We start from the raw sequence: 57,671 nt of genomic DNA on the forward strand, positions 1-57,671 counted from the left end.
TGATTTTCAATGAATAGTTCGATGAATAGACGGCTACATCCGGAAAATAGGGCAGCAAATGATTAACCTCCTAATCGTAGTCGTGATCGCAAGGGAACGAAAAGAATATGTTTACCTGAATTACCTATATATGGAATCTATTAATTATTATACTAATTAATGATGAATAAATCAAAAATAGGAATATAAAAGGAAAATGCGACATTGAACTACATGAATTGAGGAGTTTCGTCAGACGATGTACCACATATCCTCAGATATTAGTGTTTTACCCAAAAACTGTTAACTAGAGTCGGAAAATTATTTATCATGAATCATGTAGCTACGTTCCTATTGCCTGGCCGGCAAAAAACAAAGGAGGTTTCATAATATGGTATGTAAATACAGTTGCCCAAGCGGAATGTCCGGCGGCACCCCGGTGCCTGGTGACGACAGCGGCTGCGTATCCAGCACGGATTGCGTCAGAACACGTTATATTTACCAGTACTATACCCCTTGCTACCAAAACGGTTCGATCCAGGTTTGGAAATACTGCAACTCCGAATGGGGAAATTGTTGCTAGTCATGCAGGCCATATCGACAGGTGCCCAAGGTTTTGGGCGCCTGTTTGATCCATGCTCCGGAAAGGGTGACGCGAACATGCAGGAACAAGAATATATGAAATTCCTTAAGAAGCGGACGATGGCGCCGATTCCGATCGGGGAGAACATGCCGACCCCGTTTGCGTTTGACCGAGCCGGGCACGAAGCCGCGATCGATTTCGGGCTGACCGGAACGGTGATCTTTTTTATGAGCAAAACTTGCGAAAAATGCGATTTTTCGCTGTTAAGCCAATATTCCGAAACCTTTCGTTTTAAAACGTACTTATTTGTGGATGCCGACAACGATTTTGCAAGTGAGATTGAAAGAATGTATCCCGGGTTTGAAGTTTTCAAATCGGATCTGACCGTGTTGTTCAAGGAAATCAGAGTCGAAGCGGTTCCCCTGGTATATGCCGTCAATAAGGTTGGCCAAATCGTCGGAGGCGGGCTGTTCAATACTTACGAGAGTCTGACGCGCAAGATTTCGCCGCTGATCGAGGTGTTCGGTTCCGGGAGCATTTTGAATGAAAACATTTCGTGAAGGGCTCGGATTGTTCGCTTTATCTTTTAAGGAAGTGTGGATCGCGGACAAAACCTATTTCTTCTTCAGCCTCTTGATGCTGATCGCGATTCCTTTCCAGATGAATGCTTCGATTTATCTCGGCTCCGCGCTGATCAACGACCTCTCTTCCCCGAACTTCGAGTTCGGCGGGGTTCTCCGGCTGATCGTTCTTATCGTCGGCATGGAACTGGCGGTAACGGTACTGGGTCAGCTTCAGCAAAAGTTCAACTTGGCGTTTACGGAAAAGTTCACGCTTAGGCAAAAAACGAGATTGCTGGATTATTATTATTCGATCGATCTCGTGGAAAAGGAAAATCCGTCGTTTCACGGCAAGGCGCAATTCAATGAATTCGCGTTGTCCAAAATCGAAAGCAATTACCAATCGTTCCTGTCCTTGGCTTCGCTGCTGGTCAGCATCTCTCTTTCTCTTTATTTGCTGCGCAATCTAAGTCCGGCTGCGATGATCTGTCTATTGGCGGTGTGCGTCGCTAGGGGCATGTTGGAGCTGAAGACGATCCGAAACCGAGTCGAAGTCACGAACGTCCTTCAAACTTCGCACCGTACGTACGGTTATCTGTACCAGTTGTTGAGCAATTTTGCGGCGCATAAGGAAATGATGGTAAACCAGGCATACCCGTTCTTTAAAAAGCTTTGGCTTGAAAGGAAACGGGAGGCCTTTGAACTGCAATACGGATTGGAAAAAAAGACAATCGTTTTCGTTACGATAAGCAAGATCCTGTCGGGTTTGTTCAAACTCGGGCTTGCCGTCCTGATCATCTATTACATTTATAATAGAAAATTGACGATCGGCGATTACATGGCCATCACCATGGCCGCGCCGCTGATCGAATCCAATATATTGAACCTGTTTAATCTTGGCGGAAAATTTTACGAGAACACCAGTTATCTCCGGCTGGCCGGGGACATGCTGTCTGCCGGAGGCGGTGACGCCGGTTCCCGGGGCAGCGTCATCGCCGAGATCCAGTCGGTCGAGGTCCGGAATCTCTCTTTTCGATATCCGAACCGAACCGAAAATGCCTTAAACGGCATTCGCCTGTCGATCCGCAAAGGCGAAAAAATCGCCATCGTAGGCGACAACGCATCCGGCAAAACCACCCTTGTCAAGCTAATATTGGGGTTATATCCGCCGGAGCCCGGCAGCGTATTTTACAATCAAACGGATTTGAACGACATCCATCTGCCCTCGGTATGGAACCAGGTCAGCACGGTGTTTCAGGATTTCTCGAAGTATGAACTCGACATTCGCCACAATATCGCGGTATCCGATCTGAAGGAGATCCATAACGACCAAAGGCTGTACGAACTCGCCGATGCGTTCGGCATCGCGAATATCATGCTTCCGGAGCGGGGCCTCGAAACGCAGCTTGGCTACTTGACGGAGGATTCCATCAATCTCTCGGGAGGCCAGTGGCAAAGAATCGCGCTGGCAAGAGCGCTGTTCAAACAAGCTTCGCTCGTCGTCTTGGACGAGCCTACCTCAGCCATCGATCCCAATAGCGAGCTGGAGCTGCTTAACCGTTTGCTGGACGCGTCCGGCGAAAAAACGCTAATCGTCATTACGCATCGCATCGGCATTGCGGCCAACGTGGACAAGATCGTCGTGATGCAAAACGGCGAAATCAAGGAAGTCGGAAGCCATTCGGATCTCGTCCATGCCCAAGGCTATTATTTCGATATGTGGATGAAACAAAAAGAGCTGTACATCAAGCAGGAAATGGAGGTCGCTTACCCATGACCGATTTTGCTTCGGTCGTCGACTTTGAAGGCAATGAGATCCGCTTCACCGACGGCCGCCCCCAACTGTTTCTGTTCGTGTCTTTATTCTGCAACCATTGCGTCGAGTTTTTGCCGCAAATCAGCGTTCTCCGCAGCAAAATCCCTGAAATGGGACTCGTGCTGTTCTGCAACGGGGATGAAGAGGAGCATCGGGACCTGAAGGCCTATTTTCAATGGGACTTTCCGATCGTCTATTTGGAGCCGGAAGATGCGACGCTGACGTATGACGTTGAATCTTTCCCCTACATGATTTTGGTCAAAAACCGCCAAAAAGTGCTGGGAGCCTCTTTGACGGAGTGGGAGAAATACGAGGACCGGCTCGTTTCGGAGTGTTTGGTATGATCCTGACTTCGATCGGCCAGTGCCTTTTGGTATTCGTATTTTGCATATCCGCCATTTCCAAAAGCCTGGATGTCGGCGAATTCAAGATCAGCATCCGGCAATTCGGCATCCTAACCAACGACCGGGCGATCGCCGCGGCCGCTTACTTGTTTATTTTGGGCGAGTTTGCGGCATCCGTATTGATCGTGTTTGCTTTCGGCCGGGTCATTACGCTTGTCCTGACCATGGCGCTCATGACGACGTTTGTCGCCGCGCTGCTCAAAGTATCGTTCGAAAAAAAGACGGTGCACTGCAACTGTTTCGGACAGAGCCGCAAACCGACGAACAAGCTTTACGCCATCGGGCGCAATGTCGTCATCATCGCGCTCATCCTGTTTTGCTGGACGTTTCAGGCGAGCCCGCGCTTTTCTCTATCGGAAAACGTCATGATGTATGCCATTTTGGCGAATGGCTCGCTGTTCGCGGTCCTGATCAAGCAGTATTGGTACAAAAGGGGGAAGGGGATTCATGCTTGAAACGCTCCCATATGCGCTGAGCCTTGTCTCCTTGGGGCTGGCCGTTCTTTTGATAGGGTACGTCAGGCGGGCCGCCGCCCTTGAAAAGCTGCTGAAAACCGGGGAGATGCTTTACAGGAACCAGGTGCCGGCAGCGGATTTGGAAACGGCATTCGACATTATTTTTATCGACGCCGAATCCGAACCCGAATTTTTGCGAAACCGGGCCGCTTACGATTCCGGCAGAACGGCCATCGTGTGCTATCATGCCCCCGAATACCGCATGAATCTGTTTCGAAAAAAATTGCCGGGCCATATGATCGTTTGCGGGGATGCAGGCAAAGAACTGGCGCAGGCGCTGGACGTCAAAAAGTATCCTAGCCTGCTCAGGCTGAATTATTCCAAGGCATCGGTCAAAAAAATCATGTAAGGAGTGCGTTTCGTGAAACTTTCCTGTTTTATCGTCGATTATTGCGAAATGGTGCAGTCGGAACAAGGCATGAAGCTTAACCATTCTGCACCCGTCCCGTCCGTTCTCGTTGAAACCCTTCCTTACGTTTCGAATCTGCGGGTCGTCGTGCATCTTCAGGATTTGACCGTTAACGAACCGCTTGAAATCGAGCTGCAGCTGTACGACGATCAAGGGCAACTCATCGCCTTTACGGAGAAGAACCGGATCGTGGCCGGCAAGACGGAATTAAAGACCCATTGCACGCTTCAAACGGTCCACTGCAAAGAGGGAGAATTTTCAATCGTTTTGTTTAATCATGGACAACCTGTCTATAAATATACATATGCATTGGAATGCGAAGACAAAAATTTGCATTTTTCGAAATTTCCGTCACTGCATCGATCGTGAGCGTTGTGGGACCATGAAGGGGAGCTCGGGTTTTGGAATCTCGCCGCCCCTTATTCAAGGGTCCCTTTTGTTTGCGTTTTTTCCGCTGTCATGCGCTCGTTTTCGAATTTTTGACTTCGTCTGAAGAAGCGATTAAAATGATTCAAGTACCCAAAAGTGGGTTAAAGAGGTAGTGGGTGCCTTTTTTTAATCATAAACTTTTGTTAAAAGTTCAAAAATAAGCAAAAACTAAGATAATTCATGATAAAGGGAGGTAAGTTGGGCAAATACATCTTGATTGACAATGTTTTTTGGCTTAAGCTCTTAAATGGCAATTTGACAATGAGCTGTCATATGGCCGACAATCAGTATACGTTTTTTGTTTTCGGATTTTAAAAATAACGGATGCCAGTACAAAAATAAAAATGGCCGTTTAAAGCATCGAGAATAAAAAAGGGGTACAACTCAACAAGGATATGGGGGGTCAAGAGAGTGTTTGAAAAGATTATGATCGTTCTCCAAGTGTTTTTCGGGCTTGTGGGACTGTATCAGCTGGTCCTTTCCTTTTTCGGATGGTATCGCAAAAAAGAATCCAAATCGCATTCTCCGCAAAAAACTTTCGCTGTCATCGTCGCAGCGCACAATGAAGAAGAAGTGATCGGCGCATTGTTAGAAAATTTACAGAAGATGCGCTATCCAAGAGAAATGTACGATATTTTCGTGATTTGCGATAACTGTACCGACAATACGGTAGCAATCACCAACAGCTTCGAGGGCGTAACCGCCTGCGTCAGAAATAACCCGGACAAACGGGGCAAGGGCTATGCTCTCGAGTGGATGCTCGACAAGCTGTGGAAAATGCCGAAGTCGTATGACGCGGTCGTCGTTTTTGATGCCGACAATCTCGTCGACGTCGATTTCCTGCAATACATGAACGATGACTTGTGCAACGGCAAGCAGGTCATTCAAGGATACTTGGATACGAAAAACCCTAACGATTCCTGGATCAGTGCGTCGAACGCGATCAACTACTGGTTCTGTAACCGTTTGTGGCAGCTTCCGAGATACAATCTTGGCCTCTCCAACTTCCTTGGCGGCACCGGGATGTGCTTCGAAAGCAAGCTTCTGAAGGAAATGGGCTGGGGCGCGACCAGCCTGGTCGAGGACTTGGAATTTACGGTACGCTGCATTCAGCGCAACGTCTATCCGAAAATCAATTTCGACGCACGGGTGTACGACGAAAAGCCGTTGACGTTCAAAGCGTCGGCCAGACAGCGCCTGCGCTGGATGCAAGGCCACTTCGAGGTTACGCGGAAGTATATGTTCCCGCTGCTCAAACAGGGCATCAAGGAGCGCAGCTTGACGAAAATCGATGCGGCTCTGTACGTGTTCAACTCATACAACTTCCTGATCGGGTTCCTGCTGACGATCATTTATTACATCAATTACATGCTTCCGACGGATCTGAACCTGATCTCGATTTACGGATACCTGCCTCTTTGGGTGTCGATTCCGTTCTCGATCTACGGGATCATGCAATGTCCGCTGGCCATGTATCTGGAAAAGGTGCCGTGGAAAACGTACCTCAGACTCGTGTTTTATCCGATTTTCCTGATCTCCTGGTGGCCGATCACGTTCTGGGCGTTCTTCACGCAAAACAACAAACAGTGGAGCCATACGAAGCATACTCGCGTGGTTCGTCTGGAAGAAGTGCAAAGCAAGCAGGGATAAGGATGATTTATTGTTGACAAAGGCTTGTCCTCTGTGGTACATTACTCAAGTACGTTAAAACAAAATGGATTTGCAAGCAGAGGCACCAGCTTCTCACCTGGCCGACGAAGGTTGGCGGGTCATGATCCGATGATTTATGAATGCAAAATTTCATGAAGAATTGATCATAGGGATGCTGGTCGTAGACACCGGTATCCCTTTTATTTTTGCTTTTGCAAAAGCATCACCATTCGAATTTGGAGGTGGACGGTTATTAGTAAGGATCATATGATTAATGAGGAAATTCGGGCGAAAGAGGTTCGTCTGGTCGGAGCTGACGGGGAACAGATCGGCATCAAGCCGATTCGGGAGGCTCTCCAGATGGCGGCGGATTTGAATCTGGATCTGGTGAACGTGGCACCGCAGGCCAAGCCTCCGGTGTGCCGCATCATGGATTACGGCAAGTTCCGTTATGAGCAGCAAAAGAAAGAAAAAGAAGCCCGTAAGAATCAGAAAATCGTGGATATCAAAGAAGTATGGTTCCGAGCTAACATTGAGGAGCATGATTTCCAAACCAAGCTTCGCAATGTCGTCAAGTTTTTGAAAGAAGGCGACAAAGTGAAATGCTCCGTCCGTTTCCGCGGACGCGAGATCACTCACGCCAACATCGGCCAAAAGATTCTGGAACGCGTCAAAACGGAGGTTGCCGAACTTTCCGTCGTCGAACGCCAACCGAAATTGGAAGGCCGCAGTATGATTATGATTCTGGCTCCAAAAGCCCAATAGTCCTGAGGAGGAAGTACTATGCCTAAAATGAAAACACACAGCAGCTTGAAAGGCCGCTTCAAAGTAACTGGTTCCGGTAAAGTAACTCGTTACAAAGCTTACAAAAACCACTTGCTGTCCCACAAGTCCAAACGCGCTAAACGCGTGCTCGCCGGCAACCCGGTGATGGCTCCTGGAGACGTAAGACGTTTGAAGCAAGGCTTGGCTAACTTGAAATAGTTATAACACAATTTTGGGAGGTTTATTATTATGGCAAGAGTAAAAGGCGGATTCGTTGTTCGTCGTAGACATAAAAAAGTATTGAAACTTGCAAAAGGTTATTTCGGTTCCAAACACCGCATCTTTAAAACAGCTAACGAACAAGTGATGAAGTCTTTGGTATATGCATACCGTGACCGTCGCGCAACCAAGCGCAACATGCGCAGACTGTGGATCGTCCGGATCAATGCGGCTGCGCGCATGAACGGCTTGTCCTACAACAAACTGATGCATGGTTTGAAATTGGCAGGCGTGGACATCAACCGCAAAATGCTGGCTGATCTCGCCGTGAACGACATCAACGCGTTCAACTCGATCGCAACCGTTGCGAAAGAAAAAATCAACGCGTAATTGTTTAACATTAAATGGAAAAACCGCCGTAAGGCGGTTTTTTTTATGCTTCGAAATAAGCCGCTACGGGGCATTGTTTCTCTTGATGGAAGGAAACATGACGTGAATTTCGTGATGGAATGAGATAAAACCAAGGAATTACCGCTTATCGCTTATACATAACATGTATTTCGGGATAAATATGACATGTGTTGGTATATTCAAAACTCTTAAAGCGCTTTCTTTTACTTTTATTCAAAAAAAGTTTTTTGAATCCGACGCAAATTTGCTGGATTTTGAGGATGCGAGATTGTATAATCTGAATGTAAAATGTCCACGTTTGAAACAAGCTCTCTATTTCTAATTGATAGGTGGTAAATTAATTGGTAGAAGGGATCTTGCGCAAATGATAGGGCAAAAAAATTTTAGGGGGACATACAGCAATGAAGAAAATGTTCAAATTGTCGCTGATCATGCTGCTCGCATTTTCAGTCGTACTCGCTGGCTGCGGCAAAAAGAATGAAGAGACAGGCGCAACCGGCAGCGAGCCTGCAGGCGACGCGAAGTCCAGCGTCAAAGTCGGCCTGGTTACCGACGTGGGCGGCGTAAACGACAAATCGTTTAACGAATCCGCTTGGGAAGCTCTCGATGCTTTGAAAAAAGACAAAGGCATCGAAGCTCAGTACTTGCAAAGTAAATCCAAAGAAGATTACGTTACGAATCTGAATAAATACGTTAAAGGCAAATACGATCTGACTTGGGGCATCGGTTTCGACCTCGGCCAAGACATGAAAACCGTGGCGGACCAAAACCCTGACGCGCATTTGGCAATCATTGATGCTACTGTCGATTCCCCTAACGTTCGTTCCATCACGTTTGCCGAAAACGAAGGCGCATTCCTCGTGGGCGTCGTTGCAGGCAAAATGACGAAAACAGGCAAAGTCGGCTTCGTAGGCGGCTCCGAAATTCCTGTCATCAAACGTTTTGAAGCTGGTTTCAAAGCCGGCGTCAAAGCTGCGAACCCTAATGTCGAAGTCAAAATCAACTATACAGGCGCTTTCGACAAACCTGACCAAGGTAAAGCAGCGGCAGCAACGATGTACAACGACGGCGTAGACATTATTTTCCACGCATCCGGCGCTACGGGTACCGGCGTGTTCAACGAAGCGATCGCCCGCAACAAAGCCGGCGGCAGCAAAGTTTGGGTCATCGGCGTCGACAAAGACCAATCCCTTGAATTCGGAGATGACGTAACGTTGACTTCGATGGTTAAAGGCGTAACGACGGCTGTCGACAAAGTCACAAGAGAAGTGATCGACGGTCAATTCAAAGGCGGCTCCGAGGTTCTCGGCTTGAAAGAAAACGGCGTAGGTCTTGCGGACACTTCCAGCAAAAACGTTCCTGCAGACGTATTGAAAGCCGTTGACGAGTTCAAAGAGAAAATCATCAGCGGGGAAATCAAAGTCCCTGAAGAATAATACTGCCTGAGCTTATCATCTAAACGGATCCAAAGTTGCGAAACGACAAGGCTGGTTGTATAACTGGCCTTTTCTTTGCTTTTGGCCTGAAACCAAATCATGATAAAGGGTGATCTCATGGGTGCAGCGACCCCTGTCGTTGAGTTGAAGCAAATAACCAAACGCTTTCCCGGCATAGTTGCCAACGACTCTATCAGCTTAAAGCTGCATAAGGGAGAAATTCATGCATTGCTCGGCGAAAATGGCGCGGGCAAGTCCACGCTCATGAATATCGTTTTCGGATTGTACCAGCCGGACGAAGGAAGCATCGAAGTAAACGGCAAACCTGTCATTATCGACAGCCCGAACAAAGCGATCGAACTCGGGATCGGGATGGTGCATCAGCACTTTAAGCTCGTCCAGCCGTTTACCGTGACCGAAAATATCGTGCTGGGCATGGAACCGAAAAAAATGGGGTTCCAGCTGGACTACAAAACTTCGGTCGCCAAGATCCAGAAGCTGTCGGATCAGTACGGGCTGAAGGTAAATCCGCATGCCAAAATCCAAGATATTTCCGTCGGGATGCAGCAGCGCGTCGAAATTTTGAAGACGCTTTACCGCGGAGCGGATATCCTTATTTTTGACGAGCCTACCGCCGTTTTAACCCCGCAAGAGATCAACGATCTGATGGGGATCATGAAACGTCTCGTCGAAGAGGGAAAATCGATTATTCTCATTACGCATAAATTGAAAGAAATCATGCAGATTTCCGATAATGTGACCATTATTCGCCGCGGCAAGGTCATTGATACCGTCAAAACCTCGGAGACGAATCCGAATGAGCTTGCGGAGAAAATGGTCGGACGGAGCGTTTCTTTTAAAGTGGACAAAAAGCCGGCTTCGCCGAAGCAAAACGTTCTCGAAGTGCAAAATTTGACGATGAAAAACAAAGAGGGCGTTTCCGTGCTGAACGGCTTGAATTTGAACGTTCGTGCGGGTGAAATCCTCGGGATTGCCGGCGTCGACGGCAACGGACAAAGCGAGCTGATCGAAGCGATCACCGGGCTGTGCCAGGTCGACAGCGGCATCATTATGCTCAACGGCAAGGACATCACGAACAAAAGTCCGCGCTTCATTACGGAAAGCGGCGTGTCCCATATTCCGGAGGACCGTCATAAACACGGGCTTGTCCTTGATTTTTCGATGAGCGAAAACATGGTGTTGGAGACGTATTACAAGCCGCCGTATAACAAAGCCGGGTTTTTGAGCAAAAAGGAAATCGACAAGCAGGCGAAACGGCTGATCGAGGCGTTTGACGTCAGAACGCCGAGCATCGAGACGAAAGCCCGTTCCTTGTCGGGCGGTAACCAGCAAAAAGCGATTATAGCCCGGGAAATAGATAAAAATCCGGATCTGCTGATTGCTGCCCAGCCGACCCGCGGTTTGGACGTGGGCGCGATCGAATTCGTGCAAAAACAGCTGGTTGCCCAGCGCGACCAAGGCAAAGCCGTATTGCTGATTTCTTTCGAGCTGGATGAAATCATGAACGTTTCCGACCGGATTGCCGTCATCTACGAAGGCCAAATCGTGGGCGAAGTATTGCCTGAGGAAACCAACGATCAGGAGCTGGGTCTCATGATGGCGGGCAGCAAGAAATCGGGAGGGAAAGCATAATGAGCAAATTGTTTAAGATTTTTTCCGTGAACAGCCTCCTGGTGCCGCTTGTGGCCGTTGTTTTGGGTCTGATCGTCGGGGCGATCATTATGCTGATCGGCGGTTATGATCCGCTGCTCGCATACGGTTCCCTGTTTAAAACCGTTTTTGGCAACGTTTATGATTTCGGGGAAACGATCCGCGAAATCACGCCGTTGATCATGACGGGGCTTGCCGTCGCGTTTGCATTCCGGGCAGGCCTGTTTAATATCGGCGCCGAAGGGCAATACATCGTCGGCATGACGGCTGCCACGGCGGTGGGGATTAAGCTGTCGGGCTTGCCGATCGTGGTGCATGCGCTTGTAGCCATCATTGCCGGCGGTCTTGCCGGCGGCATTTGGGCCGGCATTACCGGCTACTTGAAAGCGAAACGCGGCGTCAACGAGGTTATTATTTCCATCATGCTGAACTGGACGGCGCTGTACTTCAGCAACTACATCGTGCGTAACTTCCTTCTCGAAAAAGGCCAGCAACGATCCGAGGAAATTAAGGATACCGCATCCATTTCCATCGGCTGGTTGTCTACGGCTTTTGACAATGCGCGCATGCATTGGGGCACGATCATCGCCATTTTGGCAGCCGTATTCTTTTTTATCTATATGTGGAAAAGCAAGCAAGGATACGAGCTCCGGGCCGTCGGCCATAACGGGCATGCTGCCCACTATGCGGGCATGAGCGTTAAAAAGAATATCGTCAAAGCGATGTTTATCAGCGGCGTGTTTGCCGGTTTGGGCGGAGCGTTCCAGGTATTGGGCGTATTCCACTATCAAGCGATTTTCACCGGATCCCCGGGAATCGGCTTTGACGGCATTGCCGTCGCATTGATCGGATTAAACCATCCATTCGGCATTTTGTTGTCCGCATCGTTGTTCGGCATATTGACATATGGTTCGGCAGGCATGAGCTTCGGGGCGGAAGTACCGCCCGAAATCATCCGGATCGTCATCGGTTCGATCATATTCTTTATTGCCGCACAGGGCATCGTGCGCTGGGTTCTTAAGCCCTTCTATCTTAAGCGCAAGAAAGAGAAGGTGTTGTAAATGGATTGGATGACAACAATTGGCCAGCTGATTAATACGACGCTTGTTTTTTCTACCGCGCTCATTTTTGCCGCATTGGGAGGCATCTTCTCTGAACGTTCCGGCGTCATCAACATCGGGATTGAAGGCTTTATGACCTTTGGCGCGTTTGCCGCCGGCGTGGCGTCGTTTTATGCCGAGGATGCCGGCATGGGCGCAGCTTCGCCGTATATCGGCATTTTGGCCGCGCTGGTCATGGGTACCATCGCTTCCTTGATTCATGCCGTCGCATCGATCACGTTTAAGGCGGATCAGGTCATCAGCGGCGTCGTCATTAACTTTTTGGCTGCAGGAAGCACGCTGTATATGGTGAAGCTCTTGTTTGAAGGGGCAGGAGAAACGACGCTGCTCAAGGAAGGGCTTGCGAAGGTGCCGATTCCGCTGCTGTCGGATATTCCGATTATCGGGGAAGGGCTGTTCAACAACTATATCACGACCTATTTGGCGATCATTTTGGTGCTGGTCGTATTTTACGTGCTGTACAAAACCTCGTTCGGCCTGCGTCTCCGCGCCGTCGGCGAACATCCGAGCGCCGCGGACACCGTTGGCGTCAAAGTGCTGCGGATGCGCTACATCGGCGTGATCGTCAGCGGCGTTTTGGCTGCGCTCGGCGGGGCGACCGTTACGTTGACGACGACCAATACGTTTTCGCATAATACGATTTCCGGCCAAGGTTTTATCGCGATCGCTGCGATGATCTTCGGGAAGTGGAATCCGCTGGGCGCTTTTGGGGCCGCCGTATTTTTTGGCTTTTCGCAAGCGATCGGGAACTACTTCCAGCTGTTTGCTTGGTCGAAGGAAATTCCTCAGGAATTTATCTACATGCTTCCTTACGTGTTGACGGTTATCGTGCTTGTCGCCGCGGTCGGAAGATCTTCCGCTCCGGCTTCGCTCGGGGAACCGTACGATCCGGGGAAACGGTAAAACGTTATTTGCAAGTGAAATCAAAAGGCTGCATTCCAATGGAATGCGGCCTTTTTGCGCCGGAATTTCCGGCGGAATAGGCACCAAACTTGACGGTATACCGGGCTATGGAACAAGCGGAGGGGGGGCAGGCGGAATAGACTGCCATTGAACACATTTGGAGGAGGGATCTTATGCAGCAGACTGTTACCCGTAAACAAGCGCAAAAGCTGATCGGTCAACATATAGTGGCTGTCAAAAAAGACGGCAACTTGGTTACAGGCAAACTTCTTCGGATATCAGGAAACCGTCTGATTCTCGGGCGGAACAAAGGTAAAAAAGTGCAAACAAAGGCGATCATTCCGCTTGTATTGTTCGATCTTTTGGCCATCGGTACGGCTCCTTATGCAGGATATTACGGCGGAGGGTATGGATACGGACCTTACGGGGTTCCGGGATACGGATACGGACCTTATCCGGGAGGTTACCCGGCAGGATATCCTGGAGCGTTCGGATTTTTCTGAAAGAGAAATAAGAAAATAGTGCACTAAAAAAAGTGCAAACATGATTTGAACGACCGCAGGGTTCTGTTTGATAGGATCTTAGATCGGTCAAAGCTTCTTTTCAAGTTCATGGCATTGGTTCAGCGTGTGATAACGCACCGTAACATAACCTAGCTTCCGGTAAAAAGATAAGCCGCTGGCGTTACCGGCATCGACCATCACTTTCGACCGGGTGCACCCGCGTGACGCCGCAAATTTTTCGGCATGCACCATCAGCATATTGCCCCATCTTTTGCGCTGCGATTCGGGTGTGACGGCCAGCATATCGATGTAAAGCAGATTGCCGTGCAATATGAAATGGACGAATCCAAGCGGATCATCCTCATAGCGTTGGCAGGCGATTAGGGTAATGCCGCGGCTGAGTCTTTTTGGGATTTCTTTGCGGACGGTTTCGATCTGGGACGGAGACAAATGCGAGATGGGGACAAGCTGGGAATCGATTAACCGCATAATGAACGCATCGTCTTGTTTCGGTCTCCGATAGCGGATCATCATGTCTGACCTCCCTTCAAACTGGGCTTCTTCGAAGATGAATTTATGTCATCATATGAGTGAAGCCGACATCCGGTGTACGCTCCTTCCCGGGGGCGATTTTTCATTTTTTTAGAAATATGGGTATTGACTTTTAAGTTCGTGGGATCATATAATGTGTCTAAACATTTTAACGAACATAAAGCAACGGCAATGAAGAGGACGAAGTTTAAAGGGCTCTTTTGCTCAGAGAGTGTGAGGAATTGCTGCAACCTCCACCAAAATCCCTTTTATACGAGCTCACCTCGGAGCTGTTCTCCTGAAACGCGTTAAAGCCTATTAGGGAGAATCGTAGGGTCCACGTTACGGACTTAAGGTATGGGAACGGCTGGTGATGCTTAAGTTATGGCCCCGATCCCGTTACCTGGTGAGGCTGACATCGCGAGATGTTTGGCAAATATGGGTGGTACCACGGAAGCGCAACCTTTCGTCCCTCACGCAGATGGAATTCTGTGTGGAGGGCGGAAGGTTTTTTTGTTTTTCGGATATCGGAATGAAATGAGCACCCAAGCAATGGCAGCCCGAAGATCCTAAGGCAAACCTCCCGGCACGCATAACCTTTCTTTCGTGAAAGTACGTCGAACAGACGTTTTTCTTAGATGCGAATCAATTTCATAAGGTTCAAAAGGCAGCAATGAAACGATGTGTAGTCCAGTCAACGTTTTGAATCTATAGATCGTCGCCATTGAACTGCCGAGGATGTTTTGAAATTGACTCATGTCACATGTATGTAAATTTTGAGGAGGAGGATGACTGATGAGCGCGCAAATTCCTGAAGTGCGGTCTACAGAACAATTACGTGAGAAATGGATGAAGTCGGAAGTCATTACCGGCTCGGAAATATTGCTTCGCAGCCTTTTGCTTGAAGGCGTCGAGTGTGTTTTCGGATATCCAGGCGGGGCAGTGCTTTACATTTACGATGCGATGTATGGATACGAGGATTTCAAACATGTGCTGACTCGTCATGAGCAGGGAGCGATCCACGCGGCTGACGGTTATGCAAGGGCCAGCGGCAAGGTCGGCGTATGTATCGCAACGTCCGGACCGGGGGCGACGAATCTGGTCACAGGAATTGCCACCGCTTATATGGATTCCGTTCCTCTGGTTGTCATTACCGGCAACGTGGCAACGTCCTTGATCGGAACCGATGCCTTCCAGGAAGCGGACATTACCGGCATCACGATGCCGATCACGAAGCACAGTTACCTGGTCAGGGACGTCAAGGATCTGCCGCGGATTATCCACGAAGCCTTCCACATCGCTTCGACGGGACGCAAAGGTCCGGTCCTGATCGACATTCCGAAGGATGTTTCAGCAGCGCTGACTTTGTTTGAGCCCAGCAGTAACGCGGTAAATCTTCGCGGTTACAACCCGCGGATGGTGCCGAACAAACTTCAGCTGGACAAATTGGTGCAGGCGATTGCCGAAGCGGAGCGTCCGCTGATCCTTGCAGGAGGCGGCGTCATTTACTCCGGAGGCCATGAAGCGCTGTACGAATTCGTCAAACGGACCGAAATTCCGATCACGACGACCCTTCTGGGACTCGGCGCTTTCCCGAGCGGCCATGAGCTTTGGACCGGGATGCCGGGCATGCACGGAACGTACACGTCGAACATGGCGATCCAAAAGTCGGATTTGCTGATCAACATCGGGGCGCGTTTCGATGACCGGGTAACGGGCAACCTGAACGGGTTCGCTCCGAACGCCAAAATCGTGCACATCGACATCGACCCGGCGGAAATCGGGAAAAACGTTCCAACGGACATTCCGATCGTCGGCGACGTCAAAACCGTTCTGGAAATGCTCAATTCGGAAGTGAAACGCGCGGACAAAGCGGACGAATGGAGAGCGTGGATCCGGGAGTCCAAAGCGGAGAAGCCTTTCAGCTATCAGGATTCCGACACGGTGCTGAAACCGCAGTGGGTCATCGAAATGCTGAACGAAACGACAAAAGGCGAAGCGATCGTGACGACCGACGTCGGCCAGCACCAAATGTGGGCGGCCCAATATTACAAATTCAGCCAGCCGCGTTCGATGATCACCTCCGGCGGCCTCGGAACGATGGGCTTCGGTTTGCCTTCGGCGATCGGCGCCCAAATGGCCCAGCCGGACCGCCTGGTCATCTCGATCAACGGAGACGGCGGCATGCAGATGTGCTCCCAGGAGCTGGCAATCTGCGCGATCAACAACATTCCGGTCAAAATCGTGATCATCAACAACCAGGTGCTCGGCATGGTTCGCCAGTGGCAGGAATTGATATACGACAACCGCTACAGCCATATCGATCTGGAAGGAAGCCCGGATTTCGTCAAACTGGCTGAAGCATACGGCGTGAAGGGACTCCGGGCGACGAACAAGGAAGAAGCCCGCCAAGCTTGGGCGGAAGCGCTTGAAACGCCGGGACCCGTCGTTGTCGAGTTTGTGGTCAGCAAGGGTGAAAACGTGTATCCGATGGTAACTCAAGGCTCGACCATTGATCAAATGCTGATGGGAGATGCATAAATATGAGTACGAGACATACCATTGCCGTTCTAGTAAATGACCAGCCGGGCGTATTGCAAAGAGTTTCCGGACTTTTCGGCAGACGCGGATTCAATATCGAAAGCATCACGGTGGGGCAATCGGAAGAACCGGGGCTCTCCCGCATGGTCATCGTAACGATTGGCGACGAACATACCTTGGAGCAGATCGAAAAGCAGCTTTACAAGCTGATCGACGTCATCAAAGTGATCAACCTGAGCTCCAATCCGATGGTTGCAAGGGAACTTGCCCTGATCAAGGTAAACGCCGAACCGTCGGAGCGCCCTGAAATCATGGGCGTGGTCGAAACCTTCCGGGCTTCGGTCGTCGATATCGGCAGCCATAATTTGATGGTACAGGTGGTGGGGGACACCACCAAAATCGACGCGATGATCGAGCTGTTGAAGCCTTACGGCATTCGCGAGCTTTCCCGCACGGGTGTCACCGCGATGATTCGCGGAAACGTATAATTATTCACGATTACCATATGCATACCGCCCGCCGGAGAGCGGGGGTTTGAAGGGATCATGCCTGGCGGCAATACGGCGGAGGTCTCTTGAAACACCCGCTCTTCATAAGGGTTCTTTTAAAAACAAAGGAGGATTTATACAATGGCAGTGACGACTTATTATGAACAGGATGCAGAACTCAGCGTATTGAAAGGGAAAACGGTTGCCGTCATCGGGTACGGAAGCCAAGGCCATGCCCAAGCGCAAAACCTCCGCGACAGCGGCGTGAAAGTCATTATCGGACTTCGCGAAGGCAAATCCTTCGATAAAGCGAAAAACGACGGCTTTGAAGTATATTCCGTTGCCGAAGCGACAAGCAAAGCGGACATCGTGCAAATCCTGATGCCGGACGAAACGCAAGCCTCGGTTTACAAAAACGACATCGAACCTAACCTGAAAAAAGGCGCAGCCTTGATGTTCTCCCACGGCTTTAACGTTCACTTCGGACAAATCGTGGCTCCTAAAGACGCGGACGTGCTTTTGGTCGCTCCTAAATCGCCGGGCCACATGGTTCGCCGCACGTACGTCGAAGGTTTCGGCGTGCCTGGCCTGATCGCCATCGAACAAGACGCTACCGGACAAGCCAAGCAAATCGGCCTTGCTTATGCCAAAGGCATCGGCTGTACCCGCGCAGGGGTTATCGAAACTTCGTTCCGCGAAGAAACCGAAACCGACCTGTTCGGCGAGCAAGCCGTACTTTGCGGCGGCGTAACCGCCCTGATCAAAGCCGGCTTCGAAACGCTGGTGGAAGCAGGTTATGCTCCTGAAATGGCATACTTCGAATGCTTGCATGAAATGAAGCTGATCGTCGACATGATCTATGAAGGCGGCATGGCCAACATGCGCGATTCCATCTCCAATACCGCCGAATACGGCGATTACGTGACCGGACCTCGCATCGTGACCGACGAAACGAAAAAAGCGATGAAAGAAGTGCTCGCGGACATCCAGCAAGGCAAATTCGCCCGCGACTTCATCCTGGAGAACCAATCCAACCGCGCATTCCTCAATGCGACCCGCCGCAACGAAGCGAACCATCCGATCGAGATCGTCGGTTCCCAGCTGCGCGAAATGATGCATTGGATCAAGAAATAATTGAACTTATACCTATCATCAGCTTATTCCCGGAAGGGGAAAGTGCACCTTGCGATCATAAAAAAAGCAGACCGCCAAACGGCGGACTGCTTTTTTTGCTGATTACAGGGTTCTTCAAAGGCCGGCTTACCACGCGTATGCTTCCGGAGCTTCGCCGCCCGGTCCCGGGAAAATTTCATCCAGGCGCTTCAAGACGGCTTCGTCCAGCTTCAAGTCGATCACGCGCAGCGAGCTTTCGAGCTGCTCCAGCGTCCGCGGCCCGATAATCGGCGCGGTGACGGCCGGATGGGTAAGCAGCCAAGCCAACGCAACGTTGTCCTGCGGTTCGCCGATTTCGCTGCACAGCTCGGCAAAGGCTTCCAACTGCGCGCGGTGTTTTTCGATTTTGTTCGGATTGCCGCCGCTGCGAGTGCCCTCCAGCTTTTTCAGCGCATTGCGTCCCAGCATGCCGCCGTCGAGCGGGCTCCAGGGGATGACTCCGAGCCCCATCGCTTTGGCTGCGGGCAGCACCTCAAGCTCCGGCAGGCGGCAGTTCAAATTATATTTATGCTGCTCGGCCACAAGGCCGAGGAAGTGGCGGCTTTGCGCTTTGCCCTGCGCCTCGGCAATTTGCCAGCCGGCGAAGTTGCTGGAACCGACGTATCCGATTTTCCCTTGCGATACGGCAAGCTCGAATGCGCCCCAGAGTTCGTCCCAAGATACGTTGCGGTCGATATGATGCATTTGGTACAGCTCGATATGGTCGGTCTGCAGACGTTTCAGCGAACCTTCCAGATGCCTGCGGATTTTGTATGCGGACAAGCCTTCCGTTCCGTTCGGCCCGTCGGCGGGATCATGCATATTGCCGTGAACCTTCGTCGCCAGGACGACCTTTTCGCGGCGTCCGCCTCCTTGCGCAAACCAGCGGCCGATGATCGTTTCCGTGAGTCCGGCGTTTTGCCCCCAGCCGTAAATGTTCGCCGTATCAAAAAACTGGATTCCCGCATCGAGGGCGGCATCCATGATGCGGAACGCCTCTTTTTCGTCCGTCGCCGGTCCGAAATTCATCGTCCCAAGGCATAAGCGGCTGACCTTCAGCCCTGATTTGCCGAGATAGGTATATTGCAACATCGTTCAACTCCTTCAGCGTGAATTTGGGTCTATACGATACCATTGTAGCCCGATCGCGCAGGAATAGGAATGTCGGAAATTACGATGGATGGCGAATCGGTTGCTCATGCAGCAGCTTATAGGAAAATACTATAAAGGTGATAGATTCTATATCTTGGTCAATGCCCTGCGGAATATGATACAACAGTAGATAAGAATAGTGATCAGTGAGTGAAGGAACCAGAAGGAGTGACGGAAACCATGCCAGAAGTGAAGAAAATTGCCGTGATCAGCGGGGACGGAATCGGACCGGAGGTCGTAGCCGAAGCCGAGAAGGTGCTTAAACGTACGGAAGAGCTGTTTGGTTATTCGTTTGAAACGGAACACGCTCTGTTCGGCGGGATTGCGATTGACGAGAAAGGAACGCCTCTTCCGGAGGAAACGCTGGCGGTGTGCAAAAATGCCGATGCGGTGCTTCTCGGCGCCGTGGGCGGACCGAAATGGGACAGCAACCCGAAGGAACTGCGGCCGGAAACGGGTTTGCTCGGAATCCGCAAAGCGCTCGGATTGTTCTCCAATCTTCGTCCGGCGGTTGTGTTCGATTGCCTGAAGGATGCCTCGACGCTGAAACCGGAAGTGCTTGAAGGCACGGATTTGATGGTCGTTCGCGAATTGACCGGCGGGATTTATTTCGGAGATAAATTCAGACGCCAAGGCGAACACGGGGAAGAAGCGGTCGATACCTGCGTATACAACGTGGCCGAAGTGGAGCGCATCGTTCGCCAAGCCTTCGAAATCGCCCAGAAACGCCGCAAAAAGCTCGCTTCCGTCGACAAAGCCAACGTCCTGGAAACTTCTCGCCTGTGGCGGGAAGTCGTCATCCGCGTTGCGGCGGATTACCCGGACGTGGAGCTGGAACACGTGCTCGTCGACAACTGCGCGATGCAGCTGCTCCGCCGTCCGGCAAGCTTCGACGTCATCGTGACGGAGAACATGTTCGGCGATATTTTGAGCGATGAGGCAGCGATGCTTACGGGCTCCATCGGCATGCTGGCTTCCGCATCGATGGGCGAAGGGGCGTTCGGTTTGTACGAACCGGTGCACGGTTCCGCGCCGGACATCGCCGGCCAGAATCTGGCGAACCCGATCGCGACGATTTTGTCCTTGGCGATGATGCTTCGCCTGACCTTCGGTTATGCCGACGCGGCGGACGCCATCGAAGCAGCGGTAGCGAAGGTTCTGAACGACGGCCATCGCACAAGCGACATTGCCGTGGACAAGAGCAAAGCCATCGGTACCCGCGAGATGGGCGATCTGATCGTGGCAGCGATGAAGAAATAATTGAAAGCTTAACCGGGCTGCAACAAACCAAACGGGCGTCGCCTTTATGAGGCGGTGCCCGTTTTGCCGTATATCGGGAAATCCTTAAGAGCACCCTTAAAAACAAGTGAGAAAAATAAGGTGCAGATAAAGACATATATAATAGGAAGCTTTTGTTCACGAAATCGTTCTGTTTATAATTATTACAAATAAATAACGAATATAATCTTGACTTTGAAATGGGCGGATGATAACATTTTAAATGTAGGTTCCGCCGGGATCGCACATACTTTGAAACAAGAAAAACATATGTTTTTCTTTCATATAGAACAGGGGAGAGCTTTCGCCATCCGGCTGTTCTATAGATATCATAAAGGAGGATTTTTAAACATGGCAGAACGTTTAGTAGGTAAACCAGCTCCAGATTTCACGATGGAAACCGTACTTGGTGACGGCTCCGATTTCAGTAAAGTAAGCCTGTCCGACTACCGCGGCAAATGGCTCGTATTTTTCTTCTATCCTTTGGACTTCACTTTCGTGTGCCCAACGGAAATCACGGCTCTGAGCGAAGCCGCTTCCCAATTCAGAGCGCTTGACGCTGAAATCCTCGGCGTAAGCACGGACTCGATCCACAGCCACAAAGCTTGGATCAACACGCCAACGGACGCTAACGGTCTCGGCAAAATCAACTTCCCGCTGGCTTCGGACATCACAAGATCCGTTTCGAAAGACTACGGCGTATACATCGAAGAAGAAGGCGTAGCGCTGCGCGGCCTCTTCATCATCAACCCTGAAGGCGAACTGAAATATCAAGTGGTGAACCACAACGATATCGGCCGCAGCGTTGAAGAAACATTGCGCGTATTGCAAGCTCTGCAATCCGGCGGACTGTGCGCAATGAACTGGAAACCAGGCGACAAAAACCTTGTTGTCTAATTCAGTTTTAACATAAGACAAGCCCCCTTTGCCAAGCCTAAGGATGAACCTTATGCCGGCAACGGGGGCTTTTTATACCTGTCGGCGAAAAACGGCGCCTGTGCGTCAAAAGCACGAGATCCGGCGCGGCCTAGGCCTTTATTCCGATTTTTGCCTTAAATCCGGCCTGGGGTTGCAGGATTTTTATCCGGCCGCATCGAACTGAAAAAAAGGAATCGACATAAATAAAAGCGAATACATTAATGAGGAATGCGGTGGAATCAAGAGGAGGGTGAACTGGCATGAGTTATTGCTGCGGAGCGAGTATGGTTGGAACGAAGGGAACGTTGAAGCATTACCGCACCCAAGTCCATAATGTTCCCCTGCTGTTCTGTCCCGTGTGCCACCGGGTTGAAGTTCATTATAAAGTCGAAAACGAATATGAAATTTTAGCTGAATATGCGCATGGAGACGGGACGGCGGAGATCGATTTTCAGGATTACGTCGTGGAGGACGATGAGGCCATCTTCGAAAACGTCGTCAACTGCGAAAAGGAGGATCCGAAAGACATCGTACAAAGCCAGATCGATATGGCACTGGACCTGCTGACCATCGCCAAACAGATGAAGGACGAGAAATGGGAGGGCGAATTAAAGAGACGATTGGCCGTGATGAGCCAGCGAAGATTGCGGCTGCAGCATAAGGCATAAAAACACGATACGCAGAAAGTCTATTACAGAAGCAGAAATGCCTGATTGGATAGATAAAGAAAAGCATCGGTACATGCGCTTCATGTATTTGATGCTTTAATTTTGTGCCGAAATGGGTAAATTTAACGGTATCTTCGATTTTTCGACAGTTTTTCCGATTGAGTTTTCGGCTTACCTTGTCTATGATAAAACTATCATTTTAGATTGTAGAATTTACCAAGTTTACTGAGAAGCTGAAGGATTTCTGTAATCGCAAGGAGAAACATTGATAATGTGGACCGTCATCTAAGAAAGTCACGTCGATCGACGTTTTCTTTTTGTTTGTCGTGTAGGTGAAGAATAGGAAATGGGGGAGGCCATCCTTCATTTCTGAAAGGGGGAGTATCGTGTTGGGCGATATCCAAGAGACGCTGTTACAGTCCCTTGAGGCTTTTCAATCTACGCAGCTGGTAAAAAACAAGTATGAAAACATTCTGGAGCATCTCGACAGCGGCGTCATGCTGTTTGACAGCGAGGGTGTACTGACGTTTATCAATGTCCAAATGGCAAGACTGCTCGAAGTTTCCCGCAAATCATTAACGGGGTGCACGATCGTACAGATTTTGCGCCATCCGCAGCTGAGCCGCTACAAGAAAAAGAAAATTTTGCGGATTTATCGCGAAACCCTGATTCATCGCAAAAAATACCACGAGTTAACGGACGAGTCCGGGCGGCAGTGGCTGCTTACGGTAACCGACGGCGACCAAATGGACGGCGACTACTTGTTCAGCGTCAAGGACGTATCGGATTTCAAACAGATCGAGCAGACCGCCTACCGCAACGACAAATTGGCCATGCTGGGCAAAATTTCCGCCTCCATTGCCCATGAAATCCGGAATCCGCTGACTGCCATTCGCGGTTTCATTCAGCTTTTGCGTCCCCATCTCATTAAACTGGGTAAAGACGAATACGCCCGCATTATTTTGACCGAAATCGATCGGGCCAATGATATCATATACGAGTTCCTGAATTCATCCAAGCCGTCTGCTCCGCAAACCACCGTTATTCCGGTCTCCTCGCTCCTGAAGGAGGTCGTGCTGCTGACCGAAAGCGAAGCGCTGATGAAAGGCTGTCAGGTCATCCTGCACGAGGACAAGCAGCCTCTGCACATCTCGGTAGACGTCAAGCAGATTAAACAGGTGATTTTGAACATCGTCAAAAATGCGATGGACGCCATCGAACATTTAAGCGGCGAAAACGGAGGGCTTATTGAAATCCAAACGAACCGGGACAATAAGAACGTACATATTTGCATATCCGATAACGGCAAGGGGATGGACCATAACACGCTTTCCCATCTTTTCGATCCATTTTTTACGACCAAGGAAAGCGGGACGGGCCTCGGCTTGTCCGTCAGTTACCGGATCATCAAAAACCATAAAGGTTATATCGCCGTCAACAGCACCGTCGGCCAAGGCACGGAATTCGTCATTTCGCTGCCGATCGTGGAAGTGGTATAACCGGTATGCCAAAATAAGCCTGGTCCTTCACGCAAGACGGTTGAGGGAGCGGGCTTTTTTTCGGGCGAACATGTAATTCTGCCGGCCGGCTGCTGCACGGAAAATAAGAATAAGGCCCGCCTTCCTAAGAAGACGGGAGCAGCTTGACTTAAAGCGGTTCGATGCTATTTCAAGGCTTGGAGGGCCGCCTCCGTAACATGGATAAACCTCTCGCCCCGGGCGATCACGTGGATGCGCATCTCGGGAAAATGGTCGTATACATAATCCACGAAATATCCCGGACGCTCCGCATTCCCTGCAAAAATGTCGTAATGCATGGGGATCGTCATCCCGATGCCGGCCGTTTTCGCCAGCTCGGCTGCTTCACGGTAGTCCATGTTGCCAACAATGCCGCGGCTGTTCCGGAATGTGTCCCGGCCATTGATCGGCAGCAGCCCGAGGTCGATGGATTCCTTGCGCAGCCGGTCCGCCAGGCCTTCGTAGACCACCGTATCCCCGGCATGGTAGACCGTAACGCCATTCAGCTTGATGAGGTAACCGACGTAACGGTGATAACCTTGCTCGTCCGTTTCCAGTTCTTCGTGCGCAGCCGGGATCGGCTGGATGATCGTTTCATCGCCGAATTCTTTTTCGGTATCCGCGATGAGGAAGCGCTCGCGAGGCACGCCTTGCTTTTTCATGTCCTCCCAGCAGCATGCCGGAGCCATAAAAAAGGTGTCCCTGCCGGTTCGCACCATGGCGGCAATCGCGTCCAGATCCAAATGATCCATGTGCTCATGCGTAATCAGGCAGTAGTCGGCATTCGTAATATGTTCCGGGTCGATCGGAGCCGGATAAATGCGGTCCGGGTTATGGGTGACATACGGATCGATATAAATGACGGTTGTTCCGCCTTTGAGGATAAAACTGGCTTGTCCAAGCGGCCAAACCGCGACCATGCCGTAAGGCACGACGGTATTTTCGATTTCCTGGATCAGCAGCTGGCCTTTTGGTGATTGCAGCGACGGGCTCATGTCCATCTCTCCTTTCCACACATCAAACTTATCATCCTTTGGGGAACCGATGCAATTCCCTTTATATGAAGAATTCAGATTTTAATCTCTTCCCAAAACCGTCTTAACCAGGTGATCCGCCCGGCGGGTCGTTTCCGGCAAACGGTAGCGGGGAGAAAGCTTTAAAATCCACTCGCGGGCGGATGCGAGCGATATGCGATGCCCGACGGACACGAAAATAGGTTTAACCCCTTCCTGGGTTCTCAGCACGCTTCCGATTTCCTCGCCATGATCCACTAAGGAAGAATAGGATCCCCGTTTCAAATCCGGTTCCGCATACTTGCCAATAAGCCTCGTTTTGCCGCATCCGATCGTAGGGAGTTCCAAAAGGACGCCCAAATGGCTGGCTAATCCAAACCGTCTCGGATGGGCGACGCCCTGGCCATCGCAGACGACCAGCTGGGGCGTCATCTTTATTTTCTCAAACGCTTTGATGACCGGGGGAAGCTCCCGAAATGAAAACAAGCCCGGGATATAAGGAAAAGCGGCGGTGTCCTCGACGGTGGCCGATTCGACGAGCTCGAGCGAGCCTGCATCCAAAATCACCACGGCCGCGACAAGATTGCCGCTATGCTTGCTGTAGGCGACGTCCACCCCGGCGACATATTCAACCGATGAAAAAGAGTCTTCCTGAATCACTTTTTGCGCCAGATCCCGCTGCAGCGCAGCGGCTTCGGATTCGTCCAATTGCCATGAGTGCCGCATCCGTAGTTCCATAAACTTGCCTCCGTTTGTTTGCATGAAAAATGATCCTGAATTTCGAAAGTAACATCGTCTGAAAAACAAGAAAAGGGCTCCAATTCTTTGGTAGAATGGTGTTTGTCCAGAACATCACCTACAAAGAAAGGAGCACCTTTTAGATGAAGTCTACCACACCCGTCAGCAAAATCAAGACCGAATTTACCTTGCAAAACGCCTCAAATGTTGGAGGAAGCAAAATCTTTCTGGAATATCTCGAAAAAATCAAGCTCGGTAAGGCTTTGCAGAATTTAAATTGTACCAAGCAAGGCAATTCCCTGTTCCCTGTTTTCCGCATCCTGCTCTATCTCATTGTCGGCTGGATACTCGGATGCGAACGCCTCTTTCATTTCCGCAGGCTGCAACATGACGCGCTCATCCGGCGGTTTCTCGGCGGGCGCTGTCCGCATCACACCCTGCTGTATAAGGAACTGGATCGACTCAGCAAGACCCGCCCAACCTTAACGCTGGATTTGCGAAAGCTGAATCAGCAGATTATTGCACCCTGTCTGCCTTCTGAACTCATCGTGGACCTAGACTCCACGGTAGAAACGGTATACGGTCACCAAGAGGGGGCGGCAGTCGGCACGAATCCCCACAAACCCGGACGTAAAAGTTACCATCCGCTGATGGCGTTTGAGGGCCAGTCGCGCCTGTGCCTGAATGCAGTACTGCGTGCTGGGAATACGCACGCTTCCACCGATGCAGCCGCCTTCCTCCGTCAGATCTTTGAGTTGCTTGGTGACCGTCCGGTAAAGTACGCCCGGTTTGACAAGGGATTTGGCGGCGAAGACTTCTACAGCCTATGGGAAGCCAAGCGAATCGGGTATGTCGGGAAATTGAAATGGACGCAGCGACTTCAGGCCGAAGTAGGGCGATGCCGCTACTGGAAGCGGTTTGTCGATGAGGATTGGGTCATCGAGGGGATCACCCTGATCTACCAAGCCACCTCATGGAAGAAACCGCGCCGCGTTGTGGTGATTCGTAAAGCGCAGGTGTTTGACGGCGATCAAGCTCGGCTTCTCCTCGATACGGACTGGCATTACGAAGCGATCGTCACCAATCTCGAGTGGGAGCCGATCGACCTTTGGCGCTTTTACAACCAGCGTTGCTGCATGGAGAACTATATCAAAGAAGCCAAACGCGGCTTTTCCATCGATCGAATCGCTACCGGTGACTTTACCGCTAATGAAATCGACCTGCTCATCAAGCTGCTCGCCTACAATCTCTACGAGAGATTCAAGCGAGACTGTTGCGAACCGGTCCATCAAGGGTATACGATTGCCCGGTTCCGTCTAGAGTTTTTCCACTGTGCAGCTACGATGATTCAGCATAGCCGACAAGTCGTTCTGAAACTGGCTAAAGATTTCGCGAACCGCTGCGCCTGGCAACGTATCGCCGCCAAAGTCGCTGCCTTAGAATGACGTTTACCACAAATTAACATGGAAACCGTTTAGCCCTGTCTTATGGGGAGGGGGAAAGACTACCCTCTTTTCAGAATCGTCGCGTAATCCACTGGGTATTTCCCTGTTTATTACAGTTGTTGCCTACTAATCCTGCTACAAACTGGCCACCATTATGGGCTTTCGAAATTCAGGATGATAAAACCAACTTGGAAATCATTTGTATACAGGTGTGGAATCATTGTATCCGCATGGGACCGTTTTTGTAAACCGCGACGGATTCCCGCCATGATTGGAAAACGGCCCGTCTTCCGAGTTGCTTTGGACAAACGTGGAATAATATATATGATTATCGTCCGAAAACTTCATGACAAAGGAAGATGACAGATGGATGGATATTCCTGTTCCGAAACCATGCAGGTTTCGATTGAGTGGATCGGGGAGACGGATGCGGCAAGGGCGGATGTGGGCGCGTTTATCGTATTGGTTTCGCCGCAAGGCGCCCAGGACGGCAGCATGCGTCAGGCATGGAACTCGCTGCTGCTGCCGCTGATGGAACGGCATTTGTTCCAGGGAGCTCCCTTTCAGACCTATGCCGTGCCGCTGCAGGGCCGGGGAGAATCCCGGACGGTGATTTTCGTCGGAGCCGGCGAGCGGCCGCTGACGTCGGAGGAGTTAAGGGTGGCGGCGGCCCAAGCGGCAAAGGCGGCATTAAAAATGAGGGTCAAAACGCTTGCCTGGGAGCTGAGCGCGCCTCTGGTCGCTTTTACGGCGGAGCAAAACGCCGCGGCCGCGGCTCAGGCGCTGACCGAGGGGATGATTCTCGGCGCGTATCGCCAGCGGCAATATAAGCAAAACGCCTCCGCTTATACCGGAATCGAGCAGCTTTTATTTTTGCGCCAAGGATCGGTTTCGGCGGCTGAAAAGGCGGAATGGGAGCAAGGCATCCGGCGGGGGTTGGCTTATGCCGAATCGACTTGCCTCGCCAGGGATTTGACCAATTTGCCCGGGAATATGCTCGTGCCGGAGGGGTTGGCTGAAGCCGCGTTAAACGTTGCCGCCAAACACGGCTTCGAATCTGCCGTCCTGGACGAACGGCAGCTGGCGGATCTGGGAATGGGCGGACTGCTTGCCGTCGGGCAGGGCAGCGTGCATCCGCCGCGTCTTATTATGATCAGGTACCAGGGCAGGGACAAATGGGACGACGTGATCGGGCTGGTGGGCAAAGGCATCACGTTTGATACCGGCGGCATTTCGCTGAAAAGGCGGGCCGGGATGGAAGAAATGATCAGCGATATGGGCGGGGCGGCCGCGGTTTTGGGCGTCATGAACGCGCTCGGGACGTTAAGGCCCGCGGTCAACGTTGTGATGGTGATTCCCGCAGCCGAAAATATGCCGGGCGGAGGCGCCTTTAAACCGGGGGACGTCATCCGAAGCTACAGCGGCCGGACGATCGAAGTGTTAAACACCGATGCGGAAGGGCGCGTCGTGCTGGCGGACGGGATGGCTTACGCACGGGAGTTGGGAGCTTCGAAGCTGATCGATGTCGCCACGCTCACGGGGGCCGTGTTGACCGCTTTGGGGGACGTGGCGACCGGAGCCGTCGCCAATGACGACACGATGCTCGAGGAGTTCATCCTCGCTTCCAAACGTGCCGGAGAAAAGGTATGGCCGCTGCCTGCGTACAAGGAATTTTGGGATATGCTGAAAAGCGACGTGGCCGACATCAAAAACAGCACGGGCTCCAGGGGCGCGGCGATTACGGCCGGACTGTTCGTCGGGACTTTTGCCGAGGGGCTGCCTTGGATCCATTTGGACATCGCCGGAACGGCTTTTCTCGCCAAAGAGCGGGGCGTGAACCCGAAAGGGGCGACGGGGGCGATGGTTCGTAGCATTACGGAATGGATATTGGCGCAGGAGGCCAAAGAAAAATAACCATGAAGGCAAAAGCAGCTTTCGGAGTCGTCCGCACGGCTTCCGCGGCTGCTTTTTTATTGTGATTCGCAACGGATTGCAGGTGAAGCCCGTATTTTTGATATTTTGCGTAAAAGCGTCCAGGCTTTAATGAGAAAATGTCATATTCATCTTTACTTTTCGACTGCCGTTCAAGTATGATGAAATAATAAATTTTACGCCGGAAGGAGAAGTTTTGGTTGAAGACGAACCCTTGCAAAATTGTGGATTGTACGATTCGTGACGGTGGACTGGTGAATAATTGGGATTTTAGCGTTGAATTTGTGCAAAATCTGTACGCCGGGCTGAATGAGGCGGGCGTTGATTATATGGAAATCGGCTATAAAAACTCCCCCAAGCTGCTGAAGGGCGCCGATCAGGCAGGCCCATGGCGTTTTTTGAACGATGATTTCCTGCGCGAGGTCATTCCCCAAAAAGGAAAAACGAAATTATCCGCGCTGGTGGATATCGGGCGGGTGGACGTGGACGACATTCTTCCGCGCTCCGAAAGCATGCTCGACCTGATCCGCGTCGCCTGCTACATCAAGGACGTGGATAAAGCGCTCGATCTCATCCAAACCTTCCATGACCGCGGATACGAAACGACGTTAAATATCATGGCATTGTCCAACGTCATGGAAAACGAGCTGGCCGAAGCTTTTGAGATGATCAAGGACAGTGCGGTCGACGTCGTGTACATCGTTGATTCCTACGGCAGCCTGGATCATAAGGACGTCAAATATTTGGTGGAAAAGTTCAAAACGAACCTGCCGAACAAACGTCTCGGCGTGCACACGCACAACAACATGCAGCTGGCGTTCTCCAATACGCTGATTGCCGCCGAGCTGGGCGTTGAACTGCTTGATGCATCCGTGTACGGTATGGGACGCGCGGCGGGCAACTGCCCGACGGAGCTGCTCGTGACGCATTTGAAAAACACGCATTATAATCTTCGTCCGGTTCTGGATATCATCGAACGCTACATGATCCCTCTGCGCGAAAAAGAGGAGTGGGGCTATCTGATCCCGTACATGATCACGGGCACGCTCGACGAACATCCGCGATCCGCCATGGCGCAGCGCGCTTCGAAAGACAAGGACAAATACGTGGAGTTCTACGATAAGTTGACGACGCCCGAAGTCAATTTTGATAGCAAATAAAGCCGGAATATGATAAAAAGCTTGACCGCATCCGCTGCGGCCAAGCTTTTTTGATTGCGGAACGAGAGTTTTCGAGTAGGGCGGGCTATCTGATCGGAACGTATTCCCGTTCGCCCGTTTCGTGATTGTAATACACCTGATATTTGATTCCGTCCCGCGGGTCCACGAATATTTCGGAGGTCGGCGTAAATTTGCCGCTGAGAAGGTCGCTCCGGCTGGACTGTTCGTTTTTTCTGCGGTAACGGCGGTCGAAGAAGCGCCAACTGAGCCAAAGCAGGACAAGAAAGACGACGATTTGCAATCCGTAAATCATGACGACGGCCACGATCGCACCCATGCGGATCCCGGCTAACCGATCGGCCTTGTTTTTACGACGGTGCCGTAGGCGACGATTTCGCTCATGTTGTTGCCGATGTCCCCGCTGTCGAAACGCATCATGATAATGGCGTTGCCGCCCATGGCATGGGCGTTTTGCACCAGCCGGTCGATCGCCTGACGGCGCGCGTCTTCAATCATTTGCGTATATTGCTTGACTTCGCCGCCGACAAGCCCTTTCAGGGAAGCCATAATATCGCCGCCGATTCCCCGCGCCCGCACCACCACGCCAAACGTCGTTCCAAGCACTTCGATGACTTCATGGTTATGTATATTTTCCGTGGTCGTAATGATCATTTCGCATTCACTCCTTCATCGTTATAATTCATAATACGGATAAAACGCAAAAAAGATTCAGACCGAAGACCGCGTTTTCTGTCGAAGATTGCCAAAGCGCGTAAAATATTATCTGGTATCAGCAGGAATAAGGTCAGATACGTGGAATTATTTAACACGAATCCATCTTCATATCTTTATTACCCGGGGGTCAGATGGCTTTATGCGTCCAAGAAGAGTTGAGGAAATAAGAACGGTGAAAACGGCCCTGTGGGGAATAGTGATGTTTGCCGCCGTCCTGCTTGTGGAATCGTTGTATCCGCTGCCGGGATTGGATCCCCGCGTATTTCAAACGGCATATATTTTGCTGGGCAGCTGCTGCACAGCCGCAAGCTTTGCCATCTTTTCGCAGGGATGGCTTTTGTTCTCCCATAAATTGTCGCGGTACCGGCTGTATACGGCGGCTTTATTCTTATGCGTGGCCGTGCTGGACCTGCTGCAAATGCTGAGCCTGATGGGCATGCCGCTGATCGGCTCCGCCATGAACGACAACGACGCCCTTTGGTTGTCTTTGATTTCCAGGCTGCTGCTCACGGCAGGCATATTTTGCATTTATTCGTTAAAAGATTTTATGGTCAATGTCGCTCATAAAAGCTTCGTGCTTACCGTCACCATGGTCGCTACGGCTGCCGCGGCGGCGGCGTTCATCGCGTGGGGCCGCATGCTGCCGCCGCTGCTCGTCGACGGGGGAATGGGCCCGGCGGTCAAGTACGCCGTGTTTTTTACCGCGCTGACGGCGCTGGGCGGCATCGCTTCAATCGTTTACCGAGGCAGAAAAGAGCGGGCCCCTTCGCTGCTGATCATCATCCGGGCGCTGATTTACACCGCGATCGGCCAAGGGATGATTTTGTCCGCAGGCAGCATGTACGAAATCAATTATTTGCTGGGAAGCTTGGGGGGCGCGGTGTCTTATTACCTGATGCTAAAAGGCGTATACCGGCTGACGATCGAAGACCCTTTCCGCGAACAGCAGCGAATGGAAGCCAAAATGAATTATTTGGCTTTTCATGACGATCTGACGGGGCTCCCGAACAAGCGGAGGTTAACCGAACGTCTGGACAAGGTGATGAAGGCCCGGGACAACGGTACGACCGGAGTCGTCGTGTTTAACATTAACCGTTTCAAAAACATCAACGATTCGCTGGGGCACCAGGCGGGTGACCGGCTGCTGCAGCAGGTGGGCGACCGTTTGAAGCGGAATACCCTTCCAAAGGAGGAGGTATTCAGCATGGGCGGAGACGAGTTTGCGTTGATCATGCCGGAGCTTGGCGACGTGGAATCCGCAATCAAGCGAATCCGAGGTTTGATGCAGCTGTTTGAGGAGCCGCTGACGATCGATGACGGCGATTATCATATTACGTTATGCGCGGGATTGGCCTTATATCCGGAGGACGGGGATACGGCGGAGCAGCTGATTCAGAACGCGGACACGGCGGTGCACCACGCGAAGGATTACGGGATCGATGTACGGCATTTCGTGCCGTCCATGCAGCGGAAGGCGAAGGAAAGATTGAAGCTTGAAAACGATTTGCGCAAGGCGCTGGAACGCCGCGAGTTTTACCTCGAGTACCAGCCGCTCGTCTCCTTGGAAAACTGCGAGATCGTCGGCATGGAGGCTTTGCTGCGGTGGAGGCATCCGAAACGCGGCAACGTTTCGCCGCAGGAATTCATTCCGCTGGCCGAAGAAAGCGGCCTGATCGTTCAACTTGGCGAGTGGGTTCTCCGGACTGCCTGCAAACAAAACAAAACGTGGCAGGATGCGGGTTACAAGCCGATTTGCGTGTCGATCAACCTGTCCATGCGCCAATTCCTTCAGCCGCATCTGGCGGATCGGATCGGACAGATTTTGCAGGAAATCGGCCTGGAACCCAAATACGTCGAGCTGGAAATTACGGAAAGCATGACCTTTGATAAAGAGACGGCTTTTGAACAGCTGCGGAGGCTGAAGGAGCTCGGCGTGTTCATCAGCATCGACGATTTCGGGACGGGCTACAGCTCCTTGCATTATTTAAAAAGCATGCCGATCGACCGGCTGAAAATCGACCGTTCTTTTGTCAACGAGGTGATGAGCGATCATAACGACGCGGCGATCGTGTCCACCATTACCTCCATGGCCCATCATTTGCAGCTGAAAGTGACGGCCGAAGGCGTGGAGAACGAGGAACAGCTTCATTTCCTAAGAGAGCAGCGCTGCCACGAAGGGCAGGGGTACTACTTCAGCAAGCCGGTGCCGCCGGCGGATTTCGAGAAGACGTTTTTGCTTCATTAGCACATACATAACATGTTTTGAACAAAAAAAGAGTTGCATATCCCGCGGACTCATGGTATATTATTTCTTGTCTTCAATATCTGAAGACGTGAGTAACCGCGGGACGTAGCTCAGCTTGGTAGAGCACCTGGTTTGGGACCAGGGGGTCGCATGTTCGAATCGTGTCGTCCCGATATTCATTTTCGCGGGTGTAGTTCAATGGTAGAACTCCAGCCTTCCAAGCTGGTAGCGTGGGTTCGATTCCCATCACCCGCTCCATAAAACGAATAACGCCGAAGGCGTTTTTTTTGTTTTATGGAGGCTTGTGGGGAAGAGAACCCACGCGCGTGGGTGCGACCGTCCGTGCAGGCATCTCTGGGAATGACCCGATCAGGACGCGCGTCAACATCTACCTCTAGGCGCGGGCCGGAGGCTCGCTTTTCAATCGGGATGTTGAGTATTCCCATCACCCGCTCCAAATTCAGAAAAAACCAAAACACCAATAGGTGTTTTTTTATTTGGAACGGTTGTGGGGAAGAGAACCCACGCGCGTGGGTGCGACCGTCCGTGCAGGCTTCTTGGGAATGACCGGACCAGGACGCGCGTCAACATCTACCTTTAGGTGCGAGCCGAAGGCTCGCTGTTCAATCGGGATATTGAGAGTATTCAAAGGCTCCGCTGGTTATGTGCCGGCAGAGCCTTTGCTTTATTAATGCATGGGATGTCTGTTTTGCTGCTGAATGGCTCTTATCAATTTATCATTATGCTTATCTGCCTTGTGGCTGCTAACCACAGCGATGGCGTGAATGACACCAGGAATCCAAAAGAAAATGCAGAGTACAAAATTTAACAACGCCTGAATAGGTTTCCCGCACAAAAGTACAGCTACAGGCGGTAAAATTATTGCTAATAGGTACCGCATGGAGTAATTCCCCCTCGATTTAACTCTTTTCCTTATTTGACCATACAAACAACGAATTGTTATGGGAGTCGCTACCATCTGACAGTCTGTTTCTTCTATAAGAATTGAACTCTTCCCAGCCCGGATCCGAGGATCGAGATCGACGTTCCAGGTCAGCAGCTTCTACAACCAACAATCCTATTTCTCCTATATCGACTAGGGCGCCAATCCGGAACTCGCCGGAAATGAGTTGGAACGTTCCGGAATCAAACACGATGCCGACACGGCCACCGAAACCAGCGGATGCGTGCGGGTGGACAGACAGACAGTAATGTGACGGCACACTTACGCTTCAGGTAGTGGACGCATTTCCGGTTCAGTTGATCTGAATGAGTTTGACGGTAGTCACCCTTACGTGCTGGTTGCTCATGGGGAACTGGCTATTGTTATGAATCGGCTAAGGAAGAATTTCCTGCTTTAAATTGCAGGAAATATAGAGCGCATTGTTGAACTTGAGCAGCTGCTACTGCAGATCGAACAAAAAAGTGAAGACCCTTCCGGCACAATGCCAGCAGGGTCTTCACTTTTTTGGTTAATTCTATAATTAATTAAATTAATTAGTATAACCATTACCATCTGATTCTGGTCCACCACCAGAGATATAGTTGGAAATTTGAATTTTATAAGTGCCTTTAGCGACATTAGGGAATGTGATTGAAACATTTTTACTTGTATAATTATTTTTGACACCAATTTCCGCTGTGTCTTTACCATCGCCACCAACTGCTATAAGTTTATAAAACAGGTGACATGTCCCACTATGACCCGGAGTAGGGTACTGAACCAAGGTGATGGTAACATTTCTTTGTGCGCTAATGTCTAGTTGTCTTAATGATTCAGCGTAGTGTCCCGGAAGTAGCTCTCTAAAATTGTAGGTAATTGCAAGATCCTGTATACCAATCGGATTTAAATCATTTGCAACTCCTGACTTCTGGAGTAACTCAGGCGTAATAATTTGAACCCCATTAGCATCGAATGTAGCTTCGACTGCATTTTTTGAGTTAGCTTCCATTTCAGGAGTTGTTTGTTGCTGAGCTCCGAAAGTGAAGTGTTCACGTTCTTGATTGTTGCTTGATACATTGACTTGGTTTCCATTTGCATCAAAAATAGCATCGATTGCGTTCTGAGCATTTGCTTCCATTTCTGGAGTAATTACTTGTTGAGGACTAAATGTAGTGTACTCTCTTGTGTCATTAACAATATGATCATTTTCAAGCGCACTAAATGTAGCACGATCAGCATTAGCTGGTAAATTCATAAATAAAACACCAGATCCAACTCCAACAGCAAGTGTTGCAGCGACTACTGTTTTCTTAATATTCATAAGTACCCTCCGCAGTATCTAAAATTATGGAACCTTCATAGAGCTCTACAAAATGGAAGTCGGCCAACTGAGAAAAATATACCACTATTCCTCCTCCGTGTTAATAGTTTCCAAAAAAAATAAAGTTATATTTATTTTTGGGATTTATGTAACTTTTTTTAATTTATAAACGTTGCCGAAGCAACATTGGTTTAACAATTTAGAATGGCATCCTACAAGAATGGGTTTGCACTATTCTTTATTTATATCATTTCAGAAAAGGTGCAACTAATGAGTAAAGGGAAATTTCTCTACCCTGATTAAAGGAAACAAGGGCTAGATCGCGGAGTTTGGGCGGCAGCTGCAGCAAATCGAACAAAAATAAGTGAAAACCCTGCTGGCTCGTGTTGGCAGGGTCAATATATTACCATTGACATCGGTAATACATTTTAGCTTGTTATCCGTATACTTGAAAACAGTGGAATGAGTCCATCCAGTAATTCCTGAAAGATATACGGTACGGCCATTACGGTGACGTGTATATAAATGGAACACTCCGTTTCGCTGCGAAAGTATTAGTCTGTGGCCGTCGATTTTTGGTTCAAATGAATGTGAGAATGGCGATAGAACCGTAGCAAGTAACATCGGTGATTTCGCCAGTTTACATTTGGGGGCATATCATTTTACGAAATATTTATAATCATTTTTATTAAAAGTACGACGTTAGTCATTCGTGCTTGAATATGACAAAGATTGCCCGCGTGGATCACGTAGTTCATACTTGAATGTTTTGTTACCATCGTTGTATTATCCGAAGGCGAATTTTGTCTGGCTTACTTGGGTAGCCGTATTTAAAGCCCCAGATTCCAGTGCCAGTAAATGAAGTATTAACATTCATATCAGCCATGAGGTGAATATCGCTGTCCGGAAAAGATGAGATGCCGATTTGATGGGATTACAGGCAAAACAGCCTCAATCGGAGCAGTTGCCGAATCACTAGCCGGTGTGGAATCACCCCATTTCAACCATTTTTACAACTGAAATCTACCTTGGAATCTACTAATTGTAAATATGTTACTAAAGTATTAAACGCAAAAATCGATTAATTTGTTATAGATTGATCCTGTTTTTTTTTGGATTTTCAATTCCAAATCATGACCACCCGTCCAGCGGGTGGTTTTTTGTTTTCGCACGCTTCGCGAGCTCAACTGGCTAAAGCCTAAATAAGAAAAAAAACGCCGAAAGGCGTTTTTTTTTGTTTACACCATCACCCTCGTGTGCCCGAGAAAATGCATCGCCGCGGAGAAACCCGCTCCGATCATCGTCGCCCGGCTGCCGAGCGCGGAAAACGCGATTTCGAGCTGCTGCTTGTGGTAGGGCAGCGTCCGTTTGGCCACGACCTGCTGCATCGGCTCCTCGAGCCATTCCCGGGCTTCGGACAACGCCCCGCCGAGCACGATCAGCTCCGGGTTGAAGCCGTTGATCAGGTTCGTCAGGCCGATGCCCAAATAGTTGCCCATGACGCGGAACTGGCTGCGCGCAGCTTCATCGCCTTCGGCGGCATGGCGGACAAGCTCCCGGGTCTGATAGGCGGGGAGCTCGCTCGCCGCCAGGTCGTACGCCTTCTCCGAAGCGTACAGCTCCCAGCACCCGCGGCTGCCGCAGCTGCAAGGCATGCCTTCCGCTTCGATGCTCATATGCCCGGTTTCGCCGGCATATCCTCTTGAACCTTTGTACAGCTCCCCGCTGATGATGATCCCGGAACCGATCCCCGAACCGGCGCTGATATACAGCAAATGCCGCACATCCTGGCCCCGGCCGAAATGAAGCTCGCCGAGCGCTCCGCTGTTGGCTTCGTTGTCGATGATGACGGGAATGGCAAAATGCTCTTCCAGCATGCTGCGCAGATGGACCATCTCCCATCCCAGGTTGGGCGCAAACAGGACGACGCCGTCCTCGTCGACCATGCCGGGAACGCCGACGCCGATGCCGACCATGCCGTAGTGGGTCGGAGGGGCCTCGTCAATCAGCCCGGCAATCATCGTTTTCATGAGTTCGATCGTATAGGCCAAATCATGCCGGCGAAGGGGGACTTCCGTCTCCGACAGCACGCTCCCGTTCAAATCGCATAAAACCGCGGTCATCTGCTTCACGCGCAGCTCTATGCCGATCACGCACCCGGCCATCGCGTTAAAATGCAAAATGAGGGGTTTGCGTCCGCCGCTGGATTCGCCCGGCCCGGCTTCAAGCACCAGCTGCTCCTGCTGCAGCTCGGCCACCAAGTTCGATACGGTCGCTTTGTTCAGTCCCGTAATTTCCGAAATTCGCGCGCGCGACAGCTCGGGATGTTTGCGGATCGTATGCAGGATCAGCGACTTGTTTATTTTTTTGACGAGCGCCTGGTCGCCGGTCACGTTCATGTCAAAAACACATCCTTCAAGGAACCTTTCGATGTTTCGAAATACAACAATGTATGGATTCATACGTAGAATCAGGCTTGCATTTCATCCGCAAAACGGCATCTCCGCCTGTCAAGACGGGGAGTCGTTTACGCCTGTATCCCCCTAGTCTAGTGTCTTCCTGGGCAAATTGCAATAGGATAAAAAAACTTAGTTTAACCAATATACAAAGTCGAAACTTTGTGTTAGGATGGTGTTGTAAAGGCTTTCGTCGATAAAAAACAGCAGAATAAATCATACGGTATCCAAGGAGGAACATGCGTTATGGCATATTTTGAAAACGTCGGAAAAATCAATTACGAGGGCAGCCGCTCGACCAACCCGTTTGCGTTCAAGTATTACAATCCGGAGGAAAAGGTTGCCGGCAAAACGATGGAGGAGCATCTGCGCTTCGCCATGGCTTATTGGCATACGTTGACCGCGGGCGGAACCGACCCGTTCGGCAGCGAAACCGCCGTCCGCGGCTGGGATCACCTCAGCGGCATGGACAAAGCGAAAGCTCGCGTGGAAGCCGCCTTTGAATTCATGGACAAAATGAACCTGCAGTACTTCTGCTTCCATGACGTCGACATCGCGCCGGAAGGCAGCAGCCTGAAGGAGTTTTTCAGCAACATCGACACGATCGTGGATTTGATCGAACAAGGCATGAAATCGTCCGGCAAAAAGCTGCTGTGGAACACGGCAAATATGTTCACGAATCCGCGTTACATGCACGGCGCAGGTTCGACCTGCAATGCCGACGTATATGCGTATGCTGCGGCCCAAATCAAAAAAGGCCTTGAGGTCGGCAAACGCCTCGGCGCCGAAAACTACGTGTTCTGGGGCGGCCGCGAAGGTTACGAAACGCTGCTGAACACCGACATGCAGCTTGAAATGGACAACATGGCCCGCCTGTTCTCCATGGCGGTGGATTACGCGAAGGAAATCGGCTTCGACGCCCAGTTCCTGATCGAACCGAAACCGAAAGAACCTACGAAACACCAATATGATTTCGATGCGGCGACCACGATTGCGTTCCTGCAAAAATACGGTCTCGACAAACATTTCAAACTGAACCTGGAAGCCAACCATGCGACGCTGGCCGGCCATACGTTCGAGCATGAGCTGCGCGTGGCGCGGATCAACGGCATGCTTGGCTCGCTGGACGCCAACCAAGGCGACATGCTGCTCGGTTGGGACACGGATGAATTCCCGGTCAACATCTACGACGCGACGCTGACCTTGTACGAAGTGCTCAAGAACGACGGCCTCGGCAAAGGCGGCATCAACTTCGACGCGAAAGTGCGCCGTCCGTCCTTTGAGCCGGAAGATCTGTTCCTGGCCCACATCGCCGGTATGGATACGTATGCCAAAGGGCTGAAAGTAGCCGCCAAACTGATCGAAGACCGCGTGTTCGACGACTTCATCGAAAAACGCTACAGCAGCTTCAAGGAAGGCGTGGGCGCCGAGATCGTTTCCGGCAAAGCGACGCTGGCATCCCTGTCCGAATATGCGCTGAACAACGAGCAGCCACGCAAAAACGAGTCCGGACGCCAGGAAATGCTGAAGTCTTTGCTGAACCAATACATTTTGGCGAAATAAACGGTACGCGAGCAATCATGCATGCGGCGGAGGTTGCCTGAAGAAGCATTCTTCGGCAGCCTCTTTCTTGTTTTTCATAAAAGACTTTAGCCTTAAGGAGGCGCTATTGATGAAGTATGTAATCGGTATCGATATCGGAACCAGCGCGGTCAAATCCGTGCTTGTGTCGGAGGAAGGCCAGGTCGTTTGCGAACATGCGGAAAGTTATCCGCTGCATCGCCCGAATCCGGGCTGGAGCGAGCAAAATCCCGAGGACTGGGCGGAGCGCACCATCGCCAGCCTGCGCAAATTGATGGAGAAATCGCAGGTTGCGCCGTCCGACGTGGAGGGCATCAGCTTTTCGGGACAGATGCACGGGCTGGTGCTGGTGGATGCGGAAGGCAAGCCGCTTCGTCCGGCCATCTTGTGGAATGACACGCGGACGACGCCGCAATGCCGCCGGATCGAGCAGACCCTTGGAACCAAGCTGCTGGACATTGCCCGCAACCGGGCTTTGGAAGGTTTTACGCTTCCGAAAATATTGTGGGTGCAGGAACATGAGCCGGAAATTCTGTCCCGAGCGTCGCTTTTCCTGCTGCCGAAGGATTACGTTAGATATCGCCTGACGGGCGATTTTGCGATGGATTATTCGGACGCGGCCGGCACGCTGCTGCTGGACGTGGCAGGCAAAACATGGAGCGCGGACATCGCACAAGCGTTTGATCTGCCCCTGTCGCTTTGTCCGAAGCTGGCGGAATCCTCCGAGCTGACGGGCACGCTGCTGCCGGATGTGGCGGAAGCCGCGGGACTGCTGCCGGCGACCAAAGTGTTTGCGGGCGGGGCGGACAATGCGTGCGGAGCGATCGGAGCAGGCATTTTGGGCGAAGGCAAAACGATGTGCAGCATCGGCACGTCGGGCGTGGTTCTTTCCTATGAAAGCCGCAAGGACGTGAATCCGCAGGGCAAAATGCATTTTTTCAACCATGGGGAAGAAGACGCATTTTACGTCATGGGCGTCACTTTGGCGGCGGGGCATAGCCTCTCCTGGTTCAAACAAACGTTTGCGAAAGAGTCTTCCTTCGACGAGCTGCTGGAGGGGATCGAAGCCATTCCGGCGGGAAGCGGCGGACTGCTGTTTACGCCTTACATTTCCGGGGAACGCACGCCCCATCCGGATGCGGACATCCGCGGCAGCTTCATCGGGATGGATTCGGGCCATACGCTGAAGCATTTTGCGCGTGCCGTCCTGGAAGGCATCACGTTTTCGCTGCGCGAGTCGATCGACCTCATCCGCGAGTCCGGCAGGGAGATTGCCGAGGTGACCGCGATCGGCGGCGGGGCCCAAAACGAAACATGGCTGCAGATGCAGGCCGATATTTTTAATGCCGACATCGTGAAGCTGGAAAGCGAGCAGGGGCCTGCCATGGGCGCCGCGATGCTGGCCGCTTACGGCTGCGGATGGTTTCCGTCCCTTGAAGCATGCGCGAAAAAGTTCATCCGTCCGGCTGAAGTCTTTTCACCGAATCCGGAGCAGGTGAAGCGGTATGACGGTTTGTTTTCGGTATACCGGGACGTCTACGGCCAAACCCGGGAATTGAACGAAAGGCTTGCGGCCTACCGCCAATAAGATATAAAGTTTAAAAGAGAGAGGGACGATCATCCGCCGGGATAGGGTCCGGCAAAGACTGCCGTGGGGGAATAGACATGTGGCACCGGTTCGTAACGTTATTAAACGACATCAAAATTCGGAATAAACTGCTGCTGTCTTTCCTGCTTGCGGCGCTGCTGCCCGTTTTGCTGGTCGGGGGATATCTCACGGCCGAAATGAGGCAAATGGCGTTCAATAACGCGATGGAGCAGGCTTCGACGAACGTCGACCGGATCAAAAAAAGAACGGAGGAGGTCATCCGCGTCTCGCTGGACATCTCTTACCGGCTGTCCAATGACGCCAGGCTCAAAAAGCTGGCCAACCGGCATTATGAAAGCGTATACGACGTGGTCGAGGCCTACAGGGACTATCCCGACATGCGGGAGTATTTAAGGCTCTACAAAGAAATTTCGAACATCAGGCTGTATACCGACAACGCCACGCTGCTGAACAACTGGGAGCTCATCAACGCCTCGGACGAAATTAAGGCCAGCGACTGGTACCGGCATGCGCTTGATCATGAAAGCCTGGTCAGCTGGCGGTATATCGAGGATGAACGCGACCATAAAAAATATTTAAGCCTGGTGCGGACGATCGAGCTCGAAAGCCTGAAAAAATACGGCGTGCTGGTGCTGAACGTCAATGCCAACATGCTGAATTCGATTTTGAGCCAGGAAACGTTCGACACGATGATCGTGGACGATCAGGACAACATCGTTGCGGCGAACCGCGGCGACTGGAAAAACAAGAAACTGACCGACCTGTCGCTGGACCGGAACATGATGACGCAGCGCAGCGGCACGTTCGAGGCGACGCTTAACGGCATTCCTTCGAAAGTGCTGATCGATGAGGTCAAACCGGCTTCCAGCGAAAACGGGATCCGGATCATTTCCGTGTTTTCGATCGGCAGCATCGTGAAGGAACCGAACAAAATCATCAGGCTCGCGCTGACGGTCATCGTCATCAGCATCGTTCTGGCCTTCCTGCTGATCTACAGCGTGTCCTCCCTGTTCTCCCGGCGGATGCTGCGGCTCAGCAGGCATATTACCCGGGTCGGGCTCGGGGATTTCGATACGACGCTGCAAATCGACGGCAAGGATGAAATCGGGCTGTTGTCCAGGCAGTTCAATTCCATGGTGCGCAACATTCACGACCTGATGGAGGAAGTGACGCAGTCCAATGAACGGAACCGACTGCTGGAGCAAAAGCAGAGCGAAATCCGCTTTAAAATGCTGGCAAGCCAGATTAATCCCCATTTTCTGTTCAATGCGCTGGAATCGATCCGGATGGAGGCCCATATGAAAGGCCAGACGGAAATTGCCAGAATCGTGCGGCTGCTCGGCAAAATGATGCGCAGCAACCTCGAGGCCGGCAACAGCAAAATCCCGCTGAAGCAGGAGCTGGAGATGGTCAGCTGTTATCTGGAAATCCAGCGGTTCCGGTATGAGGACCGGCTGCGTTACGAGTTTCACGTCGATCCGGCATTGGAAGCGCTGTACGTGCCTCCGCTCATTATCCAGCCTCTCGTCGAAAACGCCGTCGTGCATGGTCTCGACAACAACGCGGAAGGGGCGTCCGTCAACGTCGCGATTATGCGCGATGGGAATGCGGCCATGTTCACGATTACGGATAATGGCATCGGCATCCCGGAAGAGAGGATGGATAAAATCATGCAGACGCTGGAAGACGCGGAGGAAAGGGAAGGCGAGCGGATCGGGCTGCGAAACGTGCATGTCAGGTTGAAGCTGACGTACGGGGAGTCCTGCGGATTGTCCATTCGAAGCAAGCCCGGCTGCGGTACGACCATTTCCTTTGCCATTCCGCTCGAGGGGGGAATGATAGATGCTTAAAGTGATGATCGTGGATGACGAACCGAAGCTCCGCGAAGGCCTGCGGATGCTGATTCCTTGGGAAGAGCATGGATATCAGGTGGCGGATACGGCAGCGAACGGGCAGGAGGCGCTCGAAAAATACGAGGTCCATCAGCCGGAGCTGATTCTGGCCGACATCCGGATGCCCGGCATGGACGGATTGGAGCTCATTTCGGAGCTGCGGGGCCGGGGCGCGGAAAGCCATGTGCTGATTTTGAGCGGTTATGCCGATTTCGAATACGCGAAGCGGGCGATTTCGTACCGCGTCGACGGATATCTGCTTAAACCGGTGGATGAGGAAGAATTGGTTTCTTATCTCGGGCAGATCCGGGAGGCGATCGAAAAAGAGCGGCAGCTCAGCTTGTGGACCCGGGAAGAGCCGGCCCGCGGCAAGGAGGCGGCGCTGAAGGAGCTGCTGCTGCCGGATCCTACCGAACTCGGCGGCGAACGGCTGAAACGGCTCGCGGCTTCGCTTCAACTTCCGGAAGGGCCGTGCGAAGTCGTCTTGCTGCGGCTCGGACCGGCGCCTTCCGTGACGGAGGAGGTTTACTCCCGTGTCCGCCAGGCATTGGAGGAGGCCGTCCGGCAAAGCGGAGCGGGCCTATGTTTTCATCTTCCCCCGCATTTGGGAATCCTTCTAACGAAACCGCCGGCAAACCGGGAGGATGACCGGGAGCTGCATCGGATGATTGCCGAGCGGGTATCCGCGGAAGGCCTGACGTTCAGCGCGGCGGCCGGAGGAAAGGCCGCGGGGCCGGAAGAAGCGCATATATCCTTGTCGGCGGCAAGCGAGGCGTTGAAGTTCAGTTTTTTCTTCGAAGGGGACACGCTTATTCGGGAGGAAGCGGCGGCAGGCTGGAGCGGCTTTCAGGCCGAAGAGCTGCCGGACTTCAATCCGGACGAGGCCGAACACCGGCTGCTGCTTGTTTTGGAAACCGGAAATACCGCCAAGCTGGAGAAACTGGTCGAAGCGATCTGCCGCCGCATGGCAGCGGACGGGATGGATGAGCTGAAGCTGAAGGAGAACCTGATCCGGCTAGCGGGAAGCGTGCTGGCGCGGCTGGAGTCGTCCCACCCGGACATGCGGGCCTTTTGGACGGAGCACGGGGTCCCGGTCGGCGCATTTTATGCATGCGGCCGGATCGGCGAGCTGATGGCTTCGGCGCATGCGTATTTGCGGGAAATTTCCGAACGGATGCGCAGCGAAAGCCGCGGGAACGAAATCCAAAGAATGATCGAACTGATCGAACGGCGTTACAATGAGAACCTCAAGCTCGAAACGCTGGCGGAGCTGTTTAATTACAACAGCGCTTACCTCGGAAAAATGTTCAAAAATACGACGGGGGAATATTTTAACACGTTTTTGGATAAGGTCCGCGTCGAAAAAGCCAAGGCTTTTCTGGACCAAGGCATGAAGGTGTACGAGGTCGCCGAAAAAGTGGGTTACATGAATCCGGATTATTTTAATATGAAATTCCGCAAATATGTCGGGGTTTCTCCAACCTCTTACCGCAAGGGAAAATGACGGTAAGGGGTTTTTTCTTGCCGTAAAGTGGGCGAGGAGGCAGGGATATGGCGGAATGTCTAATTTTCACAGGATTTTATCTCTAATTTTTCGGGTACTGCAATCGCTTACAGAGAATTAAAATGGGGGTATAGAGAGGAGGGCATTTTCATTGAGAGCGGCAGCCAACATACCAGACGGCACTCCGAATCGCGGGAAAAGGACCGAAAGCAAGGCGGCATCCCGAAAACGTTTTTGGAAAACGTTCCGAAACCAGAAGTATTTATATCTGATGTCGATCCCGTTCGTCATTTGGGTGTTCGTGTTCAGCTATCTCCCGTTATGGGGATGGACGATGGCCTTTCAGAAATATAAACCGGCCCGAAGCTTTTTCGAGCAGGAATGGGTGGGCTTCGAGCATTTCAAGGCGCTTTTCCACGACGAACAGTTTCTGCTGTCTTTGCGCAATACGCTGGCGATGAGCACCATGGGCCTGATTGCCGGCTTCGTGTTTCCGATCCTGTTCGCCATTTTGCTGAACGAGGTTCGCCTCAGCTTTTTCAAGCGTTTTGCCCAAACGATTTCGTACCTGCCCCATTTCGTGTCTTGGGTCGTGGCCGCCGGGATCGTCACCAAAATGCTGTCGACCGATAACGGTCTGGTCAACGACGTGCTGCTGGGCCTCGGCCTCATTCATGAACCGATCCAGTTTATGGCCCAAGGCCATCTGTTCTGGGGCATCGTGACGTTGTCGGACGTGTGGAAGGAAACCGGCTGGAATGCCATCATTTATCTAGCGGCCATCGCGGGCATCGGGCCTGAGCTGTATGAAGCCGCCCGGGTGGATGGGGCAAGCCGTTTTCGCCAGATATGGCATATCACGCTGCCGGGCATCCGGCCGACGATCATCGTTTTGCTCATTATGTCCGTCGGCAATTTGCTGAACATCGGCTTCGAGAAGCAGTTCCTGCTCGGCAACAACCTGGTGACGGATTATTCGCAGGTGCTTGATCTGTACTCGCTGAAATACGGGCTCGGCATGGGCCGTTATTCCTTCGGCACGGCGATCAACATTTTCAACTCGGTCATCAGCGTCGCGCTTTTGTTTACCATTAACGGCATCTTTAAGCGCACGACCAAAGAAAGCTTGTTATAGGGCACCAGGCGATTTGTCCATACATACGGCTGCCTGGCGTGCAGATATTTTTGGAAAGGGGGAACGAGGGTCGTGGGGAATGCAGCTTTTGCGCGCGGCAAATCGTGGTCCGACCGGATTTTTGACACGGTGGTTTACGTGATCGTGCTGTTTGTCGTCGTGGTCACCGTCTATCCGTTCCTGAACGTGCTCGCCATCTCGCTGAACGATTCCATCGACAGCGTGCGCGGCGGAATTACCGTTTTTCCCCGGAAGTTTACTTGGGACAACTACATTAAAATATTTACGTTCAGCGGGTTGGTTACGGGCTTCAAAATCTCGGCGCTGCGTACCGTGCTCGGGACCGTGCTCGGGCTGCTCAGCGCATCGATGCTTGCTTTTACGATCAGCCGCGCGGATTTTCAGGGACGCAAATTCGTGTCCACGTTTCTCGCGCTGACGATGTACGTGTCCGGCGGATTGATCCCGACGTACATGCTGATGAAGGATCTGGGCCTGATGAACACGTTTGCCGTCTATATTTTGCCGGGTGTCGTAAGCGCTTTTAACGTGTTTGTCATCCGTTCTTTTATCGACGGCATCCCGTATGCGCTGCAGGAATCGGCCAAACTTGACGGAGCGAACGACTTTACGATTTACTGGCGGGTCATTTTGCCGCTCACCAAACCGGCCTTGGCGACGATCTCGTTATTTCTGGCGGTGGGGCAGTGGAACGCCTGGTTCGATACGTACCTGTATAATGGATCCAGCGAATCGCTGACGACGCTCCAATACGAGCTGATGAAGGTGCTGCAGAGCACGACGGCGGGCAGCGGCGGGGATTACCGGACGAACGTGGTGGCGACCGCGGTCAACCAAGTGTCTCCGGAGTCGATCAAGATGGCCATCACCATCATCGTCACCGTACCGATTTTATTGGTGTATCCGTTCCTGCAAAAGTATTTCGTCAAAGGCATGACGCTCGGCGCGGTCAAAAGCTGACCGGTGCTATCCGAAGCGGTATGATCAGGGGCGCTTGCCGGCTCCCTTGTTATACGCATAGATTCTCGCTTGAAAATCCATTCGAATTCATCAGGAGGGGTGTTTCAGTATGGAAAGCAAAAGAAAGAGAAAGACCAAAGCTTCCGCCCTGCTGCTCATATCCGCCTTGTTCGTCGGCCTGCTGGCCGGCTGCGGGGGAAGCGGCGGCAACGGCGCAGCATCCAAGGAGAACGGCTCCGGCAAGGAAGCCGCGGCGGGCAACGATAATGCGCCGATCACGTTTTCCCTTTTCAGCGCCGACCCGAGTCCGAACTGGACGGGAATGAAGGACGAAATCGGGAAAGTGATCACCGAAAAAACCGGCGTGACGCTGGACGCGGAATTCGCGGTCGGTGATCCGCAGCAAAAGGTGGCCCTGATCGCTTCCAGCGGCGAATATCCCGATCTCATCAGCGCGAAAAACGATATCAGCAAACTTGTCGACGCCGGCGCGATGCTGGATCTGACCGATCTGATCGACAAGTACGCGCCGAACATTAAAAAAGTGCTCGGGGACTCGATAAAACGCGCGCGCTACAGCGACGAAGACCATGCGATCTACGCCATTCCGACTTATGCGGGCGTAGGCCAGCAGTACTTCCAGGCCGGAGGCGGCTTCGAACTCCAGCACCGCGCGGTCGCTGAAGCGGGATATCCGGAGATCCGGACGGTCAAGGATTATGAGAACGTTATCAAAAATTATATCGAAAAACACCCGACGGACGAAAACGGCAACAAAAACATCGGCCTGACGTTAAACGCCGACGATTGGTACATGTACATCACGGTCACGAATCCGGCCTTTTACACGACGGGCTCGCCGGACGACGGGGAATACGCGATCGACGTTGATACGCAGAAGGTCACGTACCATTTCCGCCGTCCCGCGGAAAAAGAATACTTCCGTTGGCTCAATCATATGAACGATATCGGGCTGCTTGATCCGGAGAGCTTCGTTCAAAAATACGACCAATACAAAGCAAAAATCGCGACCGGGCGCGTCATCGGCCTGATCGACCAGGACTGGGCTTACGGCGACGCCGAAAAAGCGCTGAAAGCGGCGGGCAAATTCGACCAAGGTTACGGCCACTACCCGGTTACGTTAACCGAAGAATACAAGGAAACGTCGTTCTGGCCGACTGGCTTCATGGCGGGTTACGGCATCGGCATCAGCAAAGACTGCAAAGATCCGGTCCGGGCGATCAAATTCCTCGATTACCTCGCTTCCGACGAAGGGCAAGTGCTGCTGAACTGGGGAATCGAAGGCAAACACTACAAAGTCGAAAACGGCAAACGCGTCATTCCGAAGGAAATCAGCGACCGCAAGGTCAACGATGCGACCAACTTCACGAAGGAAACCGGCATCGGCCTGTATAACACGCTTGGCGTTCATTACGGCGACGGCGTGAAGGATCCGTCCGGAAACTATTACACGACCAATTTCCCAGAGCAGATTCAGAACTCATACAACGAGGTCGAAAAGAAAACGCTGGCCGCCTACAATGTCAAGTCGTGGAGAGAGCTATTCCCGAAAGAAGAAGAGTTTAAAGTCAGACCTTGGGGCGCGGCATGGAATATCGCCATTCCGGGCGACAGCGAAATCGTCGTGTTGGATAACAAGCTGAAGGATATTACGTGGAAACGGATTCCGGAAGCGATTTTGGCCAAACCTGCCGATTTCGATAAGGTATGGGACGCGTACATGAAGGACCTCGAAAAGGCGGGCGTCGACAAAGCCGAAACGCTGCGCGAGGAGCTCGTGAAACAACGCGTGAAGCTGTGGAACGAATAGGGCGGCTTGCGAAGCCGTGAATGGCTGCAAAAAAAAAGAATGGCGGGAAGTTTTGGCCGGTCAAGGCCGGGGCTTCCCGCCGTTAACTGAGGTGAGCTTAACAGATGAAATTTAGCGACGGCAATTGGTTGACTCTGCCCGGCTTCGAGATCATGAGCCCGATTCAGGCTTACGGCCCGAAAGCCCAAGTCAAAACGGTAAGCGTGTACGCTTCGCCCCGGGATTTGACGCCCCGCTGGGCGATGCTGGACGTTCCCCTGCTGACGGTGAGCCTTTCTTCCCCGATGGAGGACGTCATTCGCGTGTCCGTTCATCATCATAAAGGCGGCGCTTCGCTGAAGCCCGAATTTCCGATTCATGAAACGGAGGAGCATGCCGTACGAACGGGATTAAGCGACGAAGAGCTTTGGCTGCAAAGCGGGCGGCTCAAAGCGAGCATCCGCCGCAGCGGCGGCTGGGAGATGTCCTTTTACCAGGACGGCAAGCGGATCACCGGCAGCGGGCTGAAGGCGCTCGCATACATTACGCGCTCGGACGGCCAGACCTTCATGCGCGAACAACTCGATTTGGGCGTAGGCGAACATATTTATGGACTCGGGGAACGGTTCACCCCGTTCGTCAAAAACGGGCAATCGCTCGACATTTGGAACCGCGACGGCGGCACGGGCACGGAGCAGGCTTACAAAAATATTCCGTTTTATCTGTCAAGCAAAGGATACGGCGTATTCGTCAACAATCCGGGCCTGGTCTCCTTTGAGGTGGGCTCGGAGAAGGTTTCGAAGGTGCAGTTCAGCGTCGAAGGGGAAAAGCTGGAGTATTTGATCGTCGGCGGTAAAACGCTGCGCCATGTGCTGCAAAATTACACGGCTTTGACCGGCAAGCCGGCGCTGCCTCCGGCCTGGACCTTCGGCTTGTGGCTGACCACTTCGTTTACGACCGATTACGACGAACAGACGGTCATGAGTTTTGTCGACGGCATGAAGGAACGGGACCTTCCGCTGCATGTGTTCCACTTCGACTGCTTCTGGATGAAGCCGCTTCATTGGACGGATTTCGAGTGGGACGAGGCCGTGTTCCCGGATCCGAAGGGATTGCTGGAACGATTGAAAGCAAAAGGGCTGAAAATTTGCGTCTGGATCAACCCGTATATCAGCGAGCAGTCGCGATTGTTCGACGAAGGGGCGAGCCGGGGTTACTTCCTGAAAAAACGGGACGGCGGCGTATGGCAGTGGGACCGCTGGCAGCCGGGCATGGCGATCGTCGATTTCACCAATCCGGAAGCCTGCCGCTGGTACGGCGATTATCTGCGCGAGCTTATCGATATGGGCGTGGATTCGTTCAAAACGGACTTCGGCGAGCGGATTCCGACCGACGCGGTTTATTTCGACGGCTCCGACCCGCACCGGATGCACAACTATTACACCCAGCTCTATAACCGGACGGTATTTGAGGTGCTGGAGGAAAAGCTCGGCAAAGGGGAAGCGGCTTTGTTCGCCCGGTCGGCGACGGCCGGCGGCCAGCAGTTCCCGGTCCACTGGGGCGGGGATTGCACGGCCAACTACGATTCGATGGCGGAAAGCCTGCGCGGAGGCCTGTCCCTGGGCCTGTCAGGCTTCGGTTTCTGGAGCCACGACATCGGCGGCTTCGAAAGCACAGCGCCGGCGGACGTCTATATGCGCTGGGCGGCGTTCGGATTGCTGTCGAGCCACAGCCGCCTTCACGGCAACCAATCGTACCGCGTGCCGTGGTTGTTCGGGGAAGAAGCCGTCGAGGTGATGCGCTTCTTCACGAAGCTCAAATGCCGCCTGATGCCGTACCTGTTCGGCGCCGCCGTGGACGCTTCGGTCCTGGGGCTGCCGTTGATGCGGGCGATGGTGCTCGAGTTCCCGGAAGATCCGGGATGCCGTACGCTCGACCGGCAGTACATGCTGGGCGATTCGCTGTTGGTTGCGCCGGTTTTCAGCGAAGACGGACAAGTCGAGTTTTATTTGCCGCCGGGTACGTGGACTTCCTTCCTGACGGGAGAGAAGGTGCAGGGCGGCCGTTGGATCACGGAGCAGCATGGTTTCATGAGCCTCCCGCTGTACGTGCGTCCGGGCAGCATCATTCCGGTCGGGTACGTGGACGACAAACCGGATTATGATTTTGCGGACGGCGTGGAGCTTCACATCTTTGCGCCGGAAGAAGGCAAGGAGATGCGGGTAACCGTTCCGAACCTGAAAGGGAAGCCTGCGCTGCAGGCCAAGGCGGTTTTAGGCGGGGGCGAACTTTCCGTTTGCGTCGAGGCATCCGGAGCCGCGAATTGGAAGGCCGTTTTGCCGGGCGTGAGCCGGGTGGCGAGCGTCAAAGGCGGCACGGCGGCGATCACGGAACGAGGAATCGTCGTGACGCCGGACGTCGGCGCCTTGGAGCTGACGATTGGCTTTTGAACCGGGAAGCTGAAAGCCCGCAAAGATTTTAGCGTCCGGATTTTTGCATCATCCTTGCGTGCAATATTTTGCTGAAAATGCATTCGGAGGAAGGAACCTCCCGTACGCCTATGGAAAGCTCATGGCAAGAAAGATGAGTTGACATGGGTCTCTGGAAGGGGAAAAGTCGCATGAGCCAAAACGAAAAGCAATTATGGTACGGGAGGCCGGCCCGGGAATGGACCGAAGCGCTGCCGGTCGGGAACGGCCGGCTGGGAGGCATGGTATTCGGAGGAGACCGGGAAGAGCGGATTCAGCTGAACGAAGACACGCTTTGGTCCGGCTTCCCGCGGGATACGTTAAATTACGAGGCGCTCCGTCATCTGAACCCGGCCAAGGCGCTGGCCGGCGAAGGGAGATACAAGGAAGCCGAAGCGCTGATCGAAGGGGGCATGATCGGGCGGCGGAGCGAATCCTATCAGCCGCTTGGCGATCTTCATATCGCCATCCGCGCGGAAGGCGAGATCCGAAACTACAGCCGGGCGCTTCATTTGGAGGAGGCGGTGGCGGAAGTCAGCTATGAGGCAGACGGCGTCAAAATCTTCCGGGAGGTGCTCGCCAGCCATGCGGATGACGTCATCGCCGTGCGAATCCATGCCGAAAATGCGGACGGAAACAGCGAAGCGCTGCTGCCCGATATGGAGGTCCGGTTATCTTCGCCGCATCCGTTCCGGATCGAGGGGGACGGGGAGCTGGTCCTGACAGGCCGCGGCCCGTCCCATGTCGCGGAAAATTACCGCGGCGACCATCCGAACCCGGTCCTTTATGAGGAGGGGCTGGGGATCGGCTTCGCGGTCGTGCTGACAGCCCGCATCTGCGGCGGCGAAGCGAAAACCGAAAACGGGCGGCTGGTCATCCGCCGGGCGAACTCGGTTTTGCTGCTGCTTACGGCTGCGACGGATTTCGCAGGCCACGACGTCATGCCGGGCCGGGACGGGGTGTCTCCGGCTGCAAAATGCTCGCGGATTTTGCGGAACGCGCCGGCGAAGTATGAAGAGATTCGGAAGCGCCACGTGCAGGATTACCGCTCTTTGTTTGACCGCTGCGATCTGCTTCTCGGTACGGAGCCACCGGGGACGGAAGCGGGAGCAGCCGCGAACCTCCCTACGGATGAGCGGCTGACAGCCTGCCAAGGCGGAGCGTCCGATCCGCAGCTCGAAAGCCTGCTCTTCCATTACGGGCGGTACCTGATGATCGCCGGCTCCCGGCCCGGCACCCAGGCCCTGAACCTGCAGGGCATCTGGAATCCGCATCTTCAGCCGCCGTGGAACAGCAACTATACGACCAATATCAATACGGAAATGAACTATTGGCCGGCGGAAACATGCAGCTTGGGAGAGTGCCACGAGCCGCTTTTCGACCTCATCCGCGAGCTGAGCGTCAGCGGCGGGCGCACGGCTGCCGTTCATTACGGCTGCCGCGGGTGGACGGCGCATCATAACACCGATTTGTGGCGGATGTCGACGCCATCGGCGGGCAGCGCCAAGTGGGCGTTTTGGCCGATGGCCGGCGCATGGCTGTCGAGGCATTTGTGGGAGCGGTATGCGTTCCGGCCGGATCTTTCGTTTTTACGGGAAACGGCGTATCCGATCCTGAAGGGGGCGGCGCTGTTTTGCCTGGACTGGCTGGTGCAGCTCCCGGACGGCACATGGACGACGCCGCTTTCGACGTCGCCGGAGAACGTGTTTCGTACGGCGGACGGGACGCCGTGCAGCGTGGCACCGGGCTCCGCCATGGATATGGCGCTGATCGACGAGTTGTTCGGCCACTGTATTCAGGCGTCGGAGATCTTGAACACGGATGCCGAATTCCGCAGCGAGCTGGCGGCACGGCGGGAACGGCTTGCCCATCCGGGCATCGGGCCCGACGGGCGGCTCAGGGAGTGGAGCGGGGATTTTGCCGAGCATGAACCGGGACACCGCCATGTTTCCCATTTATACGGCTTGTATCCGGGAAGCGCCATCCATCCGCGAAAGTCGCCGGAGCTTGCCGAAGCGGCCTCCTTGACGCTTGCGGCGAGGCTTGCCGCCGGCAGCGGCCATACCGGCTGGAGCGCGGCCTGGATGATCAATTTGTTCGCCCGGCTGGGCGACGGGGAGCGGGCTTACCGCAGCATCCGCCGGGTATTGACCGATTCGACCCTCCCGAACTTGCTCGGCAACCATCCCCCGTTCCAAATCGACGGCAACTTCGGTTACACGGCGGGGGTAGCGGAGATGCTGCTCCAAAGCCATGCCGAAGGTCTCGAGCTGCTTCCGGCGCTGCCGGAAGCCTGGAGCCGCGGAAAGGTTCGGGGACTTGCCGCCCGCGGCGGGTTTACCGTCGACATGGAGTGGGCCGAAGGCCGGCTGATCCGGGCGCGAATCACGTCCACGCATGGACGCGCCTGCCGGATTTTGAACGGGGATGCATTCGTCGTCCGGCGCCAAGACGGGACTTCCGTGTCAGCCGCGGAAGGATTTGCGACGCAGCCGGGAGAGACGTATACGATAACACCGATGATGGAGGAGAAATGACATGAGCATATTTCAATTTCCGTCCGATTTCCGCTGGGGAGCCGCGACGGCCGCTTACCAGATCGAAGGGGCCTACAACGAGGACGGGCGCGGTCTTTCGATCTGGGATACGTTTTCGCATACGCCGGGAAAGGTGAAAAACGGGGACAACGGGGACGTGGCCTGCGACAGCTACCACCGTTACAAGGAAGACATCGCCTACATGAAGGAGCTTGGCATTACGACGTACCGCTTCTCCGTGTCCTGGCCGCGCATTTACCCGCAAGGACGGGGCGAGATCAACCAAGCCGGGCTCGATTTTTACCACCGCTTCGTCGACGAGCTGCTGGAGAACGGCATCGAACCGTTTTGCACGCTTTACCACTGGGATCTCCCGCAAGCGCTTCAGGACGAGGGCGGATGGAACAACCGCGATACGGCGATCGCTTTTAAACAGTATGCCGAAACGATGTTCAAGGAATTTTCCGGAAAAATCAAAAAATGGATCACGCTGAACGAGCCGTGGTGCAGCTCCTTCCTCTCGAACTATCTGGGCGTGCATGCGCCGGGCAACCGGGATTTGCAGCTGGCCGTCAACGTGGCCCACAATTTGCTCCGGGCGCACGGCGAGGCCGTCCGCAGCTACCGCGAACACGGCTATGACGGGGAAATCGGCATCGCCCCGAACATTACGTGGGCTTATCCGTATACGAGCAGCGAGCAGGACAAGGAAGTATGCCGGCGCGCGATCGAATGGACGTGGGACTGGTTCCTCGATCCGATCTATTTCGGCCGTTATCCGGAAGGGCTGCTGAAGGTTTTCGAAAAAGGGGGAGCGAAACCGGACGTGCAGCCGGGCGACATGGAAACGATCCGCCAGCCGGTCGATTTCATCGGCGGGAACTATTACACCGCAAGCGTGCGCCGTTACGCGCCAGGCAATAACCTGTTCGACGACGAGGAGCTGAATATGGGCTACGACCGGACGGATATCGGCTGGCCGCTGGATTCGGTCGGCTTGTACGATTCGCTGCGGTACACGCATCATAAATACGGCAACGTTCCGATCTATATCACGGAAAACGGCGCCTGCATCAACGACGAACCGGTGGACGGAAAAGTAAACGATATCCGCCGCATCCAGTATCTGCGCCAGCATATCATTTCCATGCACCGCGCCATCAGCGACGGCGTGCCCGTGAAAGGGTACATGGAATGGTCGCTGCTCGATAACTTCGAATGGGCGGAAGGTTACGGCATGCGCTTCGGATTGATCCATGTCGATTACCGAACGTTGAAACGCACGCCGAAGGAAAGTTTCTACTGGTACCAGAAGCTGGCGAAAAACAATTTTTTGGTCACGGAATAAGCAGCGATGCGATAAAGGGAGGCGGCCGATGTGATCCATCCAAAACTGCCGAAAATTTGGTACGGCGGAGATTATAATCCGGAGCAGTGGGGGCCGGAAGAGTGGAAAGAAGACCACCGGATGTTCAAGCTCGCCGGGATCGACGTCGCGACGATCAACGTGTTTTCCTGGGCGCTGAATCAGCCGGATGAACAAACGTACGATTTTGCCTGGCTGGACGAAACGATGGACCGCCTGCATGCGGACGGCATCGGCGTCGTGCTTGCGACAAGCACGGCGGCGCATCCGGCCTGGATGGCGAAACGTTACCCCGACGTCAGGCGGGTCGATTTTTACGGAAGGAAGCGAAAGTTCGGCGGGCGCCACAATTCCTGCCCGAACAGTCCGACGTACCGCGAATATTCCGGGCGGATCGCCGGCAAGCTGGCGGAGCGCTACAAAGATCATCCCGCGCTTTTGCTCTGGCACGTATCGAACGAATACGGGGGTTACTGCTACTGCGAACGATGCGAGGCGGCATTCCAGGAATGGCTGCAAAACCGCTACGGAACGCTTGATGCCGTCAATCACGCATGGAATACGCGCTTTTGGGGACATACCTTTTACGATTGGGACGAAATCGTGCTGCCCAGCGGCCTAAGCGAAGAGGGAGAGGGCAACGTCAGCGCGTTTCAAGGCATTTCGCTTGATTTTCGCCGGTTTATGTCGGACAGCCTGCTGGCCTGCTACAAAATCGAAGCGGACGCGATCCGCGAGCACAGCAAGGACGTGCCGATTACGACCAACCTGATGGGCACGTACCCGGAGCTGAACTATTTCGATTGGGCCAAAGAGATGGACGTCATCTCCTGGGACAACTACCCGTCGCTTACGACGCCCGTCAGCGAGACGGCGATGGTTCACGATTTGATGCGCGGGCTGAAAGACGGGATGCCGTTCCTGTTGATGGAGCAGACGCCGAGCCAGCAAAACTGGCAGGCTTACAACTCGCTGAAAAGACCCGGCGTCATGCGGCTGTGGAGCTATCAGGCGGTCGCCCGCGGCGCGGATACGGTCATGTTTTTCCAAATGCGGCGTTCGATCGGGGCCTGCGAAAAGTTTCACGGCGCGGTCATCGAACATGCGGGGCATGAGCATACGCGCGTGTTCCGCGAGGTGGCCGCGCTTGGCGAAGAGCTGAAACGGCTGGGGGACACGCTGCTGGACGCCCGCAGCGACGCGAAAGTGGCGATTTTATACGACTGGGAAAACCGCTGGGCGATCGAGCTTTCGAGCGGCCCGACGGTGGAGCTGCAGTACGTCGCCGAGGTGCATAAATATTACGACGCTCTCTTCAAGCTGGGCATTCAGGCGGACATGATCGGCGTTGAGGCCGATTACGGCCGGTACGACATCGTCATCGCGCCGGTCATGTACATGGTCAAACCGGGGGTCGCCAAAAAGCTGGAAGCCTTTACGGCGGCAGGCGGCACGTTCGTGACGACGTTTTTCAGCGGCATCGTCAATGAAAACGACCGCGTCACCACCGGGGGATATCCGGGCGAGCTTCGTCCGCTGCTCGGCATCTGGGCGGAGGAGATCGACGCGCTCCCGCGGGGGCAGTACAATCAGATCGTCATGAAGAAGACCTTCGGCGAACTGGAGGGCTCCTACGACTGCGAAATGCTGTTCGATCTGATCCACGCGGAAGGGGCCGATGTGCTGGCAGAATACGGCTCGGATTTTTATCAGGGCATGCCGGCTTTGACCGTCAACGCCTTCGGCAAAGGCAAGGCGTATTATGTAGCCACGAGCGCGGCTCCGGCGTTTTTGCGTCCGTTCCTTGCCAAGCTGTGCGCGGATCAAGGGGTCAAGCCTCTGGTCGAGCGGCTCCCCGAAGGGGTGGAAGCCGCAAGGCGCGTGAAGGAAGGCCGGTCATTCCTCTTCCTGCTGAACCATAACGCGGAGCAGGCGGCCGTCGACGTCGGCAGCGGCAAGCGGCGGGATCTGCTTTCCGGGCAAACGCTGACGGGAACCGTGGAGCTGCCGGGGCGCGGGGTCATGATCTTGGAAGAGGTTTAAAGCTGCATCATCGATAGAACAGCCTATTCCTGGCGGTCAGGGGTGGGCTGTTCTTTATTCGTTAGGAGAGTATATCCGTAGATGTACGCGGCCGTTTTTCCGGGCTTTCCTTCCCCGGCTAAATTTGATACAATGGCATGGAGCATTTCATCCTAACGAAACGAGGTAACCACAATACCGATGGATACACATGGCTATTCTCTTTAATCTGCATGACGACATGAATATGTTGCACAGGCAGTTTTCTCGCGCCAAGCGCAGGGAAGAGAGTGGTTATGTCTATTTTTGTGGACTCGTGGGCCTTGTTACGGATGCAGAGTGCTTTTTTTCTGCGTTTTTGAAGGCATATATGGAGAATCGTTCCGGATGGCAGTCCATTCCGGGTCATTTGGCTCCGTATGCCCGCGCATGAGCGAATAGGCATCATCATATTTTCGAATCCCTGCCGTAGGCGTGCTGCCTGCGGTTTTTTCTTATTTTTGATTTCAAAGGGATGATGCATAGATGATGAACATTATAAAAGCAAAACAGCTAACCAAGGAGTTTAAAGGCAAAACGATTTTTGAAAACGTGGATTTCGAAATTTTCGAAGGGGAGCGGCTGGCGTTGTTCGGCGCCAACGGAGCCGGCAAAACGACGCTGCTCAACATCCTGACGGGACGGCTGGCCCCGGACCGCGGCAGCGTGGAGCGCGGACTGCCTCTCGAGCAGTGGGGAATGATGGAGCAGAGCTCCGAATCGCTGATGGCATTAAAAACGCTGGATGCGGCGGGATGCGACAGCGGAGAGGTCTGGCACGCGAAACAAAGCTTGAAGCAGCTTGAGCAGCGGCTCGCGGACCCTTACGCTTCGGAAGACGGCACCGTGCTTGAAGCTTACGGGCAAACGCTGGAGCGTTATGAGCAGCTCGGCGGGTTCCAGTGGGAAATCGAGCTCGAGCGAGTGCTTACCATGCTGAACATCGGACCGGAGCTATGGGAGCTGCCTTTTGCGGACCTGAGCGGCGGCCAGAAAACGCGGGTCCGGCTTGCAGCGCTGCTGGCCAAACGCCCGGCGTTCCTTCTGCTTGACGAACCGACCAACCATCTCGACGGGGAAAGCATGGCCTGGCTCGAAACTTGGCTTAACCAATATGACG

At 52.9% G+C, this 57,671-nt stretch carries 48 protein-coding genes, 2 tRNA genes and 1 pseudogene (2 of these 51 running past the window's edge); 40 read left to right on the top strand and 11 right to left on the bottom strand.

Translation table 11 applies throughout. From position 1 onward, the window contains the following. Positions 1 to 58, bottom strand: the start of a protein-coding gene (locus tag AC27KL_RS09205) for a LytTR family DNA-binding domain-containing protein (RefSeq protein ID WP_487169494.1). The gene continues 719 nt to the left of window position 1, outside the view; only the first 58 of its 777 coding nucleotides appear in the window; the start codon lies at positions 56 to 58; its stop codon lies off the left edge, out of view. A gap of 581 nt (positions 59 to 639) precedes the next feature. Here AC27KL_RS09205 and AC27KL_RS09210 point away from each other — a divergent pair. The 15 genes from AC27KL_RS09210 (at position 640) to AC27KL_RS09280 (ending at position 13,374) form a co-directional block, all read left to right on the top strand. Further along, a complete protein-coding gene (locus tag AC27KL_RS09210; protein WP_487169495.1) occupies positions 640 to 1,122 on the top strand; it encodes a hypothetical protein in 483 nt (160 codons plus the stop codon). Further along, on the top strand, positions 1,106 to 2,899 hold the full coding sequence (locus AC27KL_RS09215; protein WP_487169496.1) for an ATP-binding cassette domain-containing protein: 1,794 nt from the start codon (positions 1,106 to 1,108) through the stop codon (positions 2,897 to 2,899). The genes AC27KL_RS09210 and AC27KL_RS09215 overlap by 17 nt, the downstream gene beginning before the upstream one ends. Further along, the gene (locus tag AC27KL_RS09220) at positions 2,896 to 3,282 is read left to right on the top strand and encodes a thioredoxin domain-containing protein (RefSeq protein ID WP_487169497.1); all 387 of its coding nucleotides are present in this window, start codon (positions 2,896 to 2,898) and stop codon (positions 3,280 to 3,282) included. The genes AC27KL_RS09215 and AC27KL_RS09220 overlap by 4 nt, the downstream gene beginning before the upstream one ends. Then, on the top strand, positions 3,279 to 3,797 hold the full coding sequence (locus AC27KL_RS09225; RefSeq protein ID WP_487169498.1) for a MauE/DoxX family redox-associated membrane protein: 519 nt from the start codon (positions 3,279 to 3,281) through the stop codon (positions 3,795 to 3,797). Before AC27KL_RS09220 ends, AC27KL_RS09225 begins: the two co-directional genes overlap by 4 nt. Continuing rightward, positions 3,790 to 4,206, top strand: coding sequence for a hypothetical protein (locus tag AC27KL_RS09230; protein ID WP_487169499.1), 417 nt, complete (start codon positions 3,790 to 3,792; stop codon positions 4,204 to 4,206). Before AC27KL_RS09225 ends, AC27KL_RS09230 begins: the two co-directional genes overlap by 8 nt. 12 nt (positions 4,207 to 4,218) lie before the next feature. Further along, the gene (locus tag AC27KL_RS09235) at positions 4,219 to 4,635 is read left to right on the top strand and encodes a hypothetical protein (RefSeq protein ID WP_487169500.1); all 417 of its coding nucleotides are present in this window, start codon (positions 4,219 to 4,221) and stop codon (positions 4,633 to 4,635) included. Between the two features lie 471 nt (positions 4,636 to 5,106). Beyond that, a complete protein-coding gene (locus AC27KL_RS09240; RefSeq protein WP_036708467.1) occupies positions 5,107 to 6,345 on the top strand; it encodes a glycosyltransferase family 2 protein in 1,239 nt (412 codons plus the stop codon). Positions 6,346 to 6,612: 267 nt separating this feature from the next. Further along, positions 6,613 to 7,110 carry a translation initiation factor IF-3 gene (gene infC, locus AC27KL_RS09245; protein WP_036708471.1) on the top strand — a complete coding sequence of 166 codons (498 nt, stop codon included), beginning with the start codon at positions 6,613 to 6,615 and terminating at the stop codon, positions 7,108 to 7,110. A gap of 18 nt (positions 7,111 to 7,128) precedes the next feature. Beyond that, positions 7,129 to 7,329 carry a 50S ribosomal protein L35 gene (gene rpmI, locus AC27KL_RS09250; protein WP_036708474.1) on the top strand — a complete coding sequence of 67 codons (201 nt, stop codon included), beginning with the start codon at positions 7,129 to 7,131 and terminating at the stop codon, positions 7,327 to 7,329. Positions 7,330 to 7,359: 30 nt separating this feature from the next. Then, a complete protein-coding gene (rplT, locus tag AC27KL_RS09255) occupies positions 7,360 to 7,719 on the top strand; it encodes a 50S ribosomal protein L20 (RefSeq protein ID WP_036708477.1) in 360 nt (119 codons plus the stop codon). 422 nt (positions 7,720 to 8,141) lie between these two features. Continuing rightward, complete coding sequence (locus AC27KL_RS09260; RefSeq protein WP_339321963.1) at positions 8,142 to 9,176, top strand: BMP family ABC transporter substrate-binding protein; 1,035 nt, start codon at positions 8,142 to 8,144, stop codon at positions 9,174 to 9,176. A 117-nt stretch (positions 9,177 to 9,293) separates the two neighbouring features. Further along, positions 9,294 to 10,829 (top strand): ABC transporter ATP-binding protein, encoded by a 1,536-nt coding sequence (locus tag AC27KL_RS09265; protein ID WP_487169501.1) that lies wholly within the window; start codon positions 9,294 to 9,296, stop codon positions 10,827 to 10,829. After that, a complete protein-coding gene (locus AC27KL_RS09270; RefSeq protein ID WP_487169502.1) occupies positions 10,829 to 11,908 on the top strand; it encodes an ABC transporter permease in 1,080 nt (359 codons plus the stop codon). Before AC27KL_RS09265 ends, AC27KL_RS09270 begins: the two co-directional genes overlap by 1 nt. After that, positions 11,909 to 12,871, top strand: coding sequence for an ABC transporter permease (locus AC27KL_RS09275; RefSeq protein ID WP_487169503.1), 963 nt, complete (start codon positions 11,909 to 11,911; stop codon positions 12,869 to 12,871). A 173-nt stretch (positions 12,872 to 13,044) separates the two neighbouring features. Then, a complete protein-coding gene (locus tag AC27KL_RS09280) occupies positions 13,045 to 13,374 on the top strand; it encodes a hypothetical protein (protein ID WP_487169504.1) in 330 nt (109 codons plus the stop codon). Between the two features lie 87 nt (positions 13,375 to 13,461). On the opposite strand, the gene AC27KL_RS09285 is transcribed toward AC27KL_RS09280, so the two are convergent. Continuing rightward, positions 13,462 to 13,908 (bottom strand): GNAT family N-acetyltransferase, encoded by a 447-nt coding sequence (locus AC27KL_RS09285; protein ID WP_306433227.1) that lies wholly within the window; start codon positions 13,906 to 13,908, stop codon positions 13,462 to 13,464. A gap of 792 nt (positions 13,909 to 14,700) precedes the next feature. On the opposite strand from AC27KL_RS09285, the gene ilvB reads away from it, so the two are divergent. From ilvB to ilvC, 3 genes are all read left to right on the top strand, one after another. Next, positions 14,701 to 16,446 (top strand): biosynthetic-type acetolactate synthase large subunit, encoded by a 1,746-nt coding sequence (ilvB, locus tag AC27KL_RS09290; protein WP_036708491.1) that lies wholly within the window; start codon positions 14,701 to 14,703, stop codon positions 16,444 to 16,446. A gap of 2 nt (positions 16,447 to 16,448) precedes the next feature. Next, positions 16,449 to 16,934 carry an acetolactate synthase small subunit gene (gene ilvN, locus AC27KL_RS09295; protein ID WP_036708494.1) on the top strand — a complete coding sequence of 162 codons (486 nt, stop codon included), beginning with the start codon at positions 16,449 to 16,451 and terminating at the stop codon, positions 16,932 to 16,934. A gap of 141 nt (positions 16,935 to 17,075) precedes the next feature. Further along, positions 17,076 to 18,068, top strand: a complete 993-nt coding sequence (gene ilvC, locus AC27KL_RS09300; RefSeq protein ID WP_036708497.1) for a ketol-acid reductoisomerase — start codon at positions 17,076 to 17,078, stop codon at positions 18,066 to 18,068. 126 nt (positions 18,069 to 18,194) lie between these two features. Here ilvC and AC27KL_RS09305 read toward each other — a convergent pair whose 3' ends face one another. Next, the gene (locus AC27KL_RS09305) at positions 18,195 to 19,175 is read right to left on the bottom strand and encodes an aldo/keto reductase (RefSeq protein WP_487169682.1); all 981 of its coding nucleotides are present in this window, start codon (positions 19,173 to 19,175) and stop codon (positions 18,195 to 18,197) included. Between the two features lie 243 nt (positions 19,176 to 19,418). Here AC27KL_RS09305 and leuB point away from each other — a divergent pair, with 243 nt between their 5' ends. From leuB to AC27KL_RS09325, 4 genes are all read left to right on the top strand, one after another. Further along, on the top strand, positions 19,419 to 20,498 hold the full coding sequence (leuB, locus tag AC27KL_RS09310; RefSeq protein WP_212949115.1) for a 3-isopropylmalate dehydrogenase: 1,080 nt from the start codon (positions 19,419 to 19,421) through the stop codon (positions 20,496 to 20,498). Positions 20,499 to 20,867: 369 nt separating this feature from the next. Continuing rightward, positions 20,868 to 21,413 (top strand): peroxiredoxin, encoded by a 546-nt coding sequence (locus AC27KL_RS09315; protein ID WP_036708501.1) that lies wholly within the window; start codon positions 20,868 to 20,870, stop codon positions 21,411 to 21,413. A 281-nt stretch (positions 21,414 to 21,694) separates the two neighbouring features. Further along, the gene (locus AC27KL_RS09320) at positions 21,695 to 22,102 is read left to right on the top strand and encodes a hypothetical protein (RefSeq protein WP_036708505.1); all 408 of its coding nucleotides are present in this window, start codon (positions 21,695 to 21,697) and stop codon (positions 22,100 to 22,102) included. Positions 22,103 to 22,488: 386 nt separating this feature from the next. Further along, positions 22,489 to 23,601: an ATP-binding protein gene (locus AC27KL_RS09325; protein ID WP_036708508.1), complete on the top strand. Its 1,113-nt coding sequence runs from the start codon at positions 22,489 to 22,491 to the stop codon at positions 23,599 to 23,601. 164 nt (positions 23,602 to 23,765) lie between these two features. On the opposite strand, the gene AC27KL_RS09330 is transcribed toward AC27KL_RS09325, so the two are convergent. Next, the gene (locus AC27KL_RS09330) at positions 23,766 to 24,614 is read right to left on the bottom strand and encodes an MBL fold metallo-hydrolase (protein ID WP_212949113.1); all 849 of its coding nucleotides are present in this window, start codon (positions 24,612 to 24,614) and stop codon (positions 23,766 to 23,768) included. An 81-nt stretch (positions 24,615 to 24,695) separates the two neighbouring features. Further along, positions 24,696 to 25,370 carry a deoxyribonuclease V gene (gene nfi, locus AC27KL_RS09335; RefSeq protein WP_487169505.1) on the bottom strand — a complete coding sequence of 225 codons (675 nt, stop codon included), beginning with the start codon at positions 25,368 to 25,370 and terminating at the stop codon, positions 24,696 to 24,698. Positions 25,371 to 25,513: 143 nt separating this feature from the next. On the opposite strand from nfi, the gene AC27KL_RS09340 reads away from it, so the two are divergent. The 3 genes from AC27KL_RS09340 to AC27KL_RS09350 all read left to right on the top strand — a co-directional run bounded on the left by AC27KL_RS09340 (position 25,514) and on the right by AC27KL_RS09350 (position 29,907). After that, on the top strand, positions 25,514 to 26,815 hold the full coding sequence (locus AC27KL_RS09340) for an IS1380 family transposase (protein ID WP_120463466.1): 1,302 nt from the start codon (positions 25,514 to 25,516) through the stop codon (positions 26,813 to 26,815). Positions 26,816 to 27,181: 366 nt separating this feature from the next. Beyond that, entirely contained in the window at positions 27,182 to 28,729 is a 1,548-nt protein-coding gene (locus AC27KL_RS09345) for a leucyl aminopeptidase (protein ID WP_487169506.1), read from the top strand. 218 nt (positions 28,730 to 28,947) lie between these two features. Then, entirely contained in the window at positions 28,948 to 29,907 is a 960-nt protein-coding gene (locus AC27KL_RS09350; protein WP_036708511.1) for an aldolase catalytic domain-containing protein, read from the top strand. An 85-nt stretch (positions 29,908 to 29,992) separates the two neighbouring features. Here the strand turns inward: AC27KL_RS09350 and AC27KL_RS09355 are convergent, their stop codons facing one another. After that, positions 29,993 to 30,244 carry a hypothetical protein gene (locus AC27KL_RS09355; RefSeq protein WP_036708513.1) on the bottom strand — a complete coding sequence of 84 codons (252 nt, stop codon included), beginning with the start codon at positions 30,242 to 30,244 and terminating at the stop codon, positions 29,993 to 29,995. 11 nt (positions 30,245 to 30,255) lie between these two features. Next, positions 30,256 to 30,579 (bottom strand): YbjQ family protein, encoded by a 324-nt coding sequence (locus AC27KL_RS09360; RefSeq protein ID WP_036708518.1) that lies wholly within the window; start codon positions 30,577 to 30,579, stop codon positions 30,256 to 30,258. A gap of 235 nt (positions 30,580 to 30,814) precedes the next feature. Between AC27KL_RS09360 and AC27KL_RS09365 the strand changes: the two genes are divergently transcribed. The 3 genes from AC27KL_RS09365 to AC27KL_RS09375 all read left to right on the top strand — a co-directional run bounded on the left by AC27KL_RS09365 (position 30,815) and on the right by AC27KL_RS09375 (position 33,145). Beyond that, complete coding sequence (locus tag AC27KL_RS09365) at positions 30,815 to 32,887, top strand: putative bifunctional diguanylate cyclase/phosphodiesterase (RefSeq protein ID WP_487169507.1); 2,073 nt, start codon at positions 30,815 to 30,817, stop codon at positions 32,885 to 32,887. 99 nt (positions 32,888 to 32,986) lie between these two features. Next, a tRNA-Pro gene (locus AC27KL_RS09370) sits at positions 32,987 to 33,060 on the top strand. Between the two features lie 11 nt (positions 33,061 to 33,071). Further along, positions 33,072 to 33,145, top strand: a tRNA-Gly gene (locus AC27KL_RS09375). Between the two features lie 430 nt (positions 33,146 to 33,575). Here the strand turns inward: AC27KL_RS09375 and AC27KL_RS09380 are convergent. The 4 genes and pseudogenes from AC27KL_RS09380 to AC27KL_RS09395 form a co-directional block, all read right to left on the bottom strand. Then, a complete protein-coding gene (locus AC27KL_RS09380) occupies positions 33,576 to 33,788 on the bottom strand; it encodes a YqaE/Pmp3 family membrane protein (protein ID WP_487169508.1) in 213 nt (70 codons plus the stop codon). Between the two features lie 592 nt (positions 33,789 to 34,380). Further along, positions 34,381 to 35,151, bottom strand: coding sequence for a hypothetical protein (locus tag AC27KL_RS09385; protein ID WP_487169509.1), 771 nt, complete (start codon positions 35,149 to 35,151; stop codon positions 34,381 to 34,383). A gap of 495 nt (positions 35,152 to 35,646) precedes the next feature. Further along, positions 35,647 to 35,775: pseudogene (locus AC27KL_RS09390) on the bottom strand (ATP-dependent DNA ligase); the annotation flags it as partial. A gap of 614 nt (positions 35,776 to 36,389) precedes the next feature. Further along, the gene (locus AC27KL_RS09395) at positions 36,390 to 37,550 is read right to left on the bottom strand and encodes an ROK family protein (RefSeq protein WP_487169510.1); all 1,161 of its coding nucleotides are present in this window, start codon (positions 37,548 to 37,550) and stop codon (positions 36,390 to 36,392) included. A 303-nt stretch (positions 37,551 to 37,853) separates the two neighbouring features. Between AC27KL_RS09395 and xylA the strand changes: the two genes are divergently transcribed. From xylA to abc-f, 12 genes are all read left to right on the top strand, one after another. Next, on the top strand, positions 37,854 to 39,170 hold the full coding sequence (gene xylA, locus AC27KL_RS09400; protein ID WP_487169511.1) for a xylose isomerase: 1,317 nt from the start codon (positions 37,854 to 37,856) through the stop codon (positions 39,168 to 39,170). Between the two features lie 109 nt (positions 39,171 to 39,279). Continuing rightward, entirely contained in the window at positions 39,280 to 40,776 is a 1,497-nt protein-coding gene (gene xylB, locus AC27KL_RS09405; protein ID WP_487169512.1) for a xylulokinase, read from the top strand. 77 nt (positions 40,777 to 40,853) lie between these two features. After that, positions 40,854 to 42,647, top strand: a complete 1,794-nt coding sequence (locus AC27KL_RS09410) for a cache domain-containing sensor histidine kinase (protein WP_487169513.1) — start codon at positions 40,854 to 40,856, stop codon at positions 42,645 to 42,647. Beyond that, the gene (locus AC27KL_RS09415) at positions 42,640 to 44,193 is read left to right on the top strand and encodes a response regulator transcription factor (protein WP_487169514.1); all 1,554 of its coding nucleotides are present in this window, start codon (positions 42,640 to 42,642) and stop codon (positions 44,191 to 44,193) included. Before AC27KL_RS09410 ends, AC27KL_RS09415 begins: the two co-directional genes overlap by 8 nt. A gap of 151 nt (positions 44,194 to 44,344) precedes the next feature. Continuing rightward, on the top strand, positions 44,345 to 45,328 hold the full coding sequence (locus AC27KL_RS09420; protein ID WP_445164704.1) for an ABC transporter permease: 984 nt from the start codon (positions 44,345 to 44,347) through the stop codon (positions 45,326 to 45,328). Between the two features lie 72 nt (positions 45,329 to 45,400). Next, a complete protein-coding gene (locus AC27KL_RS09425) occupies positions 45,401 to 46,309 on the top strand; it encodes a carbohydrate ABC transporter permease (protein WP_339321946.1) in 909 nt (302 codons plus the stop codon). 109 nt (positions 46,310 to 46,418) lie between these two features. Continuing rightward, a complete protein-coding gene (locus AC27KL_RS09430) occupies positions 46,419 to 48,140 on the top strand; it encodes an ABC transporter substrate-binding protein (protein WP_487169515.1) in 1,722 nt (573 codons plus the stop codon). A 104-nt stretch (positions 48,141 to 48,244) separates the two neighbouring features. Next, positions 48,245 to 50,569 (top strand): alpha-xylosidase, encoded by a 2,325-nt coding sequence (yicI, locus tag AC27KL_RS09435; protein WP_487169516.1) that lies wholly within the window; start codon positions 48,245 to 48,247, stop codon positions 50,567 to 50,569. Positions 50,570 to 50,739: 170 nt separating this feature from the next. Then, complete coding sequence (locus AC27KL_RS09440) at positions 50,740 to 53,124, top strand: glycoside hydrolase family 95 protein (RefSeq protein ID WP_487169517.1); 2,385 nt, start codon at positions 50,740 to 50,742, stop codon at positions 53,122 to 53,124. Between the two features lies 1 nt (position 53,125). Then, entirely contained in the window at positions 53,126 to 54,472 is a 1,347-nt protein-coding gene (locus AC27KL_RS09445; RefSeq protein ID WP_487169518.1) for a GH1 family beta-glucosidase, read from the top strand. A gap of 30 nt (positions 54,473 to 54,502) precedes the next feature. Next, the gene (locus AC27KL_RS09450; RefSeq protein ID WP_487169519.1) at positions 54,503 to 56,533 is read left to right on the top strand and encodes a beta-galactosidase; all 2,031 of its coding nucleotides are present in this window, start codon (positions 54,503 to 54,505) and stop codon (positions 56,531 to 56,533) included. 504 nt (positions 56,534 to 57,037) lie between these two features. Continuing rightward, on the top strand, positions 57,038 to 57,671 hold the 5' portion of the coding sequence (gene abc-f / locus AC27KL_RS09455) for a ribosomal protection-like ABC-F family protein (protein ID WP_487169520.1). Its footprint extends 1,208 nt past the window's final position; only the first 634 of its 1,842 coding nucleotides appear in the window; the start codon lies at positions 57,038 to 57,040; its stop codon lies off the right edge, out of view.

The sequence above is a fragment of the Paenibacillus sp. YAE3 genome (genome assembly GCF_057546105.1).

Excerpts from the sequence above, each read along its gene's own strand:
- AC27KL_RS09210 (WP_487169495.1), top strand. The coding sequence starts at position 640 with ATGCAGGAACAAGAATATATGAAATTCCTTAAGAAGCGGACGATGGCG.
- AC27KL_RS09215 (WP_487169496.1), top strand. The coding sequence starts at position 1,106 with ATGAAAACATTTCGTGAAGGGCTCGGATTGTTCGCTTTATCTTTTAAG.
- AC27KL_RS09220 (WP_487169497.1), top strand. The coding sequence starts at position 2,896 with ATGACCGATTTTGCTTCGGTCGTCGACTTTGAAGGCAATGAGATCCGC.
- AC27KL_RS09225 (WP_487169498.1), top strand. The coding sequence starts at position 3,279 with ATGATCCTGACTTCGATCGGCCAGTGCCTTTTGGTATTCGTATTTTGC.
- AC27KL_RS09230 (WP_487169499.1), top strand. The coding sequence starts at position 3,790 with ATGCTTGAAACGCTCCCATATGCGCTGAGCCTTGTCTCCTTGGGGCTG.
- infC (WP_036708471.1), top strand. The coding sequence starts at position 6,613 with ATGATTAATGAGGAAATTCGGGCGAAAGAGGTTCGTCTGGTCGGAGCT.
- rpmI (WP_036708474.1), top strand. The coding sequence starts at position 7,129 with ATGCCTAAAATGAAAACACACAGCAGCTTGAAAGGCCGCTTCAAAGTA.
- rplT (WP_036708477.1), top strand. The coding sequence starts at position 7,360 with ATGGCAAGAGTAAAAGGCGGATTCGTTGTTCGTCGTAGACATAAAAAA.
- AC27KL_RS09260 (WP_339321963.1), top strand. The coding sequence starts at position 8,142 with ATGAAGAAAATGTTCAAATTGTCGCTGATCATGCTGCTCGCATTTTCA.
- AC27KL_RS09265 (WP_487169501.1), top strand. The coding sequence starts at position 9,294 with ATGGGTGCAGCGACCCCTGTCGTTGAGTTGAAGCAAATAACCAAACGC.
- AC27KL_RS09270 (WP_487169502.1), top strand. The coding sequence starts at position 10,829 with ATGAGCAAATTGTTTAAGATTTTTTCCGTGAACAGCCTCCTGGTGCCG.
- AC27KL_RS09275 (WP_487169503.1), top strand. The coding sequence starts at position 11,909 with ATGGATTGGATGACAACAATTGGCCAGCTGATTAATACGACGCTTGTT.
- AC27KL_RS09280 (WP_487169504.1), top strand. The coding sequence starts at position 13,045 with ATGCAGCAGACTGTTACCCGTAAACAAGCGCAAAAGCTGATCGGTCAA.
- AC27KL_RS09285 (WP_306433227.1), bottom strand. The coding sequence starts at position 13,908 with ATGATGATCCGCTATCGGAGACCGAAACAAGACGATGCGTTCATTATG.
- ilvB (WP_036708491.1), top strand. The coding sequence starts at position 14,701 with ATGAGCGCGCAAATTCCTGAAGTGCGGTCTACAGAACAATTACGTGAG.
- ilvN (WP_036708494.1), top strand. The coding sequence starts at position 16,449 with ATGAGTACGAGACATACCATTGCCGTTCTAGTAAATGACCAGCCGGGC.
- ilvC (WP_036708497.1), top strand. The coding sequence starts at position 17,076 with ATGGCAGTGACGACTTATTATGAACAGGATGCAGAACTCAGCGTATTG.
- leuB (WP_212949115.1), top strand. The coding sequence starts at position 19,419 with ATGCCAGAAGTGAAGAAAATTGCCGTGATCAGCGGGGACGGAATCGGA.
- AC27KL_RS09315 (WP_036708501.1), top strand. The coding sequence starts at position 20,868 with ATGGCAGAACGTTTAGTAGGTAAACCAGCTCCAGATTTCACGATGGAA.
- AC27KL_RS09320 (WP_036708505.1), top strand. The coding sequence starts at position 21,695 with ATGAGTTATTGCTGCGGAGCGAGTATGGTTGGAACGAAGGGAACGTTG.
- AC27KL_RS09330 (WP_212949113.1), bottom strand. The coding sequence starts at position 24,614 with ATGAGCCCGTCGCTGCAATCACCAAAAGGCCAGCTGCTGATCCAGGAA.
- nfi (WP_487169505.1), bottom strand. The coding sequence starts at position 25,370 with ATGGAACTACGGATGCGGCACTCATGGCAATTGGACGAATCCGAAGCC.
- AC27KL_RS09340 (WP_120463466.1), top strand. The coding sequence starts at position 25,514 with ATGAAGTCTACCACACCCGTCAGCAAAATCAAGACCGAATTTACCTTG.
- AC27KL_RS09345 (WP_487169506.1), top strand. The coding sequence starts at position 27,182 with ATGGATGGATATTCCTGTTCCGAAACCATGCAGGTTTCGATTGAGTGG.
- AC27KL_RS09355 (WP_036708513.1), bottom strand. The coding sequence starts at position 30,244 with ATGGGTGCGATCGTGGCCGTCGTCATGATTTACGGATTGCAAATCGTC.
- AC27KL_RS09360 (WP_036708518.1), bottom strand. The coding sequence starts at position 30,579 with ATGATCATTACGACCACGGAAAATATACATAACCATGAAGTCATCGAA.
- AC27KL_RS09380 (WP_487169508.1), bottom strand. The coding sequence starts at position 33,788 with ATGCGGTACCTATTAGCAATAATTTTACCGCCTGTAGCTGTACTTTTG.
- AC27KL_RS09385 (WP_487169509.1), bottom strand. The coding sequence starts at position 35,151 with ATGAATATTAAGAAAACAGTAGTCGCTGCAACACTTGCTGTTGGAGTT.
- AC27KL_RS09395 (WP_487169510.1), bottom strand. The coding sequence starts at position 37,550 with ATGAACGTGACCGGCGACCAGGCGCTCGTCAAAAAAATAAACAAGTCG.
- xylA (WP_487169511.1), top strand. The coding sequence starts at position 37,854 with ATGGCATATTTTGAAAACGTCGGAAAAATCAATTACGAGGGCAGCCGC.
- xylB (WP_487169512.1), top strand. The coding sequence starts at position 39,280 with ATGAAGTATGTAATCGGTATCGATATCGGAACCAGCGCGGTCAAATCC.
- AC27KL_RS09410 (WP_487169513.1), top strand. The coding sequence starts at position 40,854 with ATGTGGCACCGGTTCGTAACGTTATTAAACGACATCAAAATTCGGAAT.
- AC27KL_RS09415 (WP_487169514.1), top strand. The coding sequence starts at position 42,640 with ATGCTTAAAGTGATGATCGTGGATGACGAACCGAAGCTCCGCGAAGGC.
- AC27KL_RS09430 (WP_487169515.1), top strand. The coding sequence starts at position 46,419 with ATGGAAAGCAAAAGAAAGAGAAAGACCAAAGCTTCCGCCCTGCTGCTC.
- yicI (WP_487169516.1), top strand. The coding sequence starts at position 48,245 with ATGAAATTTAGCGACGGCAATTGGTTGACTCTGCCCGGCTTCGAGATC.
- AC27KL_RS09440 (WP_487169517.1), top strand. The coding sequence starts at position 50,740 with ATGAGCCAAAACGAAAAGCAATTATGGTACGGGAGGCCGGCCCGGGAA.
- AC27KL_RS09445 (WP_487169518.1), top strand. The coding sequence starts at position 53,126 with ATGAGCATATTTCAATTTCCGTCCGATTTCCGCTGGGGAGCCGCGACG.